The 57,671-nt window shown below is 69.8% G+C and carries 52 protein-coding genes and 1 tRNA gene (1 of these 53 running past the window's edge); 16 read left to right on the forward strand and 37 right to left on the reverse strand.

The window, feature by feature from the left end; all coding sequences use genetic code 11:
- Positions 1–404: 404 nt before the first annotated feature.
- From tyrS to argC, 12 genes are all read right to left on the reverse strand, one after another.
- Positions 405–1,685, reverse strand: a complete 1,281-nt coding sequence (tyrS, locus tag ACXVUM_RS19395) for a tyrosine--tRNA ligase (RefSeq protein WP_458523576.1) — start codon at positions 1,683–1,685, stop codon at positions 405–407.
- Positions 1,682–2,359: a DNA-3-methyladenine glycosylase gene (locus tag ACXVUM_RS19400; protein ID WP_458523577.1), complete on the reverse strand. Its 678-nt coding sequence runs from the start codon at positions 2,357–2,359 to the stop codon at positions 1,682–1,684. The genes tyrS and ACXVUM_RS19400 overlap by 4 nt, the downstream gene beginning before the upstream one ends.
- A 1-nt stretch (position 2,360) precedes the next feature.
- Positions 2,361–2,582 (reverse strand): Trm112 family protein, encoded by a 222-nt coding sequence (locus ACXVUM_RS19405; RefSeq protein ID WP_458523578.1) that lies wholly within the window; start codon positions 2,580–2,582, stop codon positions 2,361–2,363.
- 54 nt (positions 2,583–2,636) lie between these two features.
- Positions 2,637–5,621, reverse strand: coding sequence for an AMP-binding protein (locus ACXVUM_RS19410; protein WP_458523579.1), 2,985 nt, complete (start codon positions 5,619–5,621; stop codon positions 2,637–2,639).
- Positions 5,622–5,690: 69 nt separating this feature from the next.
- Positions 5,691–7,133, reverse strand: coding sequence for an argininosuccinate lyase (gene argH, locus ACXVUM_RS19415; RefSeq protein ID WP_458523580.1), 1,443 nt, complete (start codon positions 7,131–7,133; stop codon positions 5,691–5,693).
- Positions 7,130–8,383 (reverse strand): argininosuccinate synthase, encoded by a 1,254-nt coding sequence (locus ACXVUM_RS19420; protein ID WP_458523581.1) that lies wholly within the window; start codon positions 8,381–8,383, stop codon positions 7,130–7,132. Before ACXVUM_RS19420 ends, argH begins: the two co-directional genes overlap by 4 nt.
- 102 nt (positions 8,384–8,485) lie before the next feature.
- A complete protein-coding gene (locus ACXVUM_RS19425) occupies positions 8,486–9,022 on the reverse strand; it encodes an arginine repressor (protein ID WP_458523582.1) in 537 nt (178 codons plus the stop codon).
- Entirely contained in the window at positions 9,019–9,948 is a 930-nt protein-coding gene (argF, locus tag ACXVUM_RS19430; protein ID WP_458523583.1) for an ornithine carbamoyltransferase, read from the reverse strand. Before argF ends, ACXVUM_RS19425 begins: the two co-directional genes overlap by 4 nt.
- Entirely contained in the window at positions 9,945–11,153 is a 1,209-nt protein-coding gene (locus tag ACXVUM_RS19435; protein ID WP_458523584.1) for an acetylornithine transaminase, read from the reverse strand. The genes argF and ACXVUM_RS19435 overlap by 4 nt, the downstream gene beginning before the upstream one ends.
- Entirely contained in the window at positions 11,150–12,085 is a 936-nt protein-coding gene (gene argB, locus ACXVUM_RS19440; protein ID WP_458523585.1) for an acetylglutamate kinase, read from the reverse strand. Before argB ends, ACXVUM_RS19435 begins: the two co-directional genes overlap by 4 nt.
- Positions 12,082–13,284 carry a bifunctional glutamate N-acetyltransferase/amino-acid acetyltransferase ArgJ gene (argJ, locus tag ACXVUM_RS19445; protein ID WP_458523586.1) on the reverse strand — a complete coding sequence of 401 codons (1,203 nt, stop codon included), beginning with the start codon at positions 13,282–13,284 and terminating at the stop codon, positions 12,082–12,084. The genes argB and argJ overlap by 4 nt, the downstream gene beginning before the upstream one ends.
- A complete protein-coding gene (argC, locus tag ACXVUM_RS19450) occupies positions 13,281–14,315 on the reverse strand; it encodes an N-acetyl-gamma-glutamyl-phosphate reductase (protein WP_458523587.1) in 1,035 nt (344 codons plus the stop codon). Before argC ends, argJ begins: the two co-directional genes overlap by 4 nt.
- A 129-nt stretch (positions 14,316–14,444) precedes the next feature.
- Between argC and ACXVUM_RS19455 the strand changes: the two genes are divergently transcribed.
- The 3 genes from ACXVUM_RS19455 to ACXVUM_RS19465 are packed head-to-tail and all read left to right on the forward strand — an operon-like array spanning position 14,445 to position 16,509.
- Positions 14,445–15,164 (forward strand): ABC transporter ATP-binding protein, encoded by a 720-nt coding sequence (locus tag ACXVUM_RS19455; protein ID WP_458523588.1) that lies wholly within the window; start codon positions 14,445–14,447, stop codon positions 15,162–15,164.
- Positions 15,161–15,916, forward strand: coding sequence for an ABC transporter permease (locus tag ACXVUM_RS19460; protein WP_458523589.1), 756 nt, complete (start codon positions 15,161–15,163; stop codon positions 15,914–15,916). Before ACXVUM_RS19455 ends, ACXVUM_RS19460 begins: the two co-directional genes overlap by 4 nt.
- Complete coding sequence (locus tag ACXVUM_RS19465) at positions 15,913–16,509, forward strand: TetR/AcrR family transcriptional regulator (protein ID WP_458523590.1); 597 nt, start codon at positions 15,913–15,915, stop codon at positions 16,507–16,509. The genes ACXVUM_RS19460 and ACXVUM_RS19465 overlap by 4 nt, the downstream gene beginning before the upstream one ends.
- Positions 16,510–16,515: 6 nt before the next feature.
- Here the strand turns inward: ACXVUM_RS19465 and pheT are convergent, their stop codons facing one another.
- The 6 genes from pheT to infC all read right to left on the reverse strand — a co-directional run bounded on the left by pheT (position 16,516) and on the right by infC (position 22,376).
- Positions 16,516–19,005 (reverse strand): phenylalanine--tRNA ligase subunit beta, encoded by a 2,490-nt coding sequence (pheT, locus tag ACXVUM_RS19470; RefSeq protein WP_458523591.1) that lies wholly within the window; start codon positions 19,003–19,005, stop codon positions 16,516–16,518.
- Between the two features lie 93 nt (positions 19,006–19,098).
- Positions 19,099–20,142, reverse strand: coding sequence for a phenylalanine--tRNA ligase subunit alpha (gene pheS / locus ACXVUM_RS19475; RefSeq protein WP_458523592.1), 1,044 nt, complete (start codon positions 20,140–20,142; stop codon positions 19,099–19,101).
- Positions 20,143–20,236: 94 nt separating this feature from the next.
- Complete coding sequence (locus tag ACXVUM_RS19480; RefSeq protein WP_458523593.1) at positions 20,237–21,061, reverse strand: TrmH family RNA methyltransferase; 825 nt, start codon at positions 21,059–21,061, stop codon at positions 20,237–20,239.
- A 35-nt stretch (positions 21,062–21,096) separates the two neighbouring features.
- Positions 21,097–21,477: a 50S ribosomal protein L20 gene (gene rplT / locus ACXVUM_RS19485; RefSeq protein WP_458523594.1), complete on the reverse strand. Its 381-nt coding sequence runs from the start codon at positions 21,475–21,477 to the stop codon at positions 21,097–21,099.
- Positions 21,478–21,542: 65 nt separating this feature from the next.
- Positions 21,543–21,737 carry a 50S ribosomal protein L35 gene (rpmI, locus tag ACXVUM_RS19490; protein ID WP_458523595.1) on the reverse strand — a complete coding sequence of 65 codons (195 nt, stop codon included), beginning with the start codon at positions 21,735–21,737 and terminating at the stop codon, positions 21,543–21,545.
- A gap of 57 nt (positions 21,738–21,794) precedes the next feature.
- Entirely contained in the window at positions 21,795–22,376 is a 582-nt protein-coding gene (infC, locus tag ACXVUM_RS19495) for a translation initiation factor IF-3 (protein WP_458523778.1), read from the reverse strand.
- Between the two features lie 358 nt (positions 22,377–22,734).
- On the opposite strand from infC, the gene ACXVUM_RS19500 reads away from it, so the two are divergent.
- A complete protein-coding gene (locus tag ACXVUM_RS19500; RefSeq protein ID WP_458523596.1) occupies positions 22,735–23,076 on the forward strand; it encodes a DUF1844 domain-containing protein in 342 nt (113 codons plus the stop codon).
- 9 nt (positions 23,077–23,085) lie between these two features.
- On the opposite strand, the gene uvrA is transcribed toward ACXVUM_RS19500, so the two are convergent.
- Positions 23,086–26,043, reverse strand: a complete 2,958-nt coding sequence (uvrA, locus tag ACXVUM_RS19505; protein ID WP_458523597.1) for an excinuclease ABC subunit UvrA — start codon at positions 26,041–26,043, stop codon at positions 23,086–23,088.
- Positions 26,044–26,192: 149 nt separating this feature from the next.
- Between uvrA and ACXVUM_RS19510 the strand changes: the two genes are divergently transcribed.
- From ACXVUM_RS19510 to ACXVUM_RS19520, 3 genes are all read left to right on the forward strand, one after another.
- Positions 26,193–26,876 carry an MBL fold metallo-hydrolase gene (locus ACXVUM_RS19510; RefSeq protein ID WP_458523598.1) on the forward strand — a complete coding sequence of 228 codons (684 nt, stop codon included), beginning with the start codon at positions 26,193–26,195 and terminating at the stop codon, positions 26,874–26,876.
- A gap of 118 nt (positions 26,877–26,994) precedes the next feature.
- On the forward strand, positions 26,995–28,164 hold the full coding sequence (locus ACXVUM_RS19515; protein WP_458523599.1) for a DoxX family membrane protein: 1,170 nt from the start codon (positions 26,995–26,997) through the stop codon (positions 28,162–28,164).
- 143 nt (positions 28,165–28,307) lie between these two features.
- Complete coding sequence (locus ACXVUM_RS19520) at positions 28,308–30,560, forward strand: ATP-binding domain-containing protein (protein WP_458523600.1); 2,253 nt, start codon at positions 28,308–28,310, stop codon at positions 30,558–30,560.
- Positions 30,561–30,607: 47 nt separating this feature from the next.
- Here ACXVUM_RS19520 and ACXVUM_RS19525 read toward each other — a convergent pair whose 3' ends face one another.
- Positions 30,608–31,060: a universal stress protein gene (locus ACXVUM_RS19525; RefSeq protein WP_458523601.1), complete on the reverse strand. Its 453-nt coding sequence runs from the start codon at positions 31,058–31,060 to the stop codon at positions 30,608–30,610.
- 141 nt (positions 31,061–31,201) lie between these two features.
- On the reverse strand, positions 31,202–33,358 hold the full coding sequence (gene uvrB, locus ACXVUM_RS19530) for an excinuclease ABC subunit UvrB (protein ID WP_458523602.1): 2,157 nt from the start codon (positions 33,356–33,358) through the stop codon (positions 31,202–31,204).
- A 77-nt stretch (positions 33,359–33,435) separates the two neighbouring features.
- Here uvrB and ACXVUM_RS19535 point away from each other — a divergent pair, with 77 nt between their 5' ends.
- Positions 33,436–33,954, forward strand: a complete 519-nt coding sequence (locus tag ACXVUM_RS19535; protein WP_458523603.1) for a DUF402 domain-containing protein — start codon at positions 33,436–33,438, stop codon at positions 33,952–33,954.
- 8 nt (positions 33,955–33,962) lie between these two features.
- Here the strand turns inward: ACXVUM_RS19535 and coaE are convergent, their stop codons facing one another.
- The 3 genes from coaE to rpsA all read right to left on the reverse strand — a co-directional run bounded on the left by coaE (position 33,963) and on the right by rpsA (position 37,896).
- A complete protein-coding gene (gene coaE, locus ACXVUM_RS19540; RefSeq protein WP_458523604.1) occupies positions 33,963–34,871 on the reverse strand; it encodes a dephospho-CoA kinase in 909 nt (302 codons plus the stop codon).
- A 47-nt stretch (positions 34,872–34,918) separates the two neighbouring features.
- Entirely contained in the window at positions 34,919–36,160 is a 1,242-nt protein-coding gene (locus ACXVUM_RS19545; RefSeq protein WP_458523779.1) for an MCE family protein, read from the reverse strand.
- Positions 36,161–36,417: 257 nt separating this feature from the next.
- Positions 36,418–37,896: a 30S ribosomal protein S1 gene (rpsA, locus tag ACXVUM_RS19550; RefSeq protein WP_458523605.1), complete on the reverse strand. Its 1,479-nt coding sequence runs from the start codon at positions 37,894–37,896 to the stop codon at positions 36,418–36,420.
- Positions 37,897–38,114: 218 nt separating this feature from the next.
- Between rpsA and ACXVUM_RS19555 the strand changes: the two genes are divergently transcribed.
- Complete coding sequence (locus ACXVUM_RS19555) at positions 38,115–38,930, forward strand: class I SAM-dependent methyltransferase (RefSeq protein ID WP_458523606.1); 816 nt, start codon at positions 38,115–38,117, stop codon at positions 38,928–38,930.
- 6 nt (positions 38,931–38,936) lie between these two features.
- Here ACXVUM_RS19555 and ACXVUM_RS19560 read toward each other — a convergent pair whose 3' ends face one another.
- Genes ACXVUM_RS19560 through ACXVUM_RS19570 form a run of 3 tightly spaced genes read right to left on the reverse strand, consistent with a single transcriptional unit; the run spans position 38,937 to position 41,561 of the window.
- On the reverse strand, positions 38,937–39,689 hold the full coding sequence (locus ACXVUM_RS19560) for an amino acid ABC transporter ATP-binding protein (protein WP_458523780.1): 753 nt from the start codon (positions 39,687–39,689) through the stop codon (positions 38,937–38,939).
- 8 nt (positions 39,690–39,697) lie between these two features.
- On the reverse strand, positions 39,698–40,654 hold the full coding sequence (locus ACXVUM_RS19565) for an amino acid ABC transporter permease (protein WP_458523607.1): 957 nt from the start codon (positions 40,652–40,654) through the stop codon (positions 39,698–39,700).
- 4 nt (positions 40,655–40,658) lie between these two features.
- On the reverse strand, positions 40,659–41,561 hold the full coding sequence (locus tag ACXVUM_RS19570) for an ABC transporter substrate-binding protein (protein WP_458523608.1): 903 nt from the start codon (positions 41,559–41,561) through the stop codon (positions 40,659–40,661).
- 135 nt (positions 41,562–41,696) lie between these two features.
- On the opposite strand from ACXVUM_RS19570, the gene ACXVUM_RS19575 reads away from it, so the two are divergent.
- A complete protein-coding gene (locus tag ACXVUM_RS19575; RefSeq protein ID WP_458523609.1) occupies positions 41,697–42,224 on the forward strand; it encodes a 2'-5' RNA ligase family protein in 528 nt (175 codons plus the stop codon).
- Positions 42,225–42,242: 18 nt separating this feature from the next.
- On the opposite strand, the gene polA is transcribed toward ACXVUM_RS19575, so the two are convergent.
- From polA to ACXVUM_RS19610, 7 genes are all read right to left on the reverse strand, one after another.
- Positions 42,243–44,999 (reverse strand): DNA polymerase I, encoded by a 2,757-nt coding sequence (gene polA / locus ACXVUM_RS19580; protein ID WP_458523610.1) that lies wholly within the window; start codon positions 44,997–44,999, stop codon positions 42,243–42,245.
- Between the two features lie 63 nt (positions 45,000–45,062).
- The gene (locus ACXVUM_RS19585; protein ID WP_458523611.1) at positions 45,063–45,809 is read right to left on the reverse strand and encodes an ABC transporter ATP-binding protein; all 747 of its coding nucleotides are present in this window, start codon (positions 45,807–45,809) and stop codon (positions 45,063–45,065) included.
- Positions 45,802–46,719, reverse strand: a complete 918-nt coding sequence (locus ACXVUM_RS19590) for an ABC transporter ATP-binding protein (protein WP_458523781.1) — start codon at positions 46,717–46,719, stop codon at positions 45,802–45,804. The genes ACXVUM_RS19585 and ACXVUM_RS19590 overlap by 8 nt, the downstream gene beginning before the upstream one ends.
- A 65-nt stretch (positions 46,720–46,784) precedes the next feature.
- The gene (locus ACXVUM_RS19595) at positions 46,785–48,002 is read right to left on the reverse strand and encodes a branched-chain amino acid ABC transporter permease (RefSeq protein WP_458523612.1); all 1,218 of its coding nucleotides are present in this window, start codon (positions 48,000–48,002) and stop codon (positions 46,785–46,787) included.
- A complete protein-coding gene (locus tag ACXVUM_RS19600; protein ID WP_458523613.1) occupies positions 47,999–49,033 on the reverse strand; it encodes a branched-chain amino acid ABC transporter permease in 1,035 nt (344 codons plus the stop codon). Before ACXVUM_RS19600 ends, ACXVUM_RS19595 begins: the two co-directional genes overlap by 4 nt.
- A gap of 101 nt (positions 49,034–49,134) precedes the next feature.
- Positions 49,135–50,358, reverse strand: a complete 1,224-nt coding sequence (locus ACXVUM_RS19605) for a branched-chain amino acid ABC transporter substrate-binding protein (RefSeq protein ID WP_458523614.1) — start codon at positions 50,356–50,358, stop codon at positions 49,135–49,137.
- A gap of 226 nt (positions 50,359–50,584) precedes the next feature.
- Complete coding sequence (locus ACXVUM_RS19610) at positions 50,585–51,196, reverse strand: ANTAR domain-containing response regulator (RefSeq protein WP_458523615.1); 612 nt, start codon at positions 51,194–51,196, stop codon at positions 50,585–50,587.
- Positions 51,197–51,413: 217 nt separating this feature from the next.
- Between ACXVUM_RS19610 and ACXVUM_RS19615 the strand changes: the two genes are divergently transcribed.
- A tRNA-Leu gene (locus ACXVUM_RS19615) sits at positions 51,414–51,487 on the forward strand.
- A 91-nt stretch (positions 51,488–51,578) separates the two neighbouring features.
- The gene (locus ACXVUM_RS19620) at positions 51,579–52,214 is read left to right on the forward strand and encodes a hypothetical protein (protein ID WP_458523616.1); all 636 of its coding nucleotides are present in this window, start codon (positions 51,579–51,581) and stop codon (positions 52,212–52,214) included.
- 16 nt (positions 52,215–52,230) lie between these two features.
- On the opposite strand, the gene ACXVUM_RS19625 is transcribed toward ACXVUM_RS19620, so the two are convergent.
- From ACXVUM_RS19625 to ACXVUM_RS19635, 3 genes are read right to left on the reverse strand one after another with little or no spacing between them, the layout of a single operon-like run.
- Positions 52,231–52,620: a YchJ family protein gene (locus ACXVUM_RS19625; protein ID WP_458523782.1), complete on the reverse strand. Its 390-nt coding sequence runs from the start codon at positions 52,618–52,620 to the stop codon at positions 52,231–52,233.
- 11 nt (positions 52,621–52,631) lie between these two features.
- Positions 52,632–53,429, reverse strand: a complete 798-nt coding sequence (locus ACXVUM_RS19630) for an alpha/beta fold hydrolase (RefSeq protein WP_458523617.1) — start codon at positions 53,427–53,429, stop codon at positions 52,632–52,634.
- Positions 53,426–54,007 carry a TetR/AcrR family transcriptional regulator gene (locus tag ACXVUM_RS19635; RefSeq protein WP_458523618.1) on the reverse strand — a complete coding sequence of 194 codons (582 nt, stop codon included), beginning with the start codon at positions 54,005–54,007 and terminating at the stop codon, positions 53,426–53,428. Before ACXVUM_RS19635 ends, ACXVUM_RS19630 begins: the two co-directional genes overlap by 4 nt.
- A gap of 276 nt (positions 54,008–54,283) precedes the next feature.
- Here ACXVUM_RS19635 and ACXVUM_RS19640 point away from each other — a divergent pair, with 276 nt between their 5' ends.
- The 4 genes from ACXVUM_RS19640 to ACXVUM_RS19655 form a co-directional block, all read left to right on the forward strand.
- The gene (locus ACXVUM_RS19640) at positions 54,284–54,955 is read left to right on the forward strand and encodes an HAD family hydrolase (protein ID WP_458523619.1); all 672 of its coding nucleotides are present in this window, start codon (positions 54,284–54,286) and stop codon (positions 54,953–54,955) included.
- Positions 54,956–55,031: 76 nt separating this feature from the next.
- Positions 55,032–56,246 (forward strand): sedoheptulose 7-phosphate cyclase, encoded by a 1,215-nt coding sequence (locus ACXVUM_RS19645; protein WP_458523783.1) that lies wholly within the window; start codon positions 55,032–55,034, stop codon positions 56,244–56,246.
- Complete coding sequence (locus ACXVUM_RS19650; protein ID WP_458523620.1) at positions 56,239–57,090, forward strand: O-methyltransferase; 852 nt, start codon at positions 56,239–56,241, stop codon at positions 57,088–57,090. Before ACXVUM_RS19645 ends, ACXVUM_RS19650 begins: the two co-directional genes overlap by 8 nt.
- Positions 57,087–57,671 carry the 5' end (the start) of an ATP-grasp enzyme gene (locus tag ACXVUM_RS19655; protein ID WP_458523621.1) on the forward strand. 729 nt of this gene lie beyond the right edge of the window, so 585 of the gene's 1,314 nt are visible here — the first part of the coding sequence; it begins with the start codon at positions 57,087–57,089; the stop codon falls past the right edge of the window. The genes ACXVUM_RS19650 and ACXVUM_RS19655 overlap by 4 nt, the downstream gene beginning before the upstream one ends.

Here is a 57,671-nt window from a genome sequence, read left to right on the forward strand (position 1 = left end):
CTGAGCCAGGATCAAACTCTCCATGAAAAAACACTGAAACCACCAGGAAAACCCGGCATCTCAACACAATCAGGAAAGCAAAACCTGACCAAACAATCCAAAAAAACCCACAGCCTCCACTGACGAAAAACTGCAGGCAAACAAAAACTCACCAACAATTGTCAACACACTATCGAGTTCTCAAAGAACACACACCCACACGATCCGCCCTGGTCGGGTTTCCCATGTGAGCTGCCAGATGAGCGCACTGTTTCCAGCGGTTTCGATCTGGGGTTCTGCACCTCGCGCTAGCGGTTCCGGCGGGCTCTGAGGCCCGGCGGTGTTTTCCCTCGCTGCGGTGCATGGAAGAAGTTACACAGACGAGAACACAGCGTCAAATTGCCTGGTCAGAGCGTTGCGTTCCGTCACGCGCCCGACACGAGCTGCACACCCGCGACGGTTCGCTTGCCTCGTCGCACGACCAGCCACCCGCCGGGTAGCCGGTCGCCGGCACCCGGCTCCCATGCGGCGTCCTCGATCTTCACGTTGTTCACGTAGGCGCCGCCCTCGGAGATCACGCGACGAGCCGCCTTGTTCCCGTCGCACAGTCCGGATGCCACCAGGAGGTCGACGATGGTCCGCGGCGCATCGGGTGTCAGCTCCACCGCACCCACCTCGCGCAGTGCACCGGCGACGGTCCCCTCGTCGAGACCGTCGAGGTCACCCCGTCCGAACAGCGCCTTGCTCGCCGCTTTTACGGCCTCGGTCTGCTCGGCGCCGTGGACGAGCGTCGTCATCTCGGCAGCCAGACGTCTCTGCGCCGACCGCAGGTGAGGTGTCTCCGCGGTGGCCTTCTCCAACTCGTCGATCTCGTCGCGGTCGAGGAACGTGAACCACCGCAGGTAGCGGACGACGTCGGCGTCGGCGGTGTTCACGAAGTACTGGTACCAGGCGTACGGGCTGGTCATCGTCGGGTCGAGCCACAGGCTCCCGCCCCCGGTCGACTTGCCGAACTTGGTGCCGTCGGAGGCGGTCACCAGCGGGACCGTCAACGCATGCAGTGCGGCCCCGTCGGTGCGACGCGCGAGATCCACCCCGGCCACGATGTTCCCCCACTGGTCGGAGCCGCCGATCTGCAGTTCGCACCCGTGCGCACGGTGCAACTGAACGAAGTCGTTGGCCTGCAGCAGCATGTAGCTGAACTCGGTGTAGCTGATCCCGTCGCCGGCGAGGCGCCGCTTGATGGTGTCGCGCGCGAGCATGACGTTGACGGAGAAGTGCTTGCCGACGTCACGGAGGAAGTCGACCACCGACAGGTCGCCGGTCCAGTCGAGGTTGTTGACGACGACCGCCCCCGTCGGGGAGTCGTCGAGGGTGACGAACCGCTGTAGCTGCGCGTCGATACGACTCGCCCAGTCGCGGACGACGTCGGCGGTGTGCATCGTCCGCTCCCCCACGTCCCGCGGATCGCCGATCATCCCGGTCGCCCCGCCGGCCAGCACCACGGGGCGGTGGCCCGCGAGTTGGAACCGCCGCAACGTGAGCAGCGGGACGAGGTGACCGGCGTGCAGGCTCGGACCGGTGGGGTCGAACCCGGCGTAGAGCGAGAGCGTGCCCGCCGCCAACCGCGCCCGGAGGTCGTCGATGTCGGTCGACTGCGCGATCAGACCACGCCACTGCAGGTCGTCGATGATGTCGGTGCTCACCAGTCCGATCTTTCCGCATCCCCCGTCGATCCCGAGCGGCGGGCGCGGGCGGCGGCGGCGGCCGGACGGTAGGACGACACCGCGGGGTCCCCGTCGATCCAGAACCGCCACGGTCGCCCGGTGGCGACGCTGAGTCCGACGCGCGGACCGCTGCGCACGACGTCGTCGGCGACCGGGTCGCCGCTGAGCAGCCGCAGGTCGGACCGTCTGTCGAGGACGTCACGTCCGGAGTCCTCGAGGCGTACGGCGAGCGCCGCGCCGAGGTTGCCGGGTCCCATCGCCCACCGATGTCGGGGCGGGAGCACCCCGCGATCCGAGCGCCGACGGTCCTCGACGATGCCGTCACCGGTCGACACCGACGCTGCCCGCAGGAGCACCGCGCCCGCCTCGCCGTCGTCCTCGCAGGTGATGTTGACGCAGAGATGGATTCCGTAGGACCGGTAGACGTAGGCGTGTCCCGCGGGACCGAACATCACCGCGCTGCGCGGGGTGGGTCCGCGGTACGAGTGGGCGCCCGGGTCGGGATGTCTACCGCCGTCGGGTCCGCCGTAGGCCTCGGTCTCGACGATCCGCAGCGCGACGGGCCCGTGGACCACGACACATCCGAGCAGGGTGCGCGCGGCGGTCACCGGGTCGACCGCCAATCGGGGGCGATCGACGACGTCGGCGGTCACGTCAGTGCGTGGACCTGGACATCAGGGCATCGTGCTCGGTGTCGTCGACCGGGCGTGCCTCCGGGATCAGCAACACCGGGATGCCGTCCTCGACGCGGTAGACCACCCGCAGGCGCGGGTTGTAGAGCACCTCGTCGGGACCGCTGTCGGTGTCCAGGTGGAGCAACGGGCCGTGGTCCTGAGGACAGACCAGGCGTTCGGTGAGGTAGCTGTCGAGCGGCATGGTGTCAGTCTCCCGTCGGGCGTGCACGTCGTCGGACGCGGGGGCGCGGATCGGTCAGGAGGACTTCTTGGCCGTGATGGCGGTGCCCTGCGTCGACCAGCCCTTCTCGTCGGCGATCGTCCGTGTCAGTCGGCGGTAGCGGCCGTTGTCGTCGCGGTACCAGACCCGTGCGCTCGGGCGGGGCAGTCCCTCGGCCCGGAAGCAGTTCGCCATCGGCCGGAACGAGTGGCTCACCGGGATCTCGTCGACGGCCCACACGATGTGCGGGCGCTGAGCGGCCGGGAGGCCGGCGAGGGCGACACGCAGCGACGACACGGTCAGGTTGGCGGTGCGACGCCGCGGGGAGACGACCGCCACCGCGAGCTCCGTGCCGTGGACGCGGGTCCCGTACACCGCGACCTGGTCGACGTCGGGGTGCCGGGACAGCGCACTCACGATCGGGTTCGGGTACACCGGCCCGTCGTCGCTCTTGATCACGCCGTGGACGCTGCCCATCAGCCAGTGGTCGCCGTCGACGTCTCGGCGGACCAGCTGACCCGAGGTCTCCCAGCGGTCGTGCGGACCGAACACGTCGCGCAGCACCGTGGCGCCGGACTCGTCACGTTGACGCGTGTGGGCGAGCAGGACACCCACCTCGTCGACGTGGGCCTCGCGGACGTACCCCCGCTGGTCGAGGTGGAACCGCTCCTCGACGACGTCCCACGCCGCCACCCGGACACGATTGGTCTCCGGCAGCGGGCGGCCGATCGACCCGACCTTGGCCGCGGACACGTCACCGAGGATCGCCGCCCCGTCGGCGGTCGCGAAGAACTCCATGACCCCGGCCTTCGGGAAGCGCTCGATCACCTCGTCCCACAGTCCCGCGGGCATGCCCGACCCGATGAACAGGCGGATCGGGTTGTGTTCGGTGATCGCGAGGTCGGGGTCGCGGACGATCGGGTTGAGCATGGTCCACGTGTAGGAGACGACGGTGATGCCGTAGCGGTACACCTCGCGGGCGAAGCTCTCCGGCCCGATCCCCGACGACAGGGCGATGCGTGCGCCACCGACGACGGTCGCGCCGAGCGTGGTGAGCAGGCCCGACGCGTGATGCAGCGGGGTCAGGCAGTAGACGGTGTCGTTGCCCCCGATCGATGCCGCGGAGGCCGCCCCGAAGGCCGACTGCGCCCACCGGTGGTTGCTGACCGGCCACCGCTGCAGGGTCCCGCCGGAGTTCGTGAACAGGATGAACGCGAGATCGCCCGCGAGTCCCGGGTCGGGTCGGAACCACGATGGCAGTGTCACCTCGTCGGGGTCGATCTGCTCCATGTCGACGACAGCGTCGCCGTCGGCGGCGGGGATGGCACGGGAGTCGCCGCCGCCGAGCACCAGGATCCGGTCGGCGTGACCGATGACGTGCTCGAGGCTGTCGGGGTCGGCGACGACGACGCCGACGTCGCCGAGCGTGAGCATCGGGTCGACCGCGGCGTCGGGTGGGAGGGGGACCACGACGGCACCGAGCCGCGACAGGGCCGCGATCGCGACCAGAGCGCTGGGGCGCGTCTCCATCATCACGCCGACGTGCTCGCCGGGACGGACACCGCAGGCGATGAAGCCGCGCACGACGTTGTCGACGCGGCGGTTGACCTCGACGTGGCTGAGGACACGGTCCTCGAACAGGAACAGTTCCCGCTGTCCGAACCGCTCGGCGTTCTCCGTCATCAGCTTGCCGAGCGAGATCCGGGTGCCCGGTTGGATCTGGCCGAGGCGGACCAGACGCGGCAGGGTCCGCACCGACTCCCGGAGCACCGCGTGCGAGGTGCGTCGGAACGAGTCCGCGGCGTTGGCCAACTCACGGCTCACGCCGGCGCTCGCGTCGGCGACGGCGCCGATGCCGTGGCTCAGTCGGGACGCGAGACTGACGCCGGAGCCGGTCGAGTCCTGCGGCGTCTCGCTCATCGGGGCGATGTCGGCGGGGATGTCGTCCACGCCCTCCCGCCACCGGATCCACTGCGCGGTGGTCGGCCAGCTCTGCGCACCCGCGACCGATCCGACGACGAGACCGAAATGACCGACCGGCAACACCGACTCGTAGACGTCGGCACGGGGCGCCGCGCGCTTGATGCCCCGCACCGCCAACGGCTGACCGATGTCGTCGGCGCTGCCGATGAACGCGAGCACCGGACAGGTGACCTCGGCGAGGGTGACGAGCCGGTCGCGGATGACGAAGCCGCCGGACACCATCCGGTTGTGGACCACGAACTGCCGCAACAGTTCCGCGATGGCCGGACCGGACCATGCGACCCACCCGTCGACCTCGAGGAACCGTCGCTGGTCCTCGCGTGGGAGCAGAGCGTTGCGGTCGTGGAGTTGCCGCAGGAAGTCGATGCGGCTGCGGGCGGCCTTGACCGGGTCGAGCATCTGGAAGCCCGTCCGGGCCAGCCAGCCCGGGATCGCGATGCGGTTGAAGACGTTGTCGGCGAAGACCTCGGCGAGCGGCGCCATGATGTTCGCGGGCAGCCCCAGCGGGAGGGCGGCGAGCACGTCGACCGGGCTGCCGAAGGTGGTGAGACTGGCGATGTCGCGGGACCGTCGGTACGCGGCGGTCTGATAGGCGAACATGCCGCCCTGCGAGTAGCCGACGAGGTGGACCGGCCGGCCGGTCTCCTCGTGGATGAGGTCCACGATCTCGTCGAGCGCGACGATGTGGTCGGCGAGGGTGCGTTCCATGCCGCCGGCCACCTGATCCGGCGACCCGAAGTCGACGACCCAGGAATCGATGCCCGCGCCGTGCAGGATGGACACGGCCCCGTTGTGCCGCGTGACGTCGTAGATGTTGGCCGACACCATCATCGGGTGGATCAGCAGGACGGCGGGGCCGTCGGGGACGTCGTCGGGGAAGTAGCGCCGGAGGCGGTACATGGGCGAGGTCTCCTCGACCCGGAAGGGCGCCGGCGTGGTGCCGGTGTCGAGTCCTCCCATACGGATGACCTCGAGGCCGTTCTGGGCGGTGGCGACCACACGGTCGAGAGCTCGACCGAGGTTCGGGATGCCCACCACGGCGACAACACCTCCTGCGACAGACGGCTGCACGCTCAGCGACACCGACGGCGCCGCGACGACCTCACTCTACTGGTGTGTCCCGGCAGCCCGTACCCGTTCTCGCAGGGTCTGCACGCGCTCCTCCAGACCCGCCCTCTGCTCGACGACCCGCACCCCGGCGGTACCGCCGCGGGCGTCGCGCGAGGCGATCGACCCGTCGACGGACAGCACCGACCGGACGTCGGACGTCAGGTGCGGCGAGATGGCGGTGAACTCGTCGTCGGTGAGGTCCGCGAGCCCGACCCCCCGGGCCTCGGCGGTGCGCACGCAGGCGCCGGCGACCTCGTGCGCGATCCGGAACGGCACCCCCTGACGCACCAGCCACTCGGCGACGTCGGTGGCGAGCGTGAAGCCGGCCGGGGCGAGATCGGCCATGCGATCGGGGTGGAAGGTCAGCGTGCCGACCATCCCCGCCACGGCGGGCAGCAGCAGACGCAGTTGGGCGACCGAGTCGAAGACCGGCTCCTTGTCCTCCTGCAGATCACGGTTGTAGGCCAGCGGCTGCGCCTTGAGCGTGGCGAGCAGCCCGGCCAGGTTCCCGATGAGGCGGCCGCTCTTGCCGCGGGCCAGCTCGGCCACGTCGGGGTTCTTCTTCTGCGGCATGATCGAGCTGCCCGTCGACCACTCGTCGGCCAGGGTCGCGTAGCCGAACTCCGATGTCGTCCAGAGGATCACGTCCTCCGAGAGCCGTGACAGGTCGACGGCGACCATCGCGAACACGAACGCGGCCTCGGCGGCGAAGTCGCGGGAACTGGTCGCGTCGATGGAGTTCTCGGCGGCCGCGTCGAATCCGAGATCGGCCGCGATCCCGTCCGGGTCGAGACCCAGCGACGACCCGGCCAGCGCTCCGGATCCGTACGGCGACACCGCGGTCCGTCGGTCGAGGTCGAGCAGTCGGTCGACGTCGCGCGTCAGCGGGTGCGCGTGCGCGAGCAGGTGGTGGGCCAGCAGGACCGGCTGTGCAGCCTGCAGATGCGTCTTGCCCGGCATCACGGCGTCGGAGTAGGCGGCGGCCCGGTCGATCAGGGCCGCGCAGACGTCGAGGACGCTCTCCGCGACGACGACGAGGGCGTCGCGCAGCCACATCCGGAACAGGGTCGCGACCTGGTCGTTCCGGGACCGACCCGCCCGCAGTCGGCCACCGACCTCGGGACCCACCCGTTCGATGAGTCCGCGTTCGAGCGCACCGTGGACGTCCTCGTCGTCCTCGGCCGCGACGAACGCACCCGACGCGACGTCGGCGGCAAGCGCCTCGAGGCCGGCCGTCATCGTGGCGAGATCGTCGTCGGACAACAGTCCCGCACGGTGGAGCACCCGTGCGTGGGCCTGCGACGCGCGTACGTCGTACGGCGCGAGCGCCCAGTCGAAGTGGGTCGACTTGCTCAGCGCCGCCATCGCGTCGGCGGGGCCGCCGGCGAAACGACCGCCCCACAACGCCCCGGTGTTGGTGCCGTGCGGGGCATCGCTCATGCGCCGGACCTCGGGGTCGTCGACTCGACGTCGGAGAGCGCCTGCGGCGCGACGGCGCCGCGGTCACGGCGCGCGGCGATCTTCGACGACAGGCCGTGCAACTGCACGAAACCCTTGGCCGCGGACTGGTCGAAGGCGTCGCCCTCGTCGTAGGTGGCCAGGGTGAAGTCGTAGAGCGACTCACCGCTGCGCCGGCCGTTGACGTCGATCACGCCCGCGTGCAGCGACAGCCGGATGTCACCGGTCACGTGCTCCTGGGTGTGCGCGACGAAGCTCTCCAGCGCGCTCTTCAACGGTGAGAACCACAGACCGTCGTACACCTGCTCGGCCCAGTCCTGATCGACATGGCGCTTGTAGCGGCCGATCTCGCGTTCGAGGGTGACGTGCTCGAGCTCCTCGTGTGCGCGGATCAGGACCATCGCACCGGGGGCCTCGTACACCTCGCGGCTCTTGATGCCCACCAACCGGTCCTCGACGACGTCGAGGCGTCCGACACCGTGCCGACCCGCCCGCCCGTTGAGTTCCTGGATGGCCTGCAGGACCGAGACCGGGCGACCGTCGATCGCGATCGGACGGCCCTTGTCGAAAGAGATGACGACCTCGTCGGGTGCGGTGAAGTTCGCGGCCGGGTCCTCGGTGTAGTCGTAGACGTCCTTCGTCGGCGCGTTCCACAGATCCTCGAGGAACCCGGTCTCCACGGCGCGGCCCCACACGTTCTGGTCGATGGAGAACGGCGACTTCTTGGTGACGTTGATCGGGATCGCGTTCTCCTCCGCGAAGGCGATCGCCTTCTCCCGGGTCCACGCGTAGTCCCGGACCGGGGCCAGCACGTCGAGTTCGGGTGCGAGCGTGTTGAAGCCGACCTCGAAGCGGACCTGATCGTTGCCCTTGCCGGTACAGCCGTGCGCGACGACGGTGCCGCCGTGGGCGCGGGCGGCGTCCACGAGGTGTTTGACGATGAGCGGCCGACTGATCGCCGATACCAGCGGATACCGGTTCATGTACAGGGCGTTGGCCTGGATCGTGGGCAGGCAGTACTCGTCGGCGAACTCGTCGCGGGCGTCGACGACGACCGCCTCGACGGCACCGCAGTCGATGGCGCGCTGCCGGACGATCTCCATGTCCTCGCCGCCCTGACCGAGGTCGATCGCGACGGCGACGACCTCCTTGCCGGTCTCGCGGCCGATCCAGCTGATGGCCACGGAGGTGTCGAGGCCTCCCGAGTAGGCGAGGATGACGCGTTCAGCCATGGTTGTCTGCAGCTCCTGGGTCGTGATGGGTGGACGTGCGGTCGGTGGTGCTTGTGGTGGGTCGGCGGTGAGCGGTTCCACTCACCCCGACACCTCGAGGGCTCACGCCAACCCCTCGAGGAGGTGGGCGATCTCCTCGCCGGTCACGGGGTCGCGGGCGACCACGAAGATGGTGTCATCCCCGGCGACGGTGCCCACCACCTGAGGCAGGCTCGCGCGGTCGATGGCGCTCGCCAGGTAGTGCGCGGCACCCGGCGGGGTCCGCAACACGGCCATGCCCCGGCTGTGGTCGGTGGAGACGAGCAGGTCCGCGAGCAGCCGGGACAGCCGGTCGGTGCCGCCGGACACGCCGCGCACGGGCGACCCGTCCTCGGGGACGACGTACACGCCTGCTCCGCCGTCGGCGGCCCGGAGTTTCACGGCGCCGAGCTCGTCGAGGTCGCGCGAGATCGTGGCCTGCGTGGCCTCGATCCCCGTCCGCAGCAGCAGCGCCTGGAGTTCGGCCTGGCTGTGCACGTGGTGTTCGGCCAGGATCGCGCCGATCGCCGCGTGCCGGCCGGCGCGTGTGTGCGACAGACGTCCCGCCGGGACCGACGACGGCCCGGTCGGCTCGGGTGCAGGGTGGTCGAGCGCGCTCATCGGGATCGCTCCAGCAGCCACACCAGCAGCGCCTTCTGCGCGTGCAGGCGGTTCTCCGCCTCGTCGAACACCACACTGCGCGGGCCGTCGAGGACGTCGGAGGTGATCTCGTCGCCGCGATGCGCGGGCAGGCAGTGCAGGACGATGGCGTCCTCGGCTGCCTCGGCCAGCAACGCGTCGTTGATCTGGTACGGCCGGAACGGGCCCACACGGTCGAGACCGTCGCCCTCGTCGCCCATCGACGTCCACGTGTCGGTGACGACCACGTCGGCACCCTCGACAGCTGCACGTGGATCGGTGAGAACGCGTGCGGTGGCACCGGTCTCGGCTGCGCGCGCCCGGACCGCCTCGACGACGAACGGGGCCGGGACGAAACCCTCGGGCGCGGCCACGGTGACGTCCATCCCTGCTGTCACACCGCCGAGCAGCAGGGAGTGCGCCATGTTGTTGGCGCCGTCACCGAGATAGGTCATCGACAGTCCCGCCGTGCGGCCCTTGTGTTCGGCGATCGTCTGCAGGTCGGCGAGGACCTGACAGGGGTGGAACTCCGTCGACAACGCGTTGACGACGGGGACCGTTGCCGCGACGGCCATCTCGTCGAGCCGTTCCTGGCCGAAGGTGCGCCACACGATCGCGTCGACGAACCGGGACAGGACGCGTCCGGTGTCACCGAGCGTCTCGTCGCGGCCCATCTGGGTGCTCTTGCCGTCGACGATGACCGCGTGGCCGCCGAGCTGGGCGATCCCGACCTCGAACGAGAACCGCGTGCGGGTCGAGTTCTTGTCGAAGATGACCGCGACACCCTTCGGCCCGTCGAGCGGACGTCGGGAGAAGGGGTCGGCCTTCAGGGTCGCGGCGAGTGCGAGGACCTCGGCCTGCTCGTCCGGCGTGAGGTTGTCGTCGCGGAGGAAGTGTCGGATCGTCATGCGTCGGCCTCCCAGACCTGATCGAGGATCGCCGGCAACGCAGCGACGAAGCCGCGCGCCTGATCGTCGGAGACGACGAGCGGCGGCGCGAGCCTGATCACGTCGGCCGCGGGTGCATTGACGAGGAATCCCGCTGTGCGCGCTGCGGACTCGACAGCCTTGGCGCGCTCGGCGGTGAGGACGACCCCGAGCAGGAGCCCGGCACCGCGGACATGGGACACCAGCGGGTGTCCGAGGTCCTCGATCCCCGTCGCGATGGTCTTGCCGACGGCGGCGGCGTGGTCACCCAGACGCTCCGAGTCGACGGTCGCGAGCACGGCCAGCGCGGCCGCGGCGCAGACGGGGTTGCCGCCGAACGTCGTTCCGTGCTGCCCGGGGGTGAGGAGGTCGGCCGCCGCCCCGGTGGCGAGGACGGCCCCGATGGGCAGTCCCCCGCCGAGTCCCTTCGCCATCGTGACGACGTCGGGCACGATGCCCGCCGACTGGTGGGCGAGGAACGGTCCGGTCCGGGCCACACCTGTCTGCACCTCGTCGATGACGAGGAGTGCGCCGTGCTCGCTGGTGACGGCGCGAGCGGCGGCCAGATAGTCGGCGGGTGGGACGACCACACCCCCCTCCCCCTGGATGGGTTCGAGGACCACGGCCGCGGTGTCCCCGTCGACGGCCGCGGTCAGCGCCGCGACGTCGCCGTACGGCACGAAGGTCACGCCCGCGGGCATCGGCTCGAACGGGGCGCGTTTCGCCGGCTGCCCGGTGAGCGCGAGCGCTCCCATGGTCCGTCCGTGGAACCCGTTCTCCGCTGCGATGATCCGTGACCGCCCGGTGCGCCGGGCGATCTTGAAGGCAGCCTCGTTGGCCTCGGCACCGGAGTTGCAGAAGAACGCCCGCCCCGGTACGCCCCACCGGTCGAGCAGCGACTCGGCCAGGGCGACGACGGGCTCGGACACATACAGGTTCGACACGTGCCCGAGCGTCTGCAGTTGCCGGGTGACGGCCTCGACGACAGCCGGGTGTCCGTGACCGAGGGAGTTGACGGCGATCCCACCGAGGAGGTCGAGGTATTCGCGGCCGTCCGCGTCGACGACGACGGCGCCCGATCCGTGGGTGAGCGCCAGCCCGGGCGTGCCGTAGTTGTCCATCAGCGCCGACGACCACCGCTCCCGCAGCGTGTCGGTCCCGACGGTCCCGTGTGGGGTCGAGGTCATGACGCGTCTCCTGTCGGCTCGGGCAGGCGGGCGGGTTCGGGGAGGATCATCGTCCCGATCCCCTCCTCGGTGAACAGCTCCAGCAGCATCGAGTGCGCGACGCGCCCGTCGATGACGTGTGCCCGCGGCACGCCGCCGCGCACCGCGCGCAGGCATGCCTCCATCTTGGGCACCATCCCCGAATCCAGGTGCGGGAGTATCGCGTCGAGGTCGTCGGCGGTGATCTGCGAGGTGAGCGAGCCACGGTCGGGCCAGTCCGTGTACAGGCCCTCGACGTCGGTGAGGACGACGAGCTTCTCGGCCCCGAGCGCCTCGGCGAGCGCGGCCGCGGCGGTGTCGGCGTTGATGTTGTGCACCACGCCGTCGGCGTCGGGCGCGATGGACGACACCACCGGGATGCGCCCGGCGGCGATGAGATCGGTGACCGCGCCCGGGTTGACGGTGGTGACGTCGCCGACGAGACCGATGTCGGTGGCCACCCCGTCGACCGCGACGGTGCGCCGCGTGGCGGTGAACAGATGCGCGTCCTCCCCGGAGATCCCGACGGCGTGCGGACCGTGAGCGTTGATCAGCCCGACGAGCTCCCGTCCGACCTGACCGAAGAGGACCATCCGCACGACGTCCATCACCTCGGGTGTGGTGACCCGGTAGCCGCCCCGGAACTCCCCGGTCAGTCCGAGCCGACCCAGCATGGCCGAGATCTGCGGTCCACCGCCGTGCACGACGACGGGGTGGATCCCGCAGGTACGCAGGAACACCATGTCCTGGGCGAACGCCGCCTTGAGCGTGTCGTCGACCATGGCGTTGCCGCCGTACTTCACGACGATGACCTTGCCGGCGAAGCGCTGCAGCCAGGGCAGCGCCTCGGTGAGGACGTGCGTCTTCGCCTGTGGGCTGAGGCCGGCGATCTCGTCCTGGTGTGCGGCGTTCATGACGAGTACGCCGAGTTCTCTTCGACGTAGCCGTGTGACAGGTCGGTGGTGCGGATGGTCGCCACGGCGTCGCCGACACCGAGGTCGATGGTGAGTTCGACGTCGGCACCCGACAGGTCGACGTCGCGGGCGCCGGGCAGTCCGGTGGTCTGTCGGTAGACCTCGACACCGTTGAACGCGACGGTGAGCCGGTCGACGTCGAGGTCCACCGGGGCCATGCCCGTGGCGGCGACGACGCGACCCCAGTTGGGATCGGAACCGAACAGCGCAGTCTTGACGAGGCTGTCGCGGGCGACGGTCCGGGCGGCGGCGACAGCCGACTCCTCGTCGGCGGCACCGGACACGGTGACCCGGATCCGTTTGGTGACACCCTCGGCGTCGGCCATGAGCTGCTCGGCGAGGTCGTCGCAGGCGGCGAGGACGGCGGCGGCGAACGCGTCGGCGTCCGGGACGATCTCGCTCGCACCGGAGGCGAGCAGCAGGACGGTGTCGTTCGTCGAGCACGACCCGTCGACGTCGAGGCGGTCGAACGTGCGGGCCGTCGCCGACCGCAGGGCCGCGTCGAGAGCCGCCGCGTCGACGGCCGCGTCGGTGGTGAGGACGACGAGCATCGTCGCCAGCGACGGGGCGAGCATGCCCGCACCCTTCGCCATACCGCCGACGTTCCAGCCGTCCGGGTGGTGCACCGCGACCTGTTTCGGCACGGTGTCGGTGGTCATGATCGCGTGGGCGGCGTCGGTGCCGCCGGACAGGCCGCCGGCCATGTCCTTCACGATCGCGTCCACACCCGGCAGCAGGCGATCCATCGGCAGCCGGTCGCCGATGAGTCCGGTGGAACACACGGCCACCTCGCCCGCGCCGGTCTCGGTCCCCCAGTTGCTCAACGACGCCGCGACGGCCTCGGCGGTGGCGTGGGTGTCGCCGAACCCGCCGGGCCCGGTGCAGGCGTTGGCGCCACCGGAGTTGAGGACGACCGCGCGCAACCGCCCGGCCGTGAGCACCTGCTGTGACCACAGCACGGGCGCGGCCTTGATCTTGTTGCGGGTGAAGACACCGGCAGCGGCGTGCTCGGGCCCCTCGTTGACGACCAGCGCGAGGTCCGGGCGACCGGAGGCCTTGATCCCGGCGGCGATCCCTGCCGCCCGGAAACCCAGGGGCGCGGTGACACCCTGCGCGCGCAGCAGCGTTTGGGCGGTCACGGCGCGACCCCGACGGTCGTGAGCCCCTCGGTCTCGTCGAAACCGAGGGCGATGTTCATGGACTGCACCGCCGCGCCTCCTGTGCCCTTCGTGAGGTTGTCGATCGCCCCGACGACCACCAGCGTCTGCGCCCGTTCGTCGACCGACACCGAGAGGGCGACGGAGTTCGAGCCGATCACCGACCCCGTCGCCGGCAGGGCGCCCTCCGGGAGGAGATGGACGAACGGTTCGTCCGCGTAGGCCTTCTCGTACACGGCGCGGACCTCGTCGGCGCCCGCCGTGGTGCGGGCGGTGCAGGTGGCGAGGATGCCCCGCGCCATCGGCGCGAGCACCGGGGTGAAGGACACCGACACCGGCTCGCCCGCCGCGGCCGACAGCGCCTGGGCGATCTCCGGGTTGTGCCGGTGCGCGCCGGCGACACCGTAGGCCCGGGCCGAACCGATGACCTCCGACGCCAGCAGGTCGACGCGCGCCGCACGTCCGGCACCGGAGGTCCCGCTGACCGCGACGACCGTGACCGCGGACTCGACGAGGTGCGCGGCGATCGCCGGGAGCAGCGCGAGGACCGACACCGTCGGATAGCAGCCGGGGACGGCCACGCGGGTCGTCCCGGACAACACCTCCCGGGCGCCGGGGATCTCGGGGAGTCCGTACGGCCACGTCCCGGCGTGCGGGGTGCCGTAGAAGCGGGTCCACTCCTGCGCGTCGGAGAGCCGGTGGTCGGCACCGCAGTCGACGACCAGGGTCGCCGGGGGCAGTTGATCGGCCAGGGGTCCCGACGTCGCGTGCGGCAGCGCCATGAACACGACGTCGTGTCCGGCGAGCACCTCGGGCGTGGTGTTGGCGAGGACACGATCGGCCAGCGGGAACAGATGCGGCTGGTGTTCGCCGAGCCGGGTCCCGGCGTTGCCACCCGCGGTGAGGGCTCCGATGGTCGCCTCTCCGGACATGACGCGAGGGTGCCCGAGGAGCAGTCGCAGGATCTCCCCTCCCGCGTATCCGCTGGCGCCGGCCACGGCGATCGAAGTCATGTGGTCATTATGCAGACCGATGCAAAACAATTCATGGCCACCCCATGGTTGACCTGGCCCGGACGGCCGCGCTTCAATTCATCAGACGATGAATTCATCGTCTGATGAAATCTTCCCGGGAGGGTCACGATGACCGACACGGTCGTGGACATCTCATCTCTGACCGTCGTGCGCGGCCGCGTCCGTGCGGTCGACGACGTCGACGTCCGTGTGACGAAGGGGTCGATCACCGGGCTGCTGGGGCCGTCGGGGTGCGGCAAGACCACGCTGCTGCGCAGCGTCGTCGGAACCCAGGCGATCACCCGCGGATCGGTGACCGTCTTCGGCCTGCCCGCCGGGGACGCGGGCCTCCGGCGCCGCGTGGGTTACGTGACGCAGTCACCCTCGGTCTATCCGGAGCTCAGCGTCGAGGAGAACGTCCGCTACTTCGCCTCCCTGTACGGCACGCGAGACGCGGTCGACGACGCACTCTCGACTCTCGACCTCGCGGAGGTGCGGCACCGACGCACCTCGGACCTCTCCGGTGGGCAACGCAGCCGGGTGTCGATCGCCTGTTCCCTCGTGGGGAACCCGGAACTGATGGTGCTCGACGAGCCCACCGTCGGACTCGACCCCATCCTGCGGGTCGAACTGTGGCGACGGTTCCGCGCGCTCGCCGACACCGGGACCACGCTGCTGGTCTCCAGTCACGTGATGGACGAGGCGGACCACTGCGACGCGCTCGTCCTGATGCGCGCCGGCCGGGTGGTGGCGCAGTCGACCCCGGCCGGCCTACGGGCCGACACCGGCCAGGACGACCTCGAGTCGGCGTTCATCGCGGTGATCGAGAAGGCGGAGGCGGCGGCATGACCGCCGCGGCCTACCGCTCGACCTCCGTGCGGGTGCTGCGTCAGCTCCGGGCCGACCCACGGACCGTCGCCATGATCCTCGTGGTCCCACTGGTGCTGCTCGCGCTGCTCTACTTCCTGTTCCGGGATCAGCCGACCCTCCCCGGCGGCGCCACTCGCTTCGACCGCATCGGCGTCATCATGCTCGGCGTCCTCCCGTTCGCACTGATGTTCCTCATCACCTCCGTCGCCATGCTGCGTGAGCGGACGTCGGGGACGCTCGAACGGCTTCTCACCACGCCGATCCGCAAGATCGACCTGCTCGCCGGCTACGGGACCGCCTTCACCGTCGCCGCCGCCGCACAGGCGGTCGCGGCGTCGGCCGTCTGTTACGTGTTCCTCGGCCTCGACACCGCGGGCAACCCGGGGTGGGTGCTGCTCATCGCCCTCGCCGACGCCACCCTCGGTGTGGCGCTCGGCCTGCTGTGCAGCGCTTTCGCCCGGACCGAGTTCCAGGCGGTGCAGTTCCTCCCGATCGTCGTCATCCCCCAGCTCTTCGTCTGCGGACTGTTCGTCTCGCGCTCGGAGATGCCTGGCTGGCTGCAGGGCTTCAGCAGCGCGATGCCGCTGACCTACGCGGTCGACGCACTCACCGAGGTCGCCAGGCGCACGTCGCCGACGACGGTGATGTGGCGGGATCTGGGGGTCGTGGTGGCATGCACGCTGGTGGCCGTGGTCCTCGCGGCGGCGACCCTGCGACGCCGGTCGCGATGACCGACGGTGGTCGCCGTCCGGGTCGGCGACGCGGCGCGAGTTCCGCACGTGAGGACATCCTCGCCGCCGCACGGACCCTGTTCGCGCGCAGCGGGATCGACGGGACGCCGGTGCGCGCGATCGCAGCCGAGGCCGGCGTCGACAGTGCCCTGGTCCACCACTACTTCGGCACCAAGCGCGACCTGTTCCTCGCGGCCGTCGCGATCCCGGTCGACCCGTCGATCGTCACCGATCGGATCGCCGCGACTCCCGACGACGAACTCGGGCACACGATCGTCGACACCGTCCTGCACGTCTGGGACGGCGACTTCCAGGAGGCGGGGGTCGCACTCGTGCGGTCCGTCGTCGCCGGTCCCGACCCCGGTCTGATGAGGACGTTCGTCACCGACGTCGTGATGCGCGACGTGGCCGAACGGGTCGACGAACCCCCGGGCAGCGCGCCGATCCGCATCGCGCTCGCCGCGTCGCAGATCGCCGGACTGGTGCTCACCCGCTACGTCGTCGGGTTCGACGCGGTGCGCGCGATCCCGCGCGAGGACCTCGTCAGGCTGGTCGGACCCACGGTGCAGCGCTACCTCACGGAGCCGCTCTGAGTCCGCTCACCGCAGGTGCGCGCCGACCGCCTTCTCTGCGTTCGCCACGGCCGCCAGGCGCGCCTCACTGGCCTCGTCCTCGGTGAGGGTCCGGTCCGGGGCCCGGAACCGCAGGGCGAAGGCCAGGGACTTCCGTCCCTCCCCCAGACGCTCGCCGGTGAAGACGTCGAACAGGCGGATCTCCTCGAGCAACGGACCGGCCCCCGTGGCCAGCGCGTCCAGGACGTCGGCGGCGGGAACGGTGTCGTCCACGACGACCGCGACGTCCTGCAGGACGGCCGGGAACGCCGAGAGCTCCGGCGCGGGAAGCGTCGATCCGATCGGCAGCGCGTCGAGATCGATCTCGACCGCACACGACCGCGGCGGGAGCCCGGACCGTTCGGTGACCCGGGGATGCAACTCCCCGGCCCAGCCGACGTCGATCGGCCCGCCGGGGTCGTCCACGACGATCCGGGCGCAGCGCCCGGGATGCCAGGGCAGGTGGCCGTCGGCGACCATCCGCACCTGCACGCCCGACGCACGGGCGATGATGCGTGCCGCCTCGAAGGCGTCCGACGGATCGACCGGACGTGCGGGCCCCCACGGTCCGGCCGGCTCGCGGTTGCCCGCGAGCACCACGGCGACCGACAGCGGCTGACGCGGCAACGACCCGTAGAGGTCGGCGAGTTGCTCGTCGGTCGGACGCCCGGAGACGTCGACCGGACCCACCGGATGGGCGTCCCCGCCACCGAGCACCACCTGACCGATCGCGTACAGCGCGACGTCGCGCTGACCGCGGGTGATGTTGCGGACGGCCATCTCGACGAGGTTCGGCAGCAGGGTCGTCGCCAGTTCGGCCCGGTCGGACTCGAGCGGGTTGAGCACCCGCACCGTGCTCCGCCGCGGGTCGTCGTCGGCCAGACCCCAGCTGTCGAACACCGCGGGCGGCAGGAACGGGAACGGGAGCACCTCGACGTGGCCCGCGACCGCGAGCGCACGCCCGATGGCGCGACGGCGGCGCTGCGAGGCGGTGAGACCGGTCCCGGGCGGGGCCGTCGGCGGGACGGCGGGGATGTTCTCCAGCCCTTCGAGCCGGAGCACCTCTTCGACGAGATCGGCCGGACCCCGCAGGTCCGGACGCCACGACGGCGGGACGACACTGATCGGGCCGGGGCCGGTGACCGCGCAGCCGACCTGTTCGAGGCGTCGCACGGTGGTGCCGGCCGGATAGGACACGCCCGCGACACGATCGGGCAGGTCGGCGTCGATCACCACGACGACACCGGCCCCGTCGACGCGGACATCGGTGTAGGTCGGATCCGCCTGTCCCCCGGCGAGTTCCACCAGCAACTCGGCCGCACGCGCGAGCGCGACCGGGGCCAGTTGCGGGTCCACGCCGCGTTCGAAGCGCTTGCCCGCCTCGCTGGAGAGCCGGTGTCTGCGGCCGGTCCGGAACACCGCGACCGGGTCGAAACGGGCCGACTCGAGGATGACGTCGGTCGTGTCGTCCGACACCTCGCTGTGCGCACCGCCCATCACGCCCGCGAGCGCGATCGGGCCGGACTCGTCGGCGATGACGACGTCGTCGGGGTCGAGGGTGCGATCGCTTCCGTCCAGCGTGGTGAGGGCCTCCCCCGGGTCCGCCCGTCGCACGACGATGCCGCCGCTGACGTGGGCGGCGTCGAACGCATGCAGGGGCTGGCCCAGTTCGAGCATGACGTAGTTGGTCACGTCGACCACGGCCGAGATCGGCCGGACACCGGCCACGAGCAGTCGCTTGCGGATCCACCACGGCGACTGCGCCGACGGGTCGATCCCCCGGACGACCTGCGCGCAATAGCGGGTGGCCGCCGACCCGGCGTCGATGTGGACCGCCGGGGACGAGGCACCGCCGTCGGACGCCGCGGCGGTGACCGGGCGGTCGGCGGGGTCGGCGAAAGGCAGGTCGAAACTCGCCGCCAGCTCACGGCCCAGGCCACGGGCACTGAACGCATAGCCGCGGTCGGGGGTGACGTTGACGTCGATCGCGGTGTCGGCCAGACCGAGCACCTCGCGCGCGTCGGCACCGGGGGTCGCCGCCTCCGAGGGCAGCACGAGGATGCCCGAATGGTCGTCGCCGACGCCGAGTTCGGTGACCGAGCAGATCATCCCGTCGGACGTCTTCCCGTAGGTCTCACGCGCCGCGATCGCGAAGTCACCCGGCAGCACCGCACCGGGCAACGCCGCCACGACGAGGTCACCGACGGTGAAATTACGCGCGCCGCAGACGATCCCACGTGGTTCGCTCTCACCGACCTCGACACGGCAGAAACGGATCGGCTTCTTGAAGCCCTCCAGCTCCTCGATCTCGGCGACCCGTCCGACGACGAGCGGCCCGGTGATCTCGGGGAACGGGTCGACGGACTCGATCTCGAACCCGACGCGTACGAACGCGGCGTCGAGCTCGGCGGGTGTCGCGGTGAACTCGGGCGCGCCTCCACGCACCACGTCGACCATCCAGGACTGGGTCACACGCACTTGGGATCGACCTCTCTCAGAAGTTCTGCAGGCGCTCGGGGGATGTCCGGCGGGACCGGCTCGGCCGACGGGGCCGGACCGGACGGGGCCGGATCAGACGGCGGGGCCGAACGGCATGGTGAACCGGACGTCGCCCTCCACCATGTCGCGCATGTCGGGCAGGTCGTTGCGGAACTGCAGTGTGCGCTCGAGACCCATCCCGAACGCGAACCCGGAGTACACGTCGGGGTCGATGCCGCTGGCGCGCAACACCGCCGGGTTGACCATGCCGCAGCCGCCCCACTCCACCCACCCGGGACCGCCCTTCTTCGCCGGGAACCAGACGTCGACCTCGGCCGACGGCTCGGTGAACGGGAAGTAGTTCGGACGCATCCGCGTCGTGGTGTCCGGACCGAAGATCGCCTTGGCGAGGATCTCCAACGTGCCACGCAGGTTGGCCATGGTCAGACCCTTGTCGACGGCGAGTCCCTCGACCTGGTGGAAGACGGGTGTGTGCGTCGCGTCGAGCTCGTCGGTGCGGAACGTCCGCCCCGGGCACGCGACGTAGATCGGCAGGTCGCGGTCGAGCATCGTCCGCACCTGCACCGGCGAGGTGTGGGTGCGCAACACCTGGCGCGAGCCCTCCGGTGCGATGTAGAAGGTGTCCTGCATCGACCGCGCCGGGTGGTCCGGCAGGAAGTTCAGGGCGTCGAAGTTGAAGTGTTCGGTCTCCACCTCGGGCCCCTCGGCGATCTCCCACCCCATCCCGACGAACACGTCGGCCACCTCCTCGGCGATGACGGTGACGGGATGACGGGCCCCCAGCGGACGACGCCCCGTGGGGAGCGTGACGTCGATGGACTCGGCGACGAGCACGGCTGCGTCGCGTTCGGCGACGAGGACGTCGTGGCGGGCGTCGTGCGCGGCCTGGGCACGACCGCGGGCCTCGTTCACCACCTTGCCCGCCGCCGACCGCTCCTGTTTGGGGAGGTCGGCGAGGCCGCGGCGGGCCAGCGCGATCGGCGACCGATCACCGAGGTGCCGGGTCTTGGCCTCGGCCAGCTCGGTGAGGTCACGCGCGGCGTCGAACGCAGCGATCGCCGCCTCGGTGGCCGGGGCCAGGTCGAGGTCGTCGGTGCTGGTGTGCTCGGTCGTCACGAGAGGGGAGATCCTTCGGCTGGTCGGTGATCAGGTCGGTCGTCGGGACGAGCGTATCGGATGCAGGGAAACCGTTTTCCGGTCACTTCCCAGGTCAGACGTGGCGCGTCGCAGCCGCGACCCGCGATCCGACGTAGAGACACATCGCCGCGGCTGCCGCGATGTTCAGGCTCTCGGCGCGTCCCCGGATGGGGATGGCGACGCGGTGGTCGGCAGCGGCCAGCAGGTCGTCGGGCAGGCCGTGGGCCTCGTTGCCGAACAGCCACGCGACCGCACCGCCGAGGGTCCCGGTGACCCCGTCGCGGTCGAGGTCGTCGAGGGAGACCTCGCCGTCGGCGGCGGTGGCGAGGACGACGTACCCGCGGTCGCGCAGGCGGTGCACGACCGACGCCGTGTCACGGTCGCGGGCGACCGGCAGGTGGAAGACCGAACCGGCGCTGGCCCGGACGCATTTGCCGTTGTGGACGTCGACGGTCTCGCCCGCGAGGACGAGACCGGCGCACCCCGTCGCGTCGGCGGTGCGGATGAGCGTCCCGGCGTTGCCGGGTTCGGAGAGGTCGGCCGCGACGACGACCATGCCGGCCCCGGCGGCGGCGAGCAGGTCGTCGGTGTCGACCTCGACGGAGGCGCAGACGGCGAACAGGCCGGGCGTGGTGGTGGTCTCGGCGAGCTTCTGCGCTGCCCGCTCGGTGATCAGCAGCACCTCGACGGCCGCGGCACGGGCGGACTCGAGGACAGGACCGAAGGTCGATTCCTCGCCCTGACGGACCAGCACGGTGCGGGCCGCGCCGGCGGCGAGTGCGGCGGAGACCGCATTGCTGCCCTCGGCGAGGAACTCGCGACGCTCACGGCGGTGCGCGGCGCGGTGCAGCTTCGACAACGAGACGACCCGTGTGGAGCGCTCGGTGAGCGCGTCCATCACGGGTCGTCCGGTCGCGGTGTGCGGGGTCGGCGTCAGGCCGCGGGGGCGTTGACGTCGTCCGGGAGCGCCTTGCGGGCGATGTCCACGAGGCCGGTGAAGGCCTCGGGGTCGCTGACGGCGATCTCGGCGAGGATCTTGCGGTCCACCTCGAGGCCGGCGATCTTCAGGCCCTGGATGAAACGGTTGTAGGTGATGTCGTTGGCGCGGGCCGCCGCGTTGATGCGGGCGATCCACAGCTTGCGGAACTCACCCTTGCGGGCGCGACGATCGCGGTAGGCGTAGGTCAGCGAGTGGAGCTGCTGCTCCTTCGCCTTGCGGTACAGGCGCGACCGCTGCCCGCGGTAGCCCTTGGATGCCTCCAGCGTCGACCGACGCTTCTTCTGGGCGTTGACCGCCCTCTTCACGCGTGCCACGTGCGTACCTCGTTACTTCTCGGGCGACCGCGCGCAGCGGTCGGCAGGGATGGTGAGCGCGGGGCTCAGATGTTCAGCAGGCGCTTGATGCGGGGGGCATCGACGTCGGCGACGACGGTGGTGCCGTCGAGCCGGCGGGTGCGCTTGGTCGGCTTGTGCTCCAGCAGGTGGCGACGGTTCGCCTTCTGACGCTGGATCTTGCCGGTGCCCGAGACCTTGAAACGCTTCGCGGTCCCCTTGTGGGTCTTCGCCTTAGGCATGGCTGCTCCTCGAGTCCTGAGTGGTGCCTGGGTGGTGCTGGGTCGTCGACGCGACGGTCACTGGCCCGCGGGGGCCGCGCCGGCCGGGCCGGCCTCACGTGCCTCCGCGACCTTCGCGCGTGTCTTCGCGCCCTTGTGCGGGGCGAGCACCATGGTCATGTTGCGTCCGTCCTGCTTGGCGGACGTCTCGACGAACCCGTACTCCCCCACGTCCGCGCCGAGCCGCTGCAGCAACCGGTAGCCGAGCTCCGGTCGGGACTGCTCGCGACCGCGGAACATGATGGTCACCTTGACCTTCGAACCCGCCTCCAGGAATCGGATGACGTGGCCCTTCTTGGTCTCGTAGTCGTGGTCGTCGATCTTCGGTCGGAGCTTCTGCTCCTTGATGACCGTCATCTGCTGGTTACGGCGAGACTCGCGCTGCTTCTGCGCCGCCTCGTACTTGAACTTGCCGTAGTCCATGATCTTGCAGACCGGCGGACGGGCGTTGGGCGCCACCTCCACCAGGTCGAGATCGGCCTCGAGGGCCAATCGCAAGGCATCTTCAACACGCACGATGCCCACCTGCTCCGAGTTCGGTCCGACGAGTCGGACCTCCGGGACGCGGATGCGCTCGTTGATGCGGGTCTCTGTGCTGATGGGGCCTCCTCGTTAGTACTCCGGTGGTGCGGGGGTTCGCGCCGGGCTGCGCCCGGATGCGGTTCCGCGGTGTGCGACGCGTTGCTCGTCGAACGCCCTCAGCCAGCGAAAAGGCCCCGTCCGATCATCGGATCGGCGGGGCCCACACTGACCGGTCGGCAGCGTCGAGCGGGTCGGCAACCCACGCACACGTGCCACCTCCAACGGGAGGTACCGCAACCGTATTCCCTCGAGGGGAGAACGATCGGGCGACCGGACCGTACAGCTGCGACGCGAGGTCGTGCCGGACGGTGGGAGCGGGCTCCACTTGCAAACCCCGGCTCTCACCGGGGCGGTCTGACATGGAAGTCTAACAGCCATGTCCGAGAATCCCCATTCCGAGGATGTCCGGGAGCTCGCGGACGTCCCGGCCGTCGAGGTCGTCACCCGCTCGATCGTGATGTTGATGAGCGCGGCCGCCGAGAAGCTCGGCCTCGCCGACGACCCCGCCGCCGCCACGCGCGTCGATCTCGACGAGGCACGCAAGCTCATCACCGCGCTCGCCGGCCTGGTGACCGCCGCCCTGCCCGACCTCGGACTCCACGCGGCACCGATCCGCGACGGCCTCAAGGGACTGCAACTGGCGTTCCGCGAGGCCAGCGCAGTCCCCGACGAGCCGGGGCAGGGACCCGGGGAGAAGTACACCGGCCCCGTCCGGTGAGATCCGGCGCTACGCCGACGCCCGCGCCCGCGACCTCGTGGTGGTCTTCGCCGCCCGCGTCGACGACTTCGCGGCCTTCTTCGCCGAGGAGGCGGCCCGGCGCGGCTTCGTCGGTGTGAGGATCTCGCGGAGGAAACCACCGGTGTGGCTCTCCGGGACCCCCGCGATCTCCTCGGGCGTGCCCTCCGCGACGACGGTGCCACCGCCCGACCCGCCCTCGGGTCCCATGTCGACGATCCAGTCCGCGGTCTTGATGACGTCGAGGTTGTGCTCGATGACGATCACCGAGTTGCCCTTGTCGACGAGTCCGTTGATCACGTCGAGCAGCTTGCGGATGTCCTCGAAGTGCAGGCCGGTGGTCGGCTCGTCGAGGACGTAGACGGTGCGTCCGGTCGACCGCTTCTGCAGTTCGGCGGCGAGTTTGACGCGCTGCGCCTCACCGCCGGACAGCGTCGGCGCGGGCTGCCCGAGACGGACGTATCCCAGACCGACCTCGTCGAGGGTCTTCAGGTACCGGTGGATCGAGGTGACCGGCTCGAAGAACTCCGCGGCCTCCTCGATCGGCATGTCGAGCACCTCGGCGATCGTCTTGCCCTTGTAGTGGACCTCCAGCGTCTCGCGGTTGTACCGGGCGCCGTGGCACACCTCGCACGGCACGTACACGTCCGGCAGGAAGTTCATCTCGATCTTGATCGTGCCCTCGCCGGTGCAGGCCTCGCAGCGGCCGCCCTTGACGTTGAAGCTGAACCGGCCGGGCTGGTAACCGCGCACCTTGGCCTCGGTCGTCGCGGCGAACAGCGTGCGGATCTTGTCGAAGACACCGGTGTAGGTGGCCGGGTTGGACCGCGGGGTACGCCCGATGGGCGACTGGTCGACCTGGACGAGTTTGTCGAGATGGTCGAGACCGGTGATGCGTGTGTGCCGACCGGGCACCTGCCGGGCGCCGTTCAACTTGTTCGCGAGGGTGGTCGCCAGGATGTCGTTGACGAGCGTGGACTTGCCCGACCCGGACACACCGGTGACGGCGGTGAGGACTCCCAGGGGGAACGCGACGTCGATGCCGCCCAGGTTGTGCTCGCGGGCGCCGATGACCTTCAGCTGTCGCTTCGGGTCGACCGCGCGGCGCTGCGCGGGGATCGGCAGGGTCTCGCGTCCCGACAGGTAGGCGCCGGTCAGCGACTCCTCGTTGACGAGCAGGTCGGCGTAGTTGCCGCTGTGGACGACCTTGCCGCCGTGCTCACCGGCCCGGGGGCCGATGTCGACGATCCAGTCGGCGGAACGGATGGTGTCCTCGTCGTGCTCGACGACGATGAGTGTGTTCCCCAGGTCGCGCAGGCGCGTGAGGGTGTCGATGAGGCGGCGGTTGTCCCGCTGGTGCAGGCCGATCGACGGCTCGTCGAGGACGTAGAGGACCCCGGCCAGGCCGGACCCGATCTGGGTGGCGAGCCGGATGCGCTGGGCCTCGCCACCGGACAGCGACCCCGCCGCACGCGACAGCGACAGGTACTCGAGGCCGACGTCGAGGAGGAAGCGGATACGCGCCTGCACCTCCTTGAGCACGCGGCCGGCGATGGCCTGCTCGCGCGCCCCGAGCGTCAGGTCGGTGAGGAAGTCGGCGCAGTCGGCGACCGAGAGCGCACACACGTCGGCGATGGACTTGGTCCCGAACCGCGGGTGGTCGAGGGTGACCGCGAGGATCTCCGGCCGCAGGCGCGCGCCCGAGCACACCGGGCAGGGGACGTCGCGCATGTAGCCCTCGTACCGGTCCTTCATCTGCTCGGACTCGGTCTGCTCCATCCGGCGGTGCAGGAACTTCATCACCCCCTCGAACTCCGTGTAGTAGGAGCGGGTACGGCCGTAGCGGTTCCGGAAGCGGACGTGCACCTGGTGGTCGCTGCCGTTGAGCAGTGCCCGACGGGCCTTCACGGGCAGTCGGTTCCACGGGGTGTGGACGTCGAAGCCCATCTGCTCGGCCAGACCGGACATCAGGCGCAGGAAGTAGTCGGCGTTGTGGCCGGTCGACCACGGCGCGATCGCCCCCTCGGCGAGGGTCATCTCCGGGTCGGGCACGACGAGTTCCTCGTCGACCTCCTTGCGGATGCCGAGTCCGTCGCACTCCGGGCACGCACCGTAGGGCGAGTTGAACGAGAACGACCGCGGTTCGAGGTCGTCGATGGCGATGGGATGTCCGTTCGGGCAGGCCATCCGCTCGGAGAAACGCCGTTCGCGCTCGGCGTCGTCCTCGTCGCGGTCGACGAAGTCGAGGACGACGATGCCGTCGGCGAGGCGCAGCGCGGTCTCGACGGAATCCGTCAGGCGCTGCTTGGCCGACGCCTTGACGACGAGGCGGTCGACGACGACCTCGATGTCGTGCTTCTCCTGCTTCTTGAGCGTGGGCGGCTCGGTGAGCGGGTGGACGACACCGTCGACCCGGACCCGCGAGAACCCCTGTGTCTGCAGCGAGGCGAACAGGTCGACGAATTCACCCTTGCGGGTACGGACCACCGGGGCGAGCACCTGGAAGCGGGTGCCCTCGCCCATCTCGAGCACCTGGTCGACGATCTGCTGCGGTGTCTGCTTGGCGATGATCGCGCCGCACTCGGGGCAGTGCGCGGTGCCGGCGCGGGCGTACAGCAGACGGAGGTAGTCGTAGACCTCGGTGATGGTGCCGACCGTCGACCGCGGGTTGCGGTTGGTCGACTTCTGGTCGATCGAGACCGCCGGTGACAGGCCCTCGATGAAGTCCACGTCGGGTTTGTCCATCTGACCGAGGAACTGACGCGCGTACGCCGAGAGCGACTCGACGTAGCGGCGCTGCCCCTCGGCGAAGATCGTGTCGAACGCGAGGCTCGACTTCCCCGACCCCGACAGTCCCGTGAAGACGATCAGGCTGTCCCTGGGGAGGTCGACGTCGATGCCGCGGAGATTGTGCTCGCGAGCCCCCCGCACGATCAGACGGTCTGCCACTGAATTGATCCCCTGCTCTCATGTGCGACGGGTGGATGGACGGCCGGATCCACTGTAGGTGCGGCCACCGACAGACCGCGTGGCGGACGGGTGGCCCGGTACCCGCACGACACCCCGGCGGGCGTGTCCGGCGCGGGTAGGTTGACGCCATGACAGCTGTGCAGGTGACCATCTCCGACGAGTACACCGGCGACGTGAGCGACCAGCAGACCGCTCACCGTCGACAGACCCCGTCCGCGACCATCACCAAGATGTCGGTCGGCCCGATGGACAACAACACCTACCTGCTCACGTGTTCCCGGACCGGCGATCAGCTGCTCGTCGACGCCGCGAACGACGCCGACCGGATCCTCGGTCTGCTCGAGGCGGTGCCCGGTCGGCTGACGACGGTGGTCACCACCCACCAGCACTTCGACCACTGGCAGGCCCTCGCCGCCGTCGCCGCCGCCAGCCGCGCCCCCACGGCGGCCGGTCGCATCGACGCCCCGGAGATCCCCGTCGCCGCCGACCGTCTCGTGGACGACGGCGACGTCATCGAGGTCGGCGACCTCCGGCTGACGGCGATCCACCTCGTCGGGCACACGCCGGGTTCGATCGCGTTGGCACTGACCGACACCGACGGCACCCACCTCTTCACAGGCGACTCCCTGTTCCCCGGAGGTGTCGGGAAGACCTGGGAGCCAGGCGATTTCGAGCGCCTCCTCGACGAGGTCAGCACCAAACTGTTCGACCGTTACGACGACGAGACCAAGGTGTACCCCGGTCACGGTCTGGACACGACCTTGGGCACCGAACGCCCCCACCTGGGTGAATGGCGCGAACGCGGCTGGTGAGGCGTGTCGGGACCCCACGGACGGCGGGTCCCTGCCGGTAACGTCGTGATCGCCCTGCCGTTGCCCGAGCCCCGGTCCTCGGCCCCAGACCGTGTCCGTTTGCCCGAGGAGGCCATCAGTGTTGATCCGCCGAATTGCCCGACCGATGCTCGCGAGCGTGTTCGTCGCGTCGGGAGTCACCGCGCTTCGCCACCCCGAACAGTTCGCCGACACCGCGCGCCCGTTCGTCAAGAAGTCGCAGGACACACTTCCGGACGACATCACCGATCCCCTTCCCGACGACGCCGAGACGTGGGTCCGCGTCAACGCGGCCGTCCAGGTCGGCGGCGGCGTGCTGCTGGCGACCGGCAAGATCCCGCGCATCGCCGCCCTGGCGCTCGCGGGTTCGCTCGTCCCGACCACGGTGGCGGGCCACGACTTCTGGAACGAGTCCGACCCCGAGGCGCGCAACGCAGCGCTCATCCACTTCCTCAAGAACGTCAGCCTGCTCGGCGGGCTGCTCATCACCGCGGTCGACACCGAGGGCAAGCCGTCGGTCGCCTACCGCGGGCGCAAGGCGGCCGAGCACGCCGCCGACGCGGTCGGTTCCGCGAACCCGTTCAGCGGTGACGACGACCGCTTCGACCACCTCAAGTCGATCGCCGCCGAGCGCGCCGGCCACTTCGCCGAGGTCGCGCGCGACCGGGCACCCGTCGTCGCCGAGGCGGCCAAGGAGCGGGCCATCCCCCTCGCCGAGGCCGCGCGCGACCGCGCCACCCCCCTGGCTGAGGCCGCGAAGGAGAAGGCGACCCCGTTCGCCGAGTCGGCGGCAGAGCGCGGTGCGGAGCTGGGCCGCAAGGCCGCCAAGGCCGCTCGCAAGCGCGCCGAGAAGGCCTCGAAGGACGCGTCGAAGCAGGCCGACAAGCTCGGGAAGCAGGCCTCGAAGGAGCGCGACAAGCTGGCGAAGAAGGCCTCCAAGGAGAGCGAGAAGCTCGCGGCGAAGGCCCGCAAGCGTGGCTCCGAGCTGGCCGACAGGGCCGCCGATCGCGGTGGGGACGTGGCCGATCGCGCTCGCGACCGCGGTGCGGACCTGCTCGACACCGCCCGCGACCGCGGCGCCGATCTCGCCGACCGTGCGCGTGACCGCGGCGCCGATCTGGCCGACAACGCCCGCGACCGCGGACCCGACCTGGTGCAGGCCGCCCGTGCCCGCGCCGAGGCGCTGTCCGTCGCCGCCCAGGACGAGGGCGTCGCACTGAGCCGCCGCGCACGCAAGCGCCTGGAGAAGGCCGCAGACGATCTGCGGTGACGTCGTCCCGCCTCGGCCCGGCGCGCGTCCTTCGCGCGGCGGGCCGAGGCACCGGCGGAGCTGGCGGTAGCCTCGTCTCCCGATGTGCCTGAGCGACACCGACACCCGCGGACCTGCCGACCACGACCCATGAGTTCCACCAGATGACCCAGACCACGCCCGACGCCACCACGGTCGAACAGGCGCATCTCGACCACGTCTACGGACGTCTCGACCGGATGCGGTCGGCGACCAACCGCCGCCTGCGCACCGCGTTGACCGAGTCCGACGGCACCCCGCAGTCCCAGTCCGAGCGGGAGTCCTACGAGCGGATGTACTCCGACGACCTCGCCAAGTTCGACGCCGCCGAGCACAACCTCTACTTCGGCCGCCTCGATCTGGAGGACGGCGAGACGCGTCGGATCGGCCGCATCGGCATCCTCGACGACGACGCCGAGGACACCACCCTCCTGCTCGACTGGCGCGCACCGCTCGCGCGGCCCTTCTATCTGGCGACCCCCGCAGCTCCCGAATCCGTCGCCGTCCGCCGACACGTCCGAACCCGCAGTCGGCGCGTCGTCGCGGTCAACGACGAACGGCTCGACGCCGGCGACCTCGACGCGAGCACCCGCGGCGACGTCGTCAACGAGGCCGCCCTCATCGGTGCGCTCACCGCGGCGCGCACCGGGGAGATGACCGACATCGTCGAGACGATCCAGCGCGAGCAGGACGAGATCATCCGCTCCACGCACCGGGGAGTCACCGTGGTGCAGGGCGGACCGGGCACCGGCAAGACCGCGGTCGCGTTGCACCGCGCGGCCTATCTGCTCTACACGCACCGGGACACGTTGTCCCGCAGCGGAGTTCTCGTCGTCGGACCGAACGACGACTTCCTGCGGTACATCGGCCAGGTGCTCCCCAGCCTCGGCGAGACCGGTGTGCTGCTCGCCACCGTCGGCGACCTGTACCCCGGCGTGCGGGCGACGGGCCACGACGAACCGGCTGCCGCGGCGATCAAGGGGGAACTCGGCGTCGTCGACATCCTGCGCGACGCGGTGCGCGACCGACAATCGCTGCCCGAGGAGACCATCACGGTCCGCTTCGACGGCTACCCCCTCGACATCGACCGCGCGGTCGTGAAACGGGCACGGGGCCGGGCCCGGTCCACGCGCCGCCCGCACAACCGGGCCCGCTCGGTGTTCGTCCGCGCGGCGCTCGACGCCCTCGCCGAGCAGCACGCCGCGCGGATCGGGTCGTCGATCGTCGACGGATCGCAGTTGCTCAGCGCCGGCGACATCGCCGACATCCGCGACGAGATGGAACAGGACGACGCGATCCGCGCCGCACTCGACGGCCTGTGGCCGCATCTCACCCCCGAGGTCGTCCTCGACGAACTCCTCCACGACGAGGCCCGACTTCGCGCCGCGACCCGAGGGCGTGACGCCTCGGAACGATCTGCACTGCTGCGTCCTGGGTCGAGCCGGGGTCGGTTCACCGTCGACGACGTCCCCCTCCTCGACGAACTCGCCGAGATCATCGGGTACGACACCGGCGAGGACGAGCGCGAGGAGCAGGCACGGTTCCGGCGCCGGCTCGCCGAGGCGCAGGAGGCCCTCGACATCCTCACCGGCTCCGCACCTCAGGATCTCGAGGACGACCTCGACCCCGAGATCCTCATGGCCTACGACCTCATCGACGCCGAGCAGCTCGCCGCACGCCAGACGCGTCGCAGTTCCCTGACCACCGCCGAGCGCGCCCAGACCGACCGGACGTGGGCGTTCGGCCATGTGATCGTCGACGAGGCACAGGAACTGTCGGCGATGGCCTGGCGGATGATCATGCGCCGCATCCCGAACCGGTGGATGACCGTGATCGGCGACACCGCGCAGACCGGCGCGCCGGCAGGCACCCGGTCGTGGGGCACCGTGCTGGAACCGTATGTGGCGCAGCGGTGGCGACGTCACGACCTCACCGTGAACTACCGCACGCCGGCGGAGATCATGGAGCTCGCCGCGCGGGTGCTCGCCGAGATCGACCCGGCAGCGGAGGCTCCGCGGTCCATCCGTCGCGCCGGGACCTCCCCCCGGTTCGTGCGAGCCGACGCGGGCCGTCGCGCGGCGGTCGCCGAGGACGCCGCGCGGATGGGCGACGACGACGGGATCAGCGCGATCGTCGTCCCCGACGACCTCGCCGCCGAGGTCGTCGACGCCGTCGGTGACACCGAGACCCGGGTGCTCACCGTCGCGGAGTGCAAGGGCCTCGAGTTCGACCGCACGGTGGTGGTCGAACCCGCGATGATCGTCGCGCAGTCCGCACAGGGCCTCAACGACCTCTACGTCGCGCTCACCCGAGCCACCCAGCGACTGACCGTGGTGCATTCCGAGCAGCTGCCGCCGTCGCTCACCGCAGACGACTGACCCCGACCGGCCATCGGCCGATCGGGGTCAGTGCGCAGCTCTTGTCCTCAGACCGTGTGGACGATGAGCACGTCACACGCCGACTTGCGGGCGACGTCGGCCGGGACCGATCCGAGCAGGCGCCCGGCGATCGAGTTCAGGCCCTTGTTGCCCACGACGAGCAGGTCGGCCTTGGAGTCACCGACGAGCTGGAGCAGCGCGTCGACCGGTGCGCCCTTCACGGGGCGGGTGGACACGTTCGCGCTGGCGGCACCTGCCTTGACGGCCCGCTCACGGGCGGTCCGCAGGATCTCCTCCGTCGGTGAACTCCCGTGGACCTGGTACGCCTCGTCCTTGAGAACGTCGGACATGGTGTTCACGTCCTTGCTCTCCTGCGGGAAGAACGCACACGCGATGAGGAGCTTCGCCGAATCGCCGGCGATGGCGCCCGCGCGCTCGACGGCCTTCATCGACGACTCGGAGCCGTCGGTGCCGACGACAACCGTGGTGTACGCGCTCATCCATTCCTCCGTCTGATCAACGATGACCGATCACTGGTACGCATCCGCAGGATCGAACACGCACTCGGACCGGACAATAATGGCACGACACGGGGTTTGTCCGACGATCGTGGTGATCGACACACCGACCCCGGTCGTGGTTCACCGGATCCCGGCGGCGTCCATCCCACGCAGCTCCTTCTTGAGATCCGCGATCTCGTCGCGGAGGCGACCTGCCAACTCGAACTGCAGATCCCGCGCCGCCGACATCATCTGGTCGGTGAGGGCGGCGATCAGGTCGGCCAGTTCGGCCCGCGGCATCGACGAGACGTCGCGCTTCTCGATGACTCCGGCACTCGATCCCGACCGCCCCGGCTCGCCCTGGGCGCGGCGTCCACGGCTGGAGTTGCGGCCCGATCCACCGACCTCGAGGCTGTCCTCCGCCTCGCGGTAGACCTGGTCGAGGATGTCGGCGATCTTCTTGCGCAACGGTTGCGGGTCCACACCCGCCGCCTTGTTGTAGGCGATCTGCTTCTCGCGGCGCCGTTCCGTCTCGTCGATCGCGTTGCGCATCGAGTCGGTGATCTTGTCGGCGTACATGTGCACCTCACCCGACACGTTGCGCGCCGCGCGCCCGATGGTCTGGATGAGGCTGGTGGTGCTGCGGAGGAATCCCTCCTTGTCCGCGTCGAGGATCGCCACGAGCGACACCTCGGGCAGGTCGAGACCCTCGCGGAGCAGGTTGATGCCGACGAGTACGTCGTAGTCACCCGACCGCAGCTGCCGCAGCAGTTCCACCCGCCGCAGCGTGTCGACCTCGGAGTGCAGGTACCGGACACGGATGCCCATCTCCAGCAGATAGTCGGTGAGGTCCTCGGCCATCTTCTTCGTCAGCGTGGTGACGAGCACACGTTCGTCGCGTTCGGAGCGGCTGGTGATCTCGTGCACCAGGTCGTCGATCTGACCCTTCGTCGGCTTCACCACCACCTGCGGGTCGACGAGACCGGTGGGCCGGATGACCTGTTCGACGAACTCGCCGCCGGACTGACCGAGCTCGTACGGCCCCGGGGTCGCCGAGAGGTAGACGGTCTGACCGATGCGGTCGACGAACTCGTCCCACGTCAGAGGCCGGTTGTCGACGGCGGACGGGAGACGGAACCCGTACTCGACGAGGTTGCGCTTGCGCGACATGTCGCCCTCGTACATGCCGCCGATCTGCGGGACGGTGACATGCGACTCGTCGATGACCATCAGGAAGTCGTCGGGGAAGTAGTCGATGAGGGTGGCGGGCGCACTGCCCGCCGAGCGTCCGTCGATGTGGCGGGAGTAGTTCTCGATGCCCGAGCAGAACCCGACCTGGCGCATCATCTCCAGGTCGTAGGTGGTGCGCATCCGCAGGCGCTGCGCCTCCAGCAACTTGCCTGCGCGCTCGAGGTCGGCGAGACGCTCCTCGAGTTCCTCCTCGATGGAGGCCATCGCCCGTTCCATGCGCTCGGGGCCGGCGACGTAGTGGGTCGCCGGGAAGATCCGCAGCGAGTCCACCTGGCGCACGACGTCGCCGGTGAGGGGATGCAGGTAGTACAGCGCCTCCACCTCGTCGCCGAAGAACTCGATCCGCACGGCCAGCTCCTCGTACGACGGGATGATCTCGACCGTGTCGCCCCGGACACGGAAGCTGCCCCGGGTGAAGCTCAGGTCGTTGCGGGTGTACTGGACGTCGACCAGGAGGCGCAGCAGCGCGTCGCGGTCGACCTGGAGTCCGACCTCGAGTTCGACCGATCGGTCGAGGTAGGACTGCGGCGTGCCGAGCCCGTAGATGCACGACACCGACGCCACGACGACTACGTCCCGCCGGGACAGCAGGCTCGACGTGGCCGAGTGGCGCAGCCGCTCGACGTCGTCGTTGATCGACGAGTCCTTCTCGATGTAGGTGTCGGTCTGGGCGATGTACGCCTCGGGTTGGTAGTAGTCGTAGTACGACACGAAGTACTCGACGGCGTTGTTGGGCAACATGTCCCGCAGTTCGTTCGCCAGCTGCGCGGCGAGCGTCTTGTTCGGCGCCATGACCAACGTGGGCCGCTGCACCTTCTCGATGAGCCACGCGGTCGTCGCGGACTTGCCGGTACCCGTCGCGCCGAGCAGGACGACGTCCTTCTCCCCGGCCAGCAGGCGACGTTCGAGCTCGGCGATGGCGGTGGGCTGGTCGCCTGCGGGCTGATGTTCGCTGACGACCTCGAACGTCGCCTCGGACCGTTCGATCTCGCCCACGGGCCGGAACTCCGAGTGGGCGACGATCGGGTGCTCTGCCGCGAATGCCATGCCTTCAGGGTAGGCGCGGGGTCCGACACATGCGCTCGGCCGGAGCGGATGTCCGCCTCGGGCGTTAGCATCCGCCGATGACCCTGGCCCATCCCCCGAAGCGGGAGGTGTTCGACGTCCCGGCGGGGACCAACACCGACAACAAGGGTGTCGTGCGGCCGGTGGCGGTGTACCGGGCCACCTCGTTCGGTCTGTACATGTCCCGCACGGCCGACCACCCGCGGTTCCACCACCTCGAGTCGTGGTTGATGCCCGCGCTCGGACTCCGGGCCAGCATCTTCCACTTCCGCGACGACCACCGGTCCGACCAGCGTCTCTACCTCGACGTGGGACGGTTCGTCGGCCCCGACGACCAGGGGAGGTGGCATTCGGTGGACTGGTACCTCGATCTCGTCGACCACCCCGGACGACCGCTGGAACTCCTCGACGTGGACGAACTGCTCGACGCGCACCGCACGGGTCTGCTCGACCTGGCCGACGCGACCGCCGCCGTCGAGATCGCCGCCTCGACCCTCGCGGGGGTCGCAGCGACCGACCACGACCTCGAGCGGTGGTTCGCCGGGAAGGGGTGCCCCCTCTCCTGGAAGGACGGGTGAGCCGGCAGTCAGCTCTCCGGTGCCACGACCACCGTGGCCGGACGTCCGGGATCGGCCGATCCGTGGACCTGTCGTCCGTCGCCGGTCTCGGTGAGCGGGAAGCCCGCCTCGGCGAGCGGCTCGACGAGCGCCTGGGCCGCCGCAGCATCGGCGACGGTCACGTCGATCGTGACGTCGTCGCCGGATCCGTCCCGGGTCACCGCTCTCGCGCGGTCACCCGCGACCGCCCGCAGTCTGTTCTCCACCCGCACCGACACGGCATCGAGATCGGCCGGCGCGGTGGGCCCGACCGGGACGGCAGCCGTCCGCGACCGCACGTTCGCCTCGTAGGGCACGAGTCGGTCGTCCCAGAGCTGCGCCGCGGCGGCGGCGAGCGCCTCGGGTGCACCGGAGTTGTCGAGCCAGACGTCGGCCACGGCTCGTCGCTGGTCGTCGTCGGCCTGGGCCCGGATCCGGGCGGCCGCGTCCTCGGCCCCCATCCCCCGCTGCTCGGTCAGTCGCCGCAGACGCGTCTGCTCGTCGGCCCACACGATGACGACGAGATGGAACATGGGGGCGTACCCGGCCTCGACGAGCAGCGGGATGTCCTGGACGACCACGGCGTCGTCGGGTGCGGCCTGCAGCAGCTCCCAGGTGCGCGCACCCACCCTCGGGTGCGTGATCGCGTTGAGCCGCGCGCGGCTCTCGTCGTCGACGAAGGCCCGCGCGGCGAGCGCCGCACGATCGAGTGCACCGTCGGGGTCGAGGATGTCGTCGCCGAACTCCGCGACCAACTCGGCAAGGCCGTCGCTCCCCGGGGCGACGACCTCGCGGGCGATGACGTCGGCGTCGACGAGGTATGCCCCGCGGTCCGAGAACGCCCTGGCCACCGTCGATTTCCCGGCTCCGATGCCGCCGGTGAGCCCCACTCTGATCACCCGGCCAGTCTGTCAGACGACGGGTGCGGATCGGTCGACCGCGCGGATCAGCGCGGGGACACGCCGAGCAGATACGACAGCTGGGTCGCGATGGGGTTCAGGTTCAGCTTGTCGGGATCCTTCTTGGGGTTGTCGTCCCAGGGCTGCGTGACATCGGGGTCGGCGTAGACGGCGTTCTGGGCGCCACGCACGTCGGTCGGGTTGCCCTGCGCCACCGCACACCGCGCGTCGGTGTTGAACGGGAAGTCGTCGTAGTTCACGTCGAAGTCCGGGTTCTTGCGTTTCTCCTCGGCGATGATCTGCCGCGTCTTCTCGTAGCCGAGCGTGCACGACGGCGGGTTGTTGGTCTCGAGCGTGGCGCCGAAGTGGATGGTGCCGTCACCCGGAGCCGTCGAGTAGGCGCCGGTCGAGAGCGCGGGCAACATCGACAGGAGCGGTGACACGCCGTAGAAGCTGCCGCTGACGTTCCGGACGTCCTTGCCGAGATCGCGCAGCGCGGTCGTGATGTCGCCGCCGCTGCGTTCGAGCAGCGCCGACAGCTGTGAGGCCGAGGTCTGCCCCGTCGTCAGGAGCCGACGGATGTCCGGGTCACTCGAGGCCAGTTGTGCGGTGACCAGGGTGAGACTCTTCGACCAGTTCAGGATCTCGTCGGACTGGGCGGCCTGCGTGCTCAGCACGGTGTCGGAGTTGCGGATCAGCGAGATCGTCTGCGGCAGATTGTCGTTGCCGGACTTCGACAGATTTGCCAGCGAGTCGATCAACGACCGCAGGTTCTCCCCGTTGCCGTCGAACGCCTTGCCCAGCTCGGTGACCACCGTGTGCAGGTCGTCCAGCGGCACCGACTCGCTGAGATCGACCGCAGACGACACGACGTCCTGCACCGGCACCGGGATCGAGGTGTTGGTGATGACCGACCCGTCCTTCAGGTACGGCCCACCGACCGTCGACGGACGCAGGTCGACGTACTGCTCACCGATCGCCGACCGGTTCGCCACCACCGCCTGCGCGGACGCCGGGATGTCCGGGCCGCCGGTGTCCAGAGCGAGGTCGACGCGGACGCCGTCGGGCCGGAGACGCAGTGCACCGACGCGCCCGACGGGCACACCCTGGTAGGTGACCTCGGCGTTGGTGAAGATCCCGCCGGAATCGACGAAGTCGGCGTGCACGGTGTACAGACCGGCGCCGACGAGGTGATCGAGTTTGACGTAGCGGATCCCGACGATCGATCCGAAGACCACCGCCACCACCAGGATTCCCACCAACTGCCAGATCTGCAGTCGCGAGACCATGTTCACGGCGGTCGTCCTGTCGAGCGGAGAGTGTCGTCGAGCCCGCGAGACGTTCGTCCTCGGTGACGAATCGGCGCGTCACGCCGACTCTCAGAACACTCTCAGGTGACAACATCCAGTGGCAAGGTCACACGGCCGCGGCGGCGGGATGTCGGGCGACGACTCGATCACAGCAACCGGCGGGTGTGTCCCACATCACGAGAACGGCGCCTCGACCCGTGCGGGTCGAGGCGCCGTCGTCGTACGCGGAGCGGGTGTCAGGCGTTGCCGGACAGCTTCTCTCGCAGAGCGGCGAGCTGCTCGTCGCTCGCCAGCGAACCGCCGCGCGGGGCGCTCGTCGAGGTGGTCGTCGTCGCCGGGCCACCGGTGGCGGTCGTCGACTCCGAGGAGTAGTCGGTGGGGGCGTTGGCCGCCTCCTCCGCCGCCTTGGCGAACTTCTCGATCTGGGCGGTGTGCAGCTTGTGACGACGCTCGGCCTCGGCGTACCGGGCCTCCCATGCCTCACGCTGCTTCTCGAAGCCCTCGAGCCATTCGTTGGTCTCGGGGTCGAAGCCCTCCGGGAAGATGTAGTTGCCCTGCTCGTCGTAGCTGTCGGCCATGCCGTACTTCGACGGGTCGAACTCCTCGGTGTAGTCCTCGTTGGCCTGCTTGAGGCTCAGCGAGATCCGACGACGCTCGAGGTCGATGTCGATGACCTTGACCATCGCGTCGTCGTTGACCGAGACCACCTGGTCCGGCACCTCGACGTGACGCTCGGCCAGCTCCGAGATGTGCACGAGGCCCTCGATGCCCTCCTCGACACGGACGAACGCACCGAACGGCACCAGCTTGGTGACCTTGCCCGGGACGATCTGACCGATCGCGTGGGTGCGGGCGAACTGACGCCACGGGTCCTCCTGGGTCGCCTTGAGCGACAGGGAGACACGCTCGCGGTCCAGGTCGACGTCGAGCACCTCGACGGTGACCTCGTCACCGACGGCCACGACCTCCGACGGGTGGTCGATGTGCTTCCACGACAGCTCGGAGACGTGCACCAGACCGTCGACCCCACCGAGGTCGACGAAGGCACCGAAGTTGACGATCGAGGACACGACGCCCTTGCGGACCTGCCCCTTGGCCAGCTGGTGCAGGAACTCGCTGCGGACCTCGGACTGGGTCTGCTCGAGCCAGGCGCGACGCGACAGGACCACGTTGTTGCGGTTCTTGTCGAGCTCGATGATCTTCGCCTCGATCTCCTTGCCGATGTACGGCTGCAGATCGCGCACGCGACGCATCTCGACGAGCGAGGCGGGCAGGAAGCCGCGCAGCCCGATGTCGAGGATCAGGCCGCCCTTGACGACCTCGATGACGGTGCCCTTGACGGCCTCGTCCTTCTCCTTGAGCTCCTCGATCGTGCCCCAGGCGCGCTCGTACTGTGCGCGCTTCTTGGACAGGATCAGGCGACCCTCTTTGTCCTCCTTGGTGAGGACGAGTGCTTCCACCGCGTCGCCGACCTCGACGACCTCGTTGGGGTCGACGTCGTGCTTGATGGACAGTTCACGGGAGGGGATGACGCCCTCCGTCTTGTACCCGATGTCGAGCAGGACCTCGTCGCGATCGACCTTGACGATGGTTCCCTCGACGATGTCGCCGTCGTTGAAGTACTTGATCGTGGAGTCGATGGCGGCGAGGAAGTCCTCGGCAGTGCCGATGTCGTTGACGGCAACTTGCGGCGAGGCGATGGTGGAGGACGGCATGTGGTGGGTTGCTCCGGACAGGTGGTAGTAGGTTCTGTGGATCTCGGACGGTCGATGCAACCGGACTGACGGGCTTATTTGTTCCGCCGCCGACCCGCCGTGTCGGTCCCGACGGACCGATCGGACGAGGGCATGACCACCCACGCGTGCATTGGGCATGCGCGAGTGCGAGGCTACGCCAGGGCCCTGACGCTGGGCAAACAGGGGTGAGAGGGCCGTTGACCAGACCTGCACGGGGAGTCTCCCCCGACTCCTCGGCGAGTGAGGACGCCAGCCGCCGTTGGTGGGATTCCGACGCCGGCTCCTACGACGACGAGCACGGGGAGTTCCTCGGCGTCGGCTCCCCCGGCGGCGAGTTCGTGTGGTGCCCGGAGGGCCTGCACGAGGGCGACGCGGGGCTGCTCGGCGAGGTGGCCGGTCGTGACGTCCTCGAGGTGGGCTGCGGGTCGGCACCGTGTGCACGCTGGCTCGCCACCCACGGCGCACGTGTCGTCGGTCTCGACGTCTCGGCGGCGATGCTCGCCCGTGGGCGACGGGCGATCGCGGCGGGGTCGTCGCCGCACGTCCCCGCCCTCGTGCAGGCGGGAGCCGAGCACCTGCCGTTCGCCCGGGACTCCTTCGACATCGTCTGCTCCGCGTTCGGGGCCGTCCCGTTCGTGGCCGACTCGGCCCGCGTCATGGCCGAGGCCGCGCGCGTGCTGCGTCCCGGCGGCCGCTGGGTGTTCGCCGTCAACCACCCGGTGCGCTGGATCTTCCCCGACGACCCCGGTCCGCGCGGCCTCACCGCGGCGATCCCCTACTTCGACCGCACGCCCTACGTCGAGGTCGACGACGACGGGCGGATCGCCTACGTCGAACACCACCGCACCATCGGTGACCGCGTCCGCGAGATCCGCGCCGCCGGGCTGGTCCTCGACGACATCGTCGAGCCCGAGTGGCCGGAGTGGTTGGAGCAGGAGTGGGGCCAGTGGAGCCCGCTGCGCGGCCAGTACTTCCCCGGCACCGCGATCTTCGTGACCCATCTGCCCCGCTGACGCCGATCAGAGCAGGCGGGAGAGGAAGGTCTTCGTGCGCTCCTCGCGCGGTGACGACAGCACCTGCTCCGGGACCCCGCTCTCGACGATCCGACCACCGTCCATGAAGACCAGGTGATCGGCGACCTCGCGCGCGAAGCCCATCTCGTGGGTGACGACGACCATCGTCATCCCCTCCGAGGCCAGGTTGCGCATCACCTCGAGGACGTCACCGACGAGTTCGGGGTCGAGCGCGGACGTCGGCTCGTCGAACAGCATCAACTTCGGGTCCATCGCCAGGGCCCGTGCGATCGCGACACGCTGCTGCTGGCCACCGGACAGCTGCGCCGGGTACGCGTCGGCCTTGTCGGCGAGGCCCACCTGCTCCAGCAGGTCCCGCGCCCGGGCGACGGCCGCGGTGCGGTCGCGACCCTTCACCCGGATCGGTGCCTCGACGATGTTCTCCAACGCCGTGCGGTGACCGAAGAGGTTGAAGTGCTGGAACACCATGCCGATGTCCCGACGCTGCTTCGCCGCCTGCTTCTCGCTCAGCTCGTAGAGCTTCCCGTTCGACTCGCGGTACCCGATCAGCTCGTCGTCGACGTAGAGACGGCCCGCGGTGACCGACTCGAGGTGGTTGATGCACCGCAGGAACGTCGACTTGCCCGACCCCGACGGTCCGATCACGCACAGCACCTCGCCCCGCTTCACCTCCAGCGAGACCCCGGTGAGCACCCGCATCGACCCGAAGTCCTTGCACACCTGCTCGGCCCGCACCATCGGTGTCGTCACGATCCCCCCGCCCCTGCGCTGCCGTCTCGTTGACCGGTCATGGCCTCCATCGCCGCGAGCTGCCGCCCGGTGAGCGCCCTTGTGGCACCGCGCGCGTAGTACCGCTCGAGGTAGAACTGCCCGACCATGAGGATGCTGGTGACCACGAGGTACCAGGTCGACGCGACCAGCAGCAGCGGGATCGGTTGGAAGTTCACACCCGAGATGTCCGATGCGCGGCCGTAGAGCTCGAGGCTGAACGGCACGGCGGTGACCAGGGTGGTGGTCTTCAGCATGCTGATGACCTCGTTGCCCGTCGGCGGGATGATCACCCGCATCGCCTGTGGCAGCACCGTCCGCCACATGGTCTGCGCCCACGACATGCCGAGCGCCTTCGACGCCTCGGTCTGTCCCTCCCCGACCGACAGGATGCCGGCCCGGACGATCTCGGCCATGTACGCCGACTCGTTGAGCGCCAGACCGATGACGGCGAAGGTGAACGCGGCGTTGAGATCCTGGATGTCGAACTCGGCGAACGTCGTCGAGAACGGGATCCCCAGCTTGATGGTCTTGTAGATCGACGGGAACAGACCCCAGAACACCAGCTGCACGTAGACCGGCGTACCGCGGAAGATCCACAGGTAGACCCAACTGACCGTGCGCAACACCGGGTTCGGCGTCAGACGCATCACCGCGAGCAACGCGCCGAGGACGACGCCGATCACCATCGACAGCACCGTCAACGCCAGCGTGTAACCGACGCCCGACAGGATCCGCGTGTCGAACAGGTACTTCCCGTACGTCGACCAGCCGTAGGCGGGGTTGGTCGCCGCGCCGTAGACGAACAGCACGACGAGCACCGCGACGACGACCGCCGCCACCCACTGGCCCGGCCGCCGGACGGGGATGGCCTTGATCGGGGCGGGATCCGACGGGCCGCCCGCCGGATCACCGCCACCACCGGTGGAGGTCACCGGGTCAGCTGGTCGCGCCGTTGATCACGGACTTCGTGATGGCGCCTTCCTGCACACCCCACGAACCGGCGATCGCCCGGTACGTGCCGTCGTCGATGAGCGCCTGGACGGCCTTCTGCAACACCGGGCCCAGCGGCGAACCCTTCTCGACGGGGTAGCCGTACGGGGCCGCGTCGAAGATGGTCCCGGCCTTCTCGATCTTGCCGCCGGACTGCTTGATCGCGTACGCCGTCACCGGCGAGTCGGCCGACATCGCGTCGACGCGGCCGAGGACGAGGGCGTTGGTCGCGTCGGCCTGGCTGTCGTATTTCTGCTTGATGATGGCCGGCTTGCCCGCCTTGGTGCACGCCTCGCTCTTGGCCGGGATGTCGTCGGTGTCCTCGACGGTGTCGGACTGGACGGCGACCCGAAGCCCGCACGCGTTGTTCGGGTCGACGTTCTTGCCCGTCTGCTGCGCCCACTGCACGCCGGCGCTGAAGTAGTCGACGAAATCGACCTGCTGCTGACGCTCCTTGGAGTCGGTGAACGACGACATCCCCATGTCGTAGGTCCCCTGCTGGACCGCCGGGATGATCTTCGCGAAGTCGGACTCCTTGTACTCGGCTCGCACACCGAGCGTCGCGGCGATCGCGTTCACGAGGTCGACGTCGAAGCCGACGATCTTGCCGCTGGAGTCCTTGAACTCGTTGGGCGCGTAGGGGACGTTGACGCCGACGACGATCACGCCGGCGTTCTTGATCTTCTCGGGCAGTTGCGCGGCGAGCGCGTCGTTCTTCGCCACGGATGTGGGTGCACCGGACGACGGGGCGGCGCCGGAGCCGCCGCCCTCGCTGTTCGTGCAGCCCGCGGCCGCGAGCAGGACGACTGCCGCGGCGGCGACGGTGGTCGCGAAACGTGTCGATCGCACTGATTGATCCCCTCGGGTACTGGCGACACGGCGTGTCGTCGCCTCGGAGTGACAGTAGACGACATGAACGCCCGGCAGCGCTGCGGTAACCGCCAATTAACCCGGGTCGGATCAGCCGCCGATCAGACTGTCCCCATGGCACATTCCGTCGAACTCCTCCCCGACCGGGACACCGAACGGCGCATACGGGGTGTCTGGGAGGCCCTCCTGGACGCCGACCTGCCGAGTCAGGCGGCCGTGACCGCCGAGTCCAACCGTCCGCACGTCACCGTCGTCGCGGCGCGGTCGATCTCCGACGACGCCGACGCGGCACTGCGGGTCCAGGCGGTCCGGCTCCTGCCCGTGACGGTCGAACTGGGTGCGCCGGTCGTGTTCGTCGGACGGTCGGCGACCGTCGCGCTGTGCGTCGTGCCCACCGCGCACCTGCTGGATGTGCACGCCACGGTGACCGCGACGGCGTCCGAGGTCGCGGTCGACCCCGTCGACCACTGCGAGCCGGGGCGCTGGACCGCCCATGTGACGGTCGCCCGTCGGGTCCCCGTCGAGCGGCTCGGTGACGTGCTGCGGGTGGTCGCCGACCACCGCGTCGACGGCAGGGTCCGCCTCGACGGTCTCCGCCGGTGGGACTCCGACCTCCGCACGGTCACCGACCTGAGCGGCTGATCCGTGCGGCACGGTCGATCAGTGCGCGGCGTCGTCCCAGGAGCGTCCGTAGCCGACCGAGACGTCCAGTGGGACCGACAGTTCGATCGCGCCGCCCATCTTCGCGCGCACCAGGTCCTCGAGGGCCTCACGCTCTCCGTCGGCGACCTCGAACACGAGCTCGTCGTGCACCTGCAGCAGCATCCGTGAGGTGAGCCCGGTGTCGGCCAGTGCCCGCTGCACGTCGATCATCGCGACCTTGATGATGTCGGCCGCGGTGCCCTGGATCGGCGCGTTGAGCGCCGCGCGCTCGGCGACCTCACGGCGCTGACGGTTGTCGCTGTTGAGGTCGGGCAGGTAGCGCCGACGTCCGAACAGCGTCGACGTGTACTCGTTGCGTCGGGCCTCCTCGACCGTCTCGTGCAGGTAGTCGCGGACACCGCCGAAGCGCGCGAAGTACGCCTCCATCTGCTCCTTGGCCTCGGAGGTGCTGATCTTGAGCTGAGCGGCCAACCCGAACGCGCTGAGACCGTACGCCAGCCCGTAGGACATGGCCTTGACCCGACGGCGCATGTCCACGGTCACCTCGTCGATCGGGACACCGAATGCGCGGGAGCCCACGAAGCTGTGCAGGTCCTCGCCGGTGTTGAACGCCTCGATCAGTCCCGCGTCCTCCGACAGGTGCGCCATGATCCGCATCTCGATCTGGCTGTAGTCGGCGGTCATCAGGCAGTCGTAGGCGTCGCCCGAGGGACTGCTGCCGACCACGAAGCCCTTGCGGATGTCGCGGCCCGCCTCGGTGCGGACCGGGATGTTCTGCAGGTTCGGCTCGGTCGACGACAGGCGACCGGTGGCGGCGATCGTCTGGTTGAACGTCGTGTGGATGCGACCGTCGTCGGACACCGACTTGAGCAACCCGTCGACGGTGACCTTCAGCCGGGTGGCGTCGCGGTGCTCCAGGAGGTGTTCGAGGAACGGGTGCTGGGTCTTCTCGTACAGACCGGCGAGAGCATCGGCGTCGGTGGTGTAGCCGGTCTTGGTGCGTTTGGTCTTCGGCATCTCCAGCTTGTCGAAGAGGACCGTCTGCAGCTGTTTCGGCGACCCGAGGTTGATCTGCTCCCCGATGACCGCGTAGGCGGCGTCGGCCGCGGTCCGGATGCGGTCGGCGAAACCCTGCCCCAGCGCCTCGAGGTGCGTGGTGTCCACCGCGATGCCTGCCGCCTCGATCTCCGCGAGCACCATGAGCAGGGGCAGCTCCATGTCGGTGAGGAGCGCCAGCGAGTCGATCGTCTCGAGTTCGGCGTCGAGGACGGCGGCGAGCTCGTGCACGGCCTGCGCGGCGATCATGTGCTGTTCGGCGGCGTGCGCCTCCTCGGCCTCGCCGTCCAGCAGGGACATCTGGCCGTCGTCGGGGGCGTCGTCGGAGCGCAGTTCCCGACGCAGGTAGCGCAGTGCGAGATCGTCGAGGTTGAACGAGCGCTGTCCCGGACGCACGAGGTAGGCGGCCAGCGACGTGTCGCTGGTGACACCGGACAGCGGCCACCCCCGACCGCGCAGCGCGTGGAACGCCCACTTCGCCTCGTGGACTGCCTTCGCGACGGAACCGTCGCCGAGCCAGTCGACGAGTGCGGACTCGTCGTCGGGGTCGAGCAGTGCGGTGTCGAGGAATGCCGCCTGCCCGTCCTCGGCGCCCAGGGCGATCCCCTCGGTGTCGCTGCCGAACACGCGGGCGGGTCCGATGACGACGAGCGCGGTCCGGCCGGTGCGGGCGTGGTCGTCGAGCCATGCCCGCACGGTGCCCGCGGCGAGGATCTCGCCGTTGACGTCGAACCCGGACTCGGCCTCGGGTTCGACGGAGCTCAGCGTGGAGAACAGTCGGTCACGCAGCACGCGGAACTCGAGGTCGTCGAAGAGTTGGTGGATGCGGTCGCGATCCCACGGCTTGAGGGCGAGGTCCTCGGGGGCCAGCGGCAGGTCGACGTCGCGGACGAGTTCGGTGAGTCGACGGTTCATCAGCACCGACGTCAGGTTCTCGCGCAGCGCATCACCCACCTTGCCCTTCACCTGGTCGACGTCGTGGACGAGCGCCTCCAGCGACCCGTACTCGCGGATCCACTTCGCCGCCGTCTTCTCCCCCACCCCGGGGATGCCGGGGAGGTTGTCACTCGGGTCGCCGCGCAGCGCGGCGTAGTCGGGGTATTGGGCGGGGGTGAGGCCGTATTTGGTGGAGACCTCCTCCGGTGTGAACCGGGTGAGCTCGGAGACACCCTTGCGGGGGTAGAGGACCGTGGTGTGGTCGTCGACGAGCTGCAGGGCGTCACGGTCACCGGTGACGGCGAGCACGCGGAAACCGGCCGCGCGGGCCTGCGTGGTGAGCGTGGCGATGATGTCGTCGGCCTCGAAACCCTCGATCGCGAGGACCGGGATGCCCATCGCCGCCAGGACGTCCTTGGTGAGGTCGACCTGGCCGGCGAACTCGTCCGGGGACTTGGACCGCTGGGCCTTGTAGTCGGAGAACATCTCGGCACGGAACGTCTTGCGGGACACGTCGAACGCGGCCGCGATGTGGGTGGGCTCCTCGTCGCGGAGCAGGTTGATCAGCATCGACGTGAACCCGTAGACGGCGTTGGTCGTCTGGCCGGACGCGGTCTTGAAGTTCTCCGCGGGCAGCGCGAAGAACGCGCGGTAGGCCAGCGAGTGCCCGTCGAGCAGCATCAGGGTCGGGGCGGACCCCTTCGCGGACGACGAGCCCTTCGCGGGGCCGGTGCGGGTCGCGGACGTCGAGGCGGGAGTCACACCCCGAGTCTAGGGAGCGTGCCCGACAGCCTGTGGGGGCCCGGACCAACTCGGTCGTGCGACTCAGGCGACGCCGAGGTAGGCGTTGCGGATCGAGTCGTCGGCCAGCAACTCCGCACCCGTCCCCGACCGGGTGATCTCCCCGGTCTCGAGGACGTAGCCGCGGTCGCATCGCTTGAGTGCCTGATGGGCGTTCTGCTCCACCAGCAGGATGGTGGTGCCCGCGTCGTTGATCTCACCGATGATGTCGAAGATCTGCGCGATCACCATCGGCGCGAGACCCATGGACGGTTCGTCGAGCAGGAGCAGCGTCGGCCGGGCCATCATGGCGCGACCGATGGCCAGCATCTGCTGTTCTCCACCGGACATCGTCCCGCCGAGCTGCGACCGACGCTCGGCGAGCCGCGGGAACAGTTCGAACACCCGGTCGCGGGTCGCCGCGTACTCCGCCTTGGAGTCGAAACCCCGCCCGTAGCAGCCCATGTCGAGGTTCTCGACCACGGTCATGCCGGGGAAGATCCGACGCCCCTCGGGTACCTGCACGACGCCCATCGCGACCCGTTTGTGCGCCGGCATGCGGGTGATGTCGGTGCCGAGGAACTCGATGCGGCCGGAGGCGAGCGGCCGCAGACCGGAGAGCCCGCGCATCGTCGTCGACTTGCCGGCGCCGTTCGCACCCAGCAGCGACACCAGCTCCCCTGCCCGGACGGTCAACGACAGGCCGCGGATGGCCTGGATCCGGCCGTAGTGCACCGACATGTCCTCGATGCGCAGGACGACCTCGGGATCGGCGCTGGTCGGCTCAGTCATGGTCGTGCTCCTCGGACTCGTCGGGTACACCGAGATAGGCCGCGACGACGCGCGGGTCGTCGCGGACCTGCTGCGGGGTGCCCTCGGCGATCTTGCGACCGAACTCCAGCACCACGATGCGTTCGGTGACGCCCATGACCAGCTTCATGTCGTGCTCGATGAGCAGCACGGTGAACCCGTCGTCGCGGACCTTCTGGATGAGCTCCATCAGCGCGACCTTCTCGCTGGGGTTGAACCCCGCGGCGGGTTCGTCGAGGCAGAGCAGCTTCGGTTCGGTCGCCAGTGCGCGGGCGATCTCGAGGCGCCGCTGATCGCCGTACGGCAGGTTGCGCGCCTTCTCCGCGGCGCGGGCCCCGATGCCGACGAACTCGAGCAACGCCATGCCGCGCTCGACGGCGTCGCGTTCCTCGCGCTGGTGCCGGGGCAGCCGCAGAGCGGCGCCGAACACCGAGGTGCGGTGCCGCGCATCGGTTCCCACGACGACGTTCTCCAGCGCGGTCATCTCGCCGAACAGCCGGACGTTCTGGAAGGTGCGGGCGATGCCGCGACGGGTGATCTCGTGGCGCTTCACCCGTTTCAGCGGCCGCCCGTCGAACGTCACCGATCCCGCCGACGGCTCGTAGACGCCGGTGATGGCGTTGAAACAGGTGGTCTTGCCCGCGCCGTTCGGCCCGATCAGGCCGAAGATGTCCCCGCGGTCGATGGTGAAGCTGACGTCCTCGAGGGCGGTGACGCCGCCGAAACGGACCGTCAGCCCGGACACCTGCAGCAGCGGCTCACCCACCTTCGCACCGATGTCGCGGTGCGGTGCCACCGTGTCGGCCACGAACCCCGGGTCGGCGAGGTCGGGGTCGACCGCGGTCGGGTCGACCACCGTCGTCGACGCCGGGTCGGCCTCGACCGCCCGGATCTCCTCCTCCGGCGTGGAACCCGCCCGCCGGGCCGCGTCGTCGGGATCCGACGCATGCCGGGCGGTCACGACTCCACCCCCGCGGCAGCGTCGTTCGTCGACTTCCCGCGTATCGGCGTGCGCACCGCCGCGTAGACCTGTCTGCCGTACGTGAGCAGACGCGCGCGCGCCGGGAACATCCCCTGCGGCCGGAAGATCATCAGCGCCACCAGTGCGACACCGAAGAACAGGTACTTGAAGTCGCCGAGCGACTGGCCGCCCACCTCGATGCCCTGCACCCGCGCCGGGAGGTACACGATGATGAACGCCCCGACGATGACGCCGAGCTTGTTGCCCTGGCCGCCGACGACGACGGCGCACAGGAACAGCATCGAGTTGATGACCGTGAACCCCTTCGGGTCGACGTACTGGACCTGTCCGGCGTAGAGAGCACCGGAGAGACCGCCGATACCGGCACCGATCACGAACGCCCACAACTTGAACCGGAACGTCGGCACACCCATGATCTCGGCGACGTCCTCGTCCTCACGGATCGCGATCCAGGACCGGCCGACGCGGCTGCGCTCGAGATTGCCGACGAAGAACAGGACCGCGATCACCAACACCAGACCCAGCCAGAACCACCACACCCCGTAGTTCAGCGCACCGGAGTTGTTGCCCGAGGAGAACACCCCGTCGGGGTTCTCAGTCGAGCGCCCGATCTCCGGGAAGAGCACGTTCTGCAGACCGGCCGCGCCGTTGGTGACATCGGTCAGGTTGTCGGCCAGCAGACGCACGATCTCGCCGAAACCGAGTGTGACGATGGCGAGATAGTCGCCGCGCAACCGCAGCGTCGGGGTACCCAGGACCACACCGGTGAGGCCCGTCAGCACGATCGCCAACGGCACACACGCCAACCACGCCCAGGGACCGGAGAAGAAGCCGTGGTCGCTGGAGTTCCACACCGGGCTGGCCGGCGAGGTGAACATCGCGACCACGTATGCACCGACGGCGTAGAAGCCCACGTACCCGAGGTCGAGGAGTCCGGTCTGTCCGACGACCACGTTGAGCCCGATCGCGATGAGCGCGATCATCGCGAACTGCGCCATCATCCCGCCGAAATCGACTGCCGTGGTGCTGATGAAGGGCGGCTTGACGACCGGGAGCAGCGCGATGATCAGCACCGCCGGCACCCCGACGGCCCATTGCTGCGGTCGCGGCAGGTTGTTCCACCAGGCGCGGATCCGGTCGCCGAGGCCACGCCCGGCAACGGGTGTGGTCGCGGTCGTCGTCGGGGCGCTCATACGCGGGCCCTCGTCAGCTTCTCGCCGAGGATGCCGGTCGGCCGGATCATCAGCACGAGGATCAGCAACACGAACGCCACCACGTCCTTCCACTGGTTGCCGAACACGACCGAACCGTAGTTCTCCATCACCCCGAGGAGGAGGCCACCGAGCAGCGCGCCGCGGATGTTGCCGATGCCTCCGAGGACGGCGGCGGAGAACGCCTTGATTCCGAGGATGAACCCGCCGTTGTAGACGATGCCCGTCGGCACACGCAGCGTGTAGAGCAGCGCGGCCGCGCCGGCGAGCAGTCCGCCGATGAGGAACGTCAGCATGATCACCCGCTCCCGCGACACACCCATCAGGGTCGCCGCCTCGGGATCCTGTGCCACCGAACGGATCCCGCGTCCCAGCTTGGTCCGGTTGATCAGGACGTCGGCGAGGAAGGTGAGCAGCAGGGCACTGCCGATGATGATGAGCGTCACGTTGAAGACCGACGCGTCGAAGATCTCGAAGAGCTTCTTCTGCTCGACGAGGCGGATCCCGGGCTGCGCGGTCGACCCGCCCAGCGGTGGGTCACCGCCGAACTTCGGCAGGACGTAGTGGACGAACTCCTGCAGCACGAACGACATCCCGATCGCGGTGATGAGGAACGTCAGCGGTTTGGCCCCGCGCTGCCGGAGCGGCCGGTAGGCGACGCGCTCGAGACCGACCGCGGTGACACCCGACACCGCCATGCCGAAGAGACAGGCGATCAGCAGGTAGATCAGCGTCATCGCCGTGCCCTCGGCGTACGCGTTGCCCGACGGCGTGAAGCCCAGCAGCAACAGCGCCACGTACTGACCGAACATGCCCACCATGAAGACCTCGGAGTGGGCGAAGTTGATCAGTTTCAGGACGCCGTAGACGAGCGTGTACCCGACCGCGACGAGGGCGTAGATCGCGCCGTAGGTCAGACCTTCGACGGTCAGTGTCCAGAAGCTGTTGTAGAGCGACGTGAGATCGAAGTCGACGGTCGAGGCGAGGACCATCCCGTCGGCGAGTGCGTGCATCAGCGTGCTTTCCCTCCCGGCCGAGCGGAAGACCGCGCGGCGGAACCGTTCACACGACGATGCGCCCGGACCCGGGGTCCGGGCGCATCACCGGTGGTGGACTACTTGACGTCGTACATCCAGATGAGCGAGCTGGTCAGCTCACCGTCCGACGTCCACTTGTAGGTGCGGGCGAGACCCTGGCCGTCGTAGTTGCGCACGTACTCGAGCAGCTTGGGACGGGTGGTGTTGCCGGCGCCGATGCCGCGCATCAGGATCGTCGCGAGGTCGTAGGCCTCGACCGAGTAGACGCCCGGATCCTGGTTGAACTCCGCCTTGTAGGCCGACTTGAACGAATCCGGCGCGGGACCGCACGGGCAGGACAGGTCGGCGCCCTTGGCCGCCGAACCGGCCTGCGAGACGAACTGCGGGTCGTTGACACCGTCGCCGGAGACGAAGGTGGCCTCGACGCCGGCGTTCTTCATCTGCTGCACCAGCGGGGCCGCCTCGGCGTAGTAGCCGGCGTAGAAGACCGCGTCGGGCTTGGCCGCGGTGACCTTGGTGATGATGGCCGAGAAGTCACGGTCCTTCGTCTTGACGTCGCCGTTGCAGGAGCTGTCGTTCGCGGAGCCGAGTCCGGTGGTGATCGCCTTCGCGAGGCCGGCGGCGTACTCGCTGTCGTCCTTGATGACGCAGACCTTCTTGAATCCCAGCTTGCCCGTCATGTACTTCGCGACCGCCGGCCCCTGCACGTCGTCGTTGGCCAGACCGCGGAAGAACGTCTTCCAGCCGTTGGTCGCCAGCGCCGGGTTGGTGGCCGAGGCGGTCGTCGCGACCAGACCGGCCTGGTTGAACACCCCACCGGTGGCCTTGGTCTCACCGGAGAACGCGGGGCCGATCAGACCGACGATCGACTGGTCGTTGGTGATCTGCGGCGCGACCTGGCTGGCCTTCTGCGGGTCGCCCTCGGTGTCGAAGGTCTTCAGGGTGATCTGGCACCCGGGGTTGGCCTTGTTGTGCTGGTCGACGGCGAGCTGGGCGCCGTCGCGGATGTTGATCCCGAGTGCGGCGTTGTCGCCGGTCAGTGCACCGGCCATCGCGATCGTCGACGCCGGGCAGGTGGCCTTGCCGTCACCGGCGGGCAGCACCGCCGACGACGCGTTCGCCGCGGGGACCTCATTGCCTGCGGTGTCGATCTGCGCGATCGGCGTGATGGTGAGGGCCGACGACCCCGCCGAAGCGGACGAACCGCCCGAATCGCCCGAACTCTTGCTGCCACAAGCCGACACGGCCAGCACCGCGGCCATCCCGACCGCGAACGCCCCCACCGTCACCCGACGATTCATCAACCCATCCTCCGATCGGCGGCGACGAGTCACCGCACGGGATCGTCGGCGACTGCCGCCGACGCTGATTGGAGAACTTAGCCCCGATCTGACCGCTTCGCGCGACATCGGCGTCATTCGCCCCCACGCGTCGTCCGCGTCGGCTCGAATGTGGCAATCGTGTTGCGAGAGTGTGTCGTTGGGCCGCAAAAGTGCTTAGCGGAACTCAGCACCCAGGGGGTGCGGCTCAGTCCTTGCCGTCGCCGAGGGTCTCCACGACGATCTGCGCGACCGCCTTCATCGTCGTCCGCCGATCCATCGCCGCGCGCTGGATCCACTTGAAAGCCTCGGGCTCGGAGAGTGATTGACCGGACATCAACAATCCTTTGGCGCGCTCGACGAGCTTGCGCGTCTCGAGACGGTCGTTCATGTCGGCGATCTCGTTCTCCAGCGTCGTCAGCTCGGTGTACCGGGAGACGGCCACCTCGATGGCGGGGACGAGATCGGCCTTGCTGAACGGCTTCACCAGATAGGCCATCGCACCGGCGTCGCGCGCCTTCTCGACGAAGTCCCGCTGCGAGAACGCTGTCAGCATCACGACCGGGGCCAGCCGTTTGCGCGCGATCTCACCGGCGGCGTCGATCCCGTCGCGGACCGGCATCTTGACGTCCATGATCACCAGGTCCGGCGAGAGCGACTCGGTCAGATCGACGGCCACCTGACCGTTCGGGGCCTCCCCGACGACGTCGTACCCCTCCTCGCGGAGCATCTCGGTGAGGTCCATCCGGATGAGCGAGTCGTCCTCGGCGACCAGGACGCGCCGGGTCACCGGCGCCGCCTCGGCAGGGTCCTCGGACACCGACCGCGCCGGCGCCGGACGCTGCGGAGGGACCGACGAGGGGGACGGTGCGGGCGACGACGACACGGCGACCTCCGGAGCTGGGGACAGGGGACCCGACGGCCATGTGCTCGGCATCGGGATGTGCCGGGCCACCCTACCGGCTGGCCCGCGACCCCGCGGATCCACTAGCGTGGTGCTCCGCGCCCGCCGCGGCTCCCCGCCACGGCGACGCCACGCCCTCGTAGCCCAATTGGCAGAGGCAACGGATTCAAAACCCGTCCAGTGTGAGTTCGAGTCTCACCGAGGGCACGCACTCTCCCCCGGCTCCCACCGGTGCGGGGCGGCGTCGGATAGCATCCGCGAGGAGTACGTCCGAGGGGGATACATGCGGGGTGGGAGCATGCGCGTGGCTGCGCGCGCGACGTCGATCGTGGTCGCGGCGACCGTGGTGAGCGGGGTCGTCTCCGGTGTGGCCGACGCCGATCCGGCACCGAGCTACCACGTCGTCGTCACACAGGATGGCAGCATCACGTCGAGCCTGTCGGGCGCGACGTTCACCCGATCGCAGGACGGGCTGGTCGTGACCGACCCCCGCGGGCGCGTCCTCGACCGTGTCCCGACCTCGGTTCCCCTGTACGGCACCCCCGTCGCACTGACGACGACGCTCGCCGCCGACGGCCACACCGCGACACTCACCCCACAGCTGCCGCCTGCGGTGGCGGGGGCGCTCCGGCACGCCGAACACCCGGCGTCGGCGGCGAAGGACCGGGCCTACTACGCCATGCTGTTCCACGTCGCCAACGGGCTGAACCGGGCCGGGACCGTCGCGGCGGCGGCCGGCGCGGGCGTCGGCACCGTCGTCGGCGCAGCGGTGGGACTCGTCGTGGGCTGCACCGTGTTCGGTGCCTGCATCCTCGCCGTCCCGGGTGCCGCGGTCGGCGCAGCGGTGGGCGCCGGTGTCGCCGGCGCAGTCGGCACGCAGTACGGCGACCCGAAGGCCGCCCAGTCCGTCCTCACCTGGATCACCACACGCTGACCCGGCCGCGGTCGCCTCAGGCGGTCACGCCGTCGAGGTAGTACCACCGGCCGTCCTCACGGACGAACCGACTCCGTTCGGCGAGCACCCCGCGCCCCTGCGGCGCTCGGTGGTACGCACGGAACGTGACCTCGCCGCGGTCGTCGAACGGCCCTCCCGCCGCGACGGATTCGACGTCGAGCCGATACCAGCGCACGTCGGGGTTTAGGTCGATCGACGGCGGACGGGTGGTCGGATGCCACGTCGCGAGGAGATGGTCGGCGTCGCCGACGGCGAACGCCGTGAACCGTGACCGCATCAGGGTCTCCGCGGTCGGCGCGCGCCGGAGACCCGCCAGGAGCGGTCCGCAGCAGTCCCCGAACGTCAGGCCCGACACACAGGGACATCGCCCGGCGGGATCGGGCATGTCCGAGGGGATCACGCGACGCGCTCCCCGACGTCGCCTCCGCGGAGGAACGTGACCGCTGCCGCCTCGAACTCGTCGGGGCGGTCGCGGTGCACGCTGTGGCCGGTCGCGATCGACAGGAAGCGTCCGTCGGGTAACGCCGCCGCGAGGGTGCGCAGGTGTCGGGGCGGCAGGAAGCTCTGTTCCCCACCGGACACGACGAGCACCGGCGACCGCACGGACGTCAGCCCGGACCACCACTCCGGCCGCGCCTGCCCGAACGCAGCCTGGATCGCCGGCGCGAGGCGGGAGTCGAAACGCATCACCGGTCGCGGGTCCCGGATGACGTCGAGGACCCCGAGCACCATGTCGCGGGCGGACGACCGGGGCGCGATCCCCTCGGCGACGTCCGCGGCGTCACGCGGCATCGGTGGCACCTCCTCCAACACCAGTCGCCCGAATCGGTCCGGCGCGGCCATGGCGGCGGCGAGGGCGACGTGTGCTCCGAGCGAATGCGCGACGACGTCGACGGGGCCCCCGCCGTCGACGACGACCGACAGGAGGTCGTCGCGGAGACGGTCGAGCTCGTAGACCCCGCGCGAACTCCGGCCGTGGCCCCGCTGGTCGTAGGTGATCACCGGGCGCCCCTCCGCGCGCAACCGAGCCGCCAGCCGCCGCCACGTGGTGTGGTCCCCGCCCATCCCGTGGACGGCGAGCACCGGCCTGCCGGAACCGCCGCGAGACCGCCGCACGGCCAGGTCGACAGGCGTGCCGTCGTCGACCCGGCGATGCCACCGCACGCCCGGCGAGTCGGGGTGGGGTGTCCTCACGCCTGCCCGAGTCCGCCCAGGAGGATGTCGATCGCCTCGGCGATCAGCTCGTCGTCGGGGAGTTCGTCGTACATCACGGCCGGACAGAGGACGACGCCCGACAGCATCTGCACGGCGGCGTTGCGTCGTCGTTCGTCGGTGACCCCGGACAACAGGTGGCGGACGTGGCGTTCGCCGTCGGCGACGAGTGCCCGCCGCACCTCGGCGATCTCCTCGACCGTGGCCCCCTGCTGTGCGAGCGCCATGAACACCTTGTCCAGCGCGAGTTCCTCGATGGCGGTGCGGAACGCCGTCACCTCGGCGACGAGGTCGGTCCGCAGATCACCTGTGGCCTCGCTGTGCGGGAGGTCGCCGAGTGACTCGACGGCGATCCGGAGCAGGTCGGCCCGCGCCGGCCAGTGGGTGTAGAGCGTGGTCTTCGAGTACCCCGCCACCCGTGCGACGTGGGCGTGCGTGACCGCATCCCACCCCTCCTCGGCGAGGAGGCGACGGACGGTCCGGGAGACGTCGGCACGCGTCCGTGCCACCCGTGCGTCCTCGTTGCTCACCGTCATCTCCGGTTCGTCGCCGACCCCCATGTCACCTGCTTGTCCCCTACGACTCTGCCATCACCGACCCCTTCCACGGCGGAACGGCCCCGACAATTTCCGGCCCGAAGTTTTCACCGAAACCCTGTTGAACGAAGCGACCGGTACTGTACTGTGAGGACATCTAGCCGTGCTGCGAGTGAAACCGCCCCGCTCTCAACACCATTGGCGCGCGACATCAACCCACAACGGTCGCCCGTTCTCGCCACACCCATCGATGCGCTCGCACGACCGATCGTGGGCGCACACTCCACCGGAAGGCACACCGTGTCCGCAGTCCTGTTCGGTTCCATCAGCACCCTCGTCGACACCTCCGAGCTGCAGCGCCGCGCGTTCAACGAGGCGTTCCGCTCACACGGCCTGGACTGGGAGTGGTCGCGCGACGACTACCGGTCGATGCTCGACAGCAACGGCGGCGCGAACCGCATCGCCGACTTCGCGGCCCAGCGCGGCGAGGAGGTCGACGCCGACGCGGTGCACGCGACGAAGTCGGAGATCTTCCGCACGACGCTGCTGCAGGAGGGCGCCGAGGCACGACCCGGCGTGGTCGAGACCATCACGACCGCCTCGGATCGCGGCATCAAGGTCGGGCTGGTGACCACCACGTCGCAGGAGAACGTCGCCGCGGTGCTGTCCGCGCTGGCACCCGCGGTGACCGCGGAGTCGTTCGACATCGTCACCGACGTCAGCTCCGTCGACTCCCCCAAGCCCGACAAGGCCGTCTACGAGTTCGCGCTCGAGCAGCTCGGTGAGTCCGCCGCCGACGTCGTCGCCATCGAGGACAACGTGGGCGGCGTCGCAGCGGCCTCCGCAGCGTCGATCCGGTGCGTGGCCTTCCCCAACGAGAACACCGCCGGGACGACCTTCGCCGACGCTCTCGAGCAGGTCGACACCCTCGACGCCGCCCACGTGGGCGATCTCGCCTCGACCGCTGCCTGATCCCCCGCCCGATCCCGATCGTCAGAGCCGATCGCACCCAGGCGATCACCGCACACCAGGAGTTCCCGTGAGCACCATGCAGGCCAGCGTCACCGCGACAGACACCTCGTTCCACGTCGAGGGATACGAGAAGATCGAATACGACCTCGTCTACGTCGACGGCGTGTTCGACACGGCCGACAGGCATCTCGCCGACGCCTACGCGCCGTACGGACGCTGCCTGATGGTCGTCGACGAGTCGGTCGCCGCCCTCTACGGCGACCGGTTCCGCGCCTACTTCGCCCACCACGGCCTCGACCTCACCGTCGTCGAGGTCGCGATCGCCGAGACGGCCAAGTCGTTGGAGACGTTCGAGCAGATCGTCACCGCGTTCGACGCCTTCGGCCTGGTCCGGACGGAGCCGGTGCTGGTGGTCGGTGGCGGACTCAGTACCGATGTCGCCGGATTCGCCTGTGCGGCATACCGACGGAACACCCCCTACATCCGCATCCCGACGACACTCATCGGTCTCATCGACGCCAGTGTCTCCATCAAGGTCGCGGTCAACCACGGCAAGCACAAGAACCGCCTCGGCGCCTACCACGCGTCGCAGCAGGTGCTGCTCGACTTCTCGTTCCTCGCCACCCTCCCCGAGGACCAGGTGCGCAACGGCATGGCGGAGCTGATCAAGATCTCCGTGGTGGGCAACCGGGAGATCTTCGACCTCCTCGACGAGCACGGCCCGGAACTGCTCCGCACCCGTTTCGGTCACCTCGACGGGACCCCGGAGTTGCGTGCGATCGGTGACCGCGTCACCTACGCCGCCATCGCGACGATGCTCGACCTGGAGTCACCGAACCTGCACGAGATCGACCTCGACCGCGTCATCGCATTCGGTCACACCTGGAGTCCGACATTGGAACTCACCCCGCCGGCCCCGTACTTCCACGGGCATGCGATCGCCGTGGACATGGCGTTCTCGACGACGCTCGCCGAGCAGCGCGGGCACATCACACCCGACGAGCGCGACCGCGTCCTCGGCGCGATGAACCGGATCGGCCTCGCCCTCGACAGCCCGTACCTGACCCCGGACCTGCTGACGGAGGCCACCGAGTCGATCCTGCGCACCCGCGACGGCATGCTGCGGGCCGCCATCCCGAACCCGGTCGGCGAGTGCGTGTTCCTCAACGACGTCTCGACCGGCGAACTGGTCGACACCCTCGAGGCGCACCGGAAGATCTGCGCCGAGTTCCCCCGCGGCGGCGAGGGCACCGGGATGTTCACCGACGGCAGCGACACCCGGGATGCCTGAGGCCGCCCTCGGCGCCCGACCGCTCCCCGCACCGCGACCCGTCACACCGACCACCGTCCTGGCCGCCGAACTGAGGCACCTCTGCGAGCAGCTCGGCGCCGCCGGTGTCGCCGGGGACCTTCTCGACGCGGCGAGGCGGACGCGGGATCTGGCGGCCGGTCTCGACGACTACGTCAGCAGGTGCACCTCACCGGAGACCCCCGCGCTCGCCGGTCTGGCCCGGCGCACCCACCACACCGACTGGGACACCGGGAACCATGCGGTCCCCCTCGAGCAGGAGATGCTGTCGGGGCATGTCGAGGGACGTTTCCTGGCGTTCCTGGTCCACATGACCGGTGCCCGACGGATCCTGGAACTCGGCATGTTCACCGGGTACTCCGCCCTGGCGATGGCCGAGGCCGCCGGACCCGACGCACGGGTCGTGGCGTGCGAGATCGACCCGGATGTCGCGCGGTTCGCACAGGAGTCGTTCGCCGAGGCCGGCATCGCCGACCGTATCGAGGTGATGGTCGGTCCCGCCGGCGACTCGGTCTCCGACCTCGCCGCCCGGGATGCGGTCGAGCCGTTCGATCTCGTCTTCATCGACGCCGACAAGTCCGGCTACGCAGGCTATCTCGAGGCACTGCTCGAATCGCCTCTCCTCGCGCCCGGCGCCGTGATCGCCGTCGACAACACCCTCATGCAGGGGCAGCCCTACCGGGAGGACTCACCGACGACGGACAACGGCCGCGCCATCGCCGAGTTCAACGTCGCTGTCGCACAGGACGATCGGGTCGAGCAGGTCCTCGTGCCGCTCCGCGACGGTGTCACCCTGATCCGTCGGGCCCACACCCCGTCACCGTGACATCGCTGCGCGACGCGAACGCCGTGCGCACCGTCGCCGTCCTGGCGGCCTCGGTGGTGACCGCGGTCGTCGACGGACTCGTCGTCGGCGTCGCCCTGCTGGCGCGGCGTCCGACGCCACCGTCTCCCCGGGCGGTCGGTGAGCGGCGGACGGTGTTGGTCACCGGCGGCAAGATGACGAAGTCGCTGGCGCTCGCGCGGGCGTTCCACGCAGCCGGCCACCGGGTGGTGCTCGTCGAGTCCGCGAGATACCGCCTGACCGGCCACCGGTTCTCCCGGGCGGTCGACGCCTTCCACACCACCCCCGAGACCGGGGCACCGGACTACGGGCAAGCGCTCGCCGACATAGTCGACCGCGAGCGCGTCGACGTCGTCGTGCCCGTGTCGAGTCCGGCGTCGAGCGTGGTGGAGGCGGCCGCGCGGTCGCTGATCGACACCCGATGCGCAGTGCTGCACGGCGACGTCGAGACCATCCGGATGCTCGACGACAAGGCCGCGTTCTCCGCGCGCGCAGCCGAACTGGGACTGCCCGTCCCCCACTTCGCCCGCATCACCGACCCCGCCGAGATCGACGACTTCGAC

Source organism: Williamsia sp. SKLECPSW1 (assembly GCF_054332755.1).

Coding starts and splice junctions, on each gene's coding strand:
- rpmI (WP_458523595.1), bottom strand. CDS start 21,737: ATGCCTAAGGCGAAGACCCACAAGGGGACCGCGAAGCGTTTCAAGGTC.
- ACXVUM_RS19480 (WP_458523593.1), bottom strand. CDS start 21,061: ATGGACGCGCTCACCGAGCGCTCCACACGGGTCGTCTCGTTGTCGAAG.
- ACXVUM_RS19460 (WP_458523589.1), top strand. CDS start 15,161: ATGACCGCCGCGGCCTACCGCTCGACCTCCGTGCGGGTGCTGCGTCAG.
- ACXVUM_RS19585 (WP_458523611.1), bottom strand. CDS start 45,809: ATGACTGAGCCGACCAGCGCCGATCCCGAGGTCGTCCTGCGCATCGAG.
- ACXVUM_RS19520 (WP_458523600.1), top strand. CDS start 28,308: ATGACCCAGACCACGCCCGACGCCACCACGGTCGAACAGGCGCATCTC.
- ACXVUM_RS19635 (WP_458523618.1), bottom strand. CDS start 54,007: ATGGGGGTCGGCGACGAACCGGAGATGACGGTGAGCAACGAGGACGCA.
- ACXVUM_RS19620 (WP_458523616.1), top strand. CDS start 51,579: ATGCGCGTGGCTGCGCGCGCGACGTCGATCGTGGTCGCGGCGACCGTG.
- ACXVUM_RS19625 (WP_458523782.1), bottom strand. CDS start 52,620: ATGCCCGATCCCGCCGGGCGATGTCCCTGTGTGTCGGGCCTGACGTTC.
- ACXVUM_RS19425 (WP_458523582.1), bottom strand. CDS start 9,022: ATGAGCGCGCTCGACCACCCTGCACCCGAGCCGACCGGGCCGTCGTCG.
- ACXVUM_RS19595 (WP_458523612.1), bottom strand. CDS start 48,002: ATGAGCGCCCCGACGACGACCGCGACCACACCCGTTGCCGGGCGTGGC.
- argC (WP_458523587.1), bottom strand. CDS start 14,315: ATGACTTCGATCGCCGTGGCCGGCGCCAGCGGATACGCGGGAGGGGAG.
- rpsA (WP_458523605.1), bottom strand. CDS start 37,896: ATGCCGTCCTCCACCATCGCCTCGCCGCAAGTTGCCGTCAACGACATC.
- ACXVUM_RS19605 (WP_458523614.1), bottom strand. CDS start 50,358: ATGAATCGTCGGGTGACGGTGGGGGCGTTCGCGGTCGGGATGGCCGCG.
- ACXVUM_RS19510 (WP_458523598.1), top strand. CDS start 26,193: ATGACAGCTGTGCAGGTGACCATCTCCGACGAGTACACCGGCGACGTG.
- ACXVUM_RS19420 (WP_458523581.1), bottom strand. CDS start 8,383: ATGGCTGAACGCGTCATCCTCGCCTACTCGGGAGGCCTCGACACCTCC.
- ACXVUM_RS19575 (WP_458523609.1), top strand. CDS start 41,697: ATGGCACATTCCGTCGAACTCCTCCCCGACCGGGACACCGAACGGCGC.
- ACXVUM_RS19455 (WP_458523588.1), top strand. CDS start 14,445: ATGACCGACACGGTCGTGGACATCTCATCTCTGACCGTCGTGCGCGGC.
- ACXVUM_RS19405 (WP_458523578.1), bottom strand. CDS start 2,582: ATGCCGCTCGACAGCTACCTCACCGAACGCCTGGTCTGTCCTCAGGAC.
- argF (WP_458523583.1), bottom strand. CDS start 9,948: ATGACGATCCGACACTTCCTCCGCGACGACAACCTCACGCCGGACGAG.
- ACXVUM_RS19545 (WP_458523779.1), bottom strand. CDS start 36,160: ATGGTCTCGCGACTGCAGATCTGGCAGTTGGTGGGAATCCTGGTGGTG.
- ACXVUM_RS19435 (WP_458523584.1), bottom strand. CDS start 11,153: ATGACCTCGACCCCACACGGGACCGTCGGGACCGACACGCTGCGGGAG.
- argH (WP_458523580.1), bottom strand. CDS start 7,133: ATGAGCGATGCCCCGCACGGCACCAACACCGGGGCGTTGTGGGGCGGT.
- ACXVUM_RS19600 (WP_458523613.1), bottom strand. CDS start 49,033: ATGCACGCACTCGCCGACGGGATGGTCCTCGCCTCGACCGTCGACTTC.
- ACXVUM_RS19465 (WP_458523590.1), top strand. CDS start 15,913: ATGACCGACGGTGGTCGCCGTCCGGGTCGGCGACGCGGCGCGAGTTCC.
- ACXVUM_RS19525 (WP_458523601.1), bottom strand. CDS start 31,060: ATGAGCGCGTACACCACGGTTGTCGTCGGCACCGACGGCTCCGAGTCG.
- uvrB (WP_458523602.1), bottom strand. CDS start 33,358: ATGGCATTCGCGGCAGAGCACCCGATCGTCGCCCACTCGGAGTTCCGG.
- ACXVUM_RS19650 (WP_458523620.1), top strand. CDS start 56,239: ATGCCTGAGGCCGCCCTCGGCGCCCGACCGCTCCCCGCACCGCGACCC.
- ACXVUM_RS19645 (WP_458523783.1), top strand. CDS start 55,032: ATGCAGGCCAGCGTCACCGCGACAGACACCTCGTTCCACGTCGAGGGA.
- ACXVUM_RS19560 (WP_458523780.1), bottom strand. CDS start 39,689: ATGGTGCGGGCCGAGCAGGTGTGCAAGGACTTCGGGTCGATGCGGGTG.
- ACXVUM_RS19500 (WP_458523596.1), top strand. CDS start 22,735: ATGTCCGAGAATCCCCATTCCGAGGATGTCCGGGAGCTCGCGGACGTC.
- argB (WP_458523585.1), bottom strand. CDS start 12,085: ATGAACGCCGCACACCAGGACGAGATCGCCGGCCTCAGCCCACAGGCG.
- ACXVUM_RS19535 (WP_458523603.1), top strand. CDS start 33,436: ATGACCCTGGCCCATCCCCCGAAGCGGGAGGTGTTCGACGTCCCGGCG.